This window comes from Brachyspira hampsonii (assembly GCF_001746205.1).
GTDB classification, from domain to species: domain Bacteria; phylum Spirochaetota; class Brachyspiria; order Brachyspirales; family Brachyspiraceae; genus Brachyspira; species Brachyspira hampsonii_B.
The window spans coordinates 1-57671 of record NZ_MDCO01000012.1; the positions used below are offsets into that span (position 1 = coordinate 1).

Genomic DNA, 57671 nt, shown 5'->3' on the forward strand with positions numbered 1-57671 from the left:
AATATGTATAGCAAAGTCATTTGCTATACATATTTAGCGAACAATTTTTATTAGCAATAATAAGAAAATAATAATTTTTGGATACTAGAAAGGTAAATATAAAAATTGTGAGCGTATAGCAAAGTCATTTGCTATACATATTTAGCGAACAATTTTTATTAGCAATAATAAGAAAATAATAATTTTTGGATACTAGAGTCAGCGTATAATGAAAGAGATACTTTTCTTTACGGACAGGCTGCTATGCTTCAGTATGAGAGAGCAGAGGGAAAAAAGGAAGGTATAGAAATAGGATTTCATCAAGGTATTAAAGAAGGTATTAAAGAAAATCAATTATTAACAGCCAGAAATATGAAAAATAAGAACATGGAAGTTAATATTATCAGTGAATTAACTGGGTTAAGTATAGAAGAAATAGAAAAGTTATAATTAAAAAACTCTTAATATATAATAAAAGTTTACTCAGCAGATATTTTAGTAGAACAATTTTATTTATAGATAGAAGGAAAATATTAAAAATTGTGAGCGTACGACAAGTTTACTTGTTGTAGACTTTAGGCAAACAATTTTTATTTATAATAAAAGGAATAATATTATGTCAAATAAGATTGCTGTACTTTATAAAAGTAAATATGGTACTACAAGAACTTATGCTAAATGGATAGCCGATAAAGTTCATGGGGATCTTTATAATATTGATAATGTAACATTTCAAAATTTAGATACTTATGATTTTATAGTGTTTGCCGGTGCTTTGTATGCCGGAAAACTTTCATCTGCTAAAGGTATAAAAAAATTCTATAGTAAATTAAAGGGCAGAAAAAATTTATATTGCGTGATAGTTGGACTTACTAATCCTGAAGATAAAGAAACTTATAATAATGCTGTTAATCAGAATTTTAAGGCAGATGATAGAGAAAATATGAAATTTTATTTTTTAAGAGGAAGTTTAGATTTTGATAAGTTAAAAATTCACCATGCATTGATGATGTATATGCTTAAAAGAATAATATCTGCTAAAGCTATAAAAACTGAAGATGAAAAAGCATTATTAGAAAATTATGGTAAAAAAATAGACTTTCTTAATAAAACTTCAATTGAAGAAATAGTTTTGGATATAAAAAATAAGATTAAAGAACTTCAAAATAAGTAATATTTTAATGAACAAAAATATTATTTATTTTTATATTTTATGATATTAATGTTATAATAGATAATTACAATAACTAAATAATAATTCAGCTTTATATTATACTTTTATAAGAATTAATTAAATGTATTGTATTTTTATTAAATATAGTATAAAATGGATAAAAACAATAATAAAATTACTTGACTTATGTACATTATATATTATAATTCTTAATATGATTTAAAGGAGATAACATGAGCAGTGCCATATCAAATCAAATACTTGTATTTAAGATAAATAACGAATTATACGGAATAGATATATTAAAAGTTCAGGAAATATTAAATTTTATGCAGCCTTCTCCAATTCCAAACTGTCCTGATTATTTGAAAGGTATTATTAATTTGAGAGGTACTATAATTCTTGTTATAGATTTAAGAGCAAGATTCCATTTTGATGAACCTATGAATCCTGAAAACTGCGTAATTGTAGTTGTAGCAATAGGTGATAAAAAATATGGTTTGGTTGTTGACTCTGTATCAGATGTTCTTACTATAAATAGCGAAAATATTCAAGAAGATATAGATATGCATGTGGGAATAGACAGCAGATATATAATGGGTTTGGTTAAAGCTAATGAGCAGATGATTATCTTAGTTGATATAGATAAAGTTTTTGTTAAAGATGAGCTTGATGATTTAACTAATACTGTTAATAATTCTATAGTAAAGTAAGCAAATATTAATATGTCCTCACATAGAATACTTAGAGTAAATGAAAATATCAAACAGACTCTCTCTATGATTATAATGAGGGAGATAGAAGATCCTAGAATAAAGAATAATCTTGTTACTATTACAAGAGTGGATACTGCAAAAGATTTAAAGAATGCTAAAGTATATTTTGTATGCTTGCATGAGGATAAGCAAAAAGAGGTTCTTAACGGACTTAATAGTGCTAAAGGAGTTATATTTTCTTATCTCAAAAAACAGCTTACTATTAGATATGTACCAAATTTGACATTTCATTATGATAAAAATTTAATAGAAACAAATAAAGTATTAACTGATATAAAAAATTTGGATATACCAGAAGAAAATTAATCTTATATGGAAAATAATAATTTAACTGTATCAAAAAAAGAAATAATAGAGAGGCTTTCAAAGGCTGATAATGTTACTATTACAGGACATAGAAATCCGGATTGCGATTGTATATGTTCGGGGCTTGCTTTATCTTTAATTCTCAAAAATATCTTTAATAAGAATGCTTATGTTGTAAACACTGATAAAATGCAAAGAGATTTGCATAATGTAATGTTTGTTGATAAAGTAATTTTTGAGGTAAATGAAGAGACTTTGCCTAAAAAAGATGTCTTGGTTGTTCTTGATTCAGGGGATATAGATAGAATAGGGTGGATTTCTAATATATTAAATGAATATAATGAAGTAATATTTATAGATCATCATAAAGTTAGAAATATCAATGGCGTTACTATGTTTTATGATGATATCACTGCAGGTGCTACTTGCGAGATAATAGTTGATATATTTCAGGATTATCTAGATAAATTTGACAGTTCAATATCAACATTACTTTACTGCGGTATTTGTACTGATACAGGAAGTTTTATATTCAGCAATACAACAGAGAGAACTTTACTTTATGGTTCTAAATTAATGAAAGTAGGAATTATACAGGAAAATCTTGGTAATGTTGTGAGAAAGAGATATACTAAAAATGATGTTGCAGCTTTAATGGAAATATACAGAAGAATGGTAATAGACTATGACAGAAAAATAGGCTATATATGTTTGGAAGATAATATTTGCGGTACTAGTATAAAAGAGCTTGCGGTCAGTGCTTCTGATACACTTATTCAGATGGACGATGTTCTTATAGGTTTTATTATTCATGAAAATGAAGATAATTTTAGGGTAAGTATAAGAAGCAGATGCTCTAAAAATATTAGAGAAGTTGCTGAGAGTTTCGGCGGCGGAGGACATCCTAAGGCATCTGGTTTTTCTGTGTCAAAAAAAGATTATACTAAAGAAAATTTAATAAAAGAAATAAATACTAAATTAATTGATTTATTGGCTTCATAATTTCTTGAAATCTCAAATAAGTATAAGAAAAAATTCATGATAAAAGATAATATTATTATATACACAGATGGCGGATGCAGAGGAAATCCAGGACTTGGTGCTTGGGCTGCAATACTTATAAGTGAAAAGCATAATCTTCGCCTTGAGATTGGTGAAAGCGAGGATAATACTACAAATAATAGAATGGAAATGAAAGCGGCTATTAAGGCACTTGAAAGGCTTAAGCATTCTCATAACATTAAACTTCACAGCGATAGTGCATATTTAGTTAATGGTATGACCAAATGGATATATTCTTGGCAGAAAAATAATTGGATAAAAAGTGATAAGAAGCCTGTTGAAAATAAAGAGTATTGGCTTAAATTGATTGAATTATCAAGTAAACATAATATAGAGTTTATAAAAGTAAAAGGTCATTCAAATAATAAAGAAAATAATCGTGCAGATGAAATAGTTAATATTCTTATGGACGAGCATATTGAGGGCGGTAAAACAGCTTCCTTTAATGAAAAAACTCAGTATTGTTAATTTCTTATTGACATAATTAAAATAAAATATATAATCTGTTATAATTATATTATTATCATTTTTAGCTATGTACACAAGACACAAGACACAAGACACAAGACACAAGACACAAGACACAAGACACAAGACACAAGACACAAGACACAAGACAATAAAATATCCTAAATCATCTATAATATTCAAAAATAATAAAAAACCAGAAAACTATTTTTATATAATCATCAAAGGTAAAACAATATCTTATAATAATTTTATAAAAGACTCTAATTTTTTTAGTAAAAGTGGCGATATTATAGGCTTAATATCATCTATAACAAATGAACCATATTTTTCTTCAATAGAAGCTATAGAAGACTGTGAGCTTTTAGAGATAAAAATAGAAAATATAAAGAATATTCATAATAAAAATATTATTAAAAGAATATCCAATTATTTATTGTTTACTCTTGAGGTATGGCTTAGTAAATATTATAATATTTTAATTAATAACAAAATAGATTTGTATAATAAAGAAGATACACTGCTAATGGCTGAAATATACAAAAATAATGGCTTTGAAGATGCCTGCTATAAACTTTGTATTTCTCATATAAATACATTTAAACATTGTGAAAATTGTGATAATGTAATAGAGTTCTTAAAGAATTTGAAACCGGCTGATGAACCTATAAAAGTTGATAAAAATATATATAAATTTTCAAAAGGCTATTGTTTGTACACTGAACTTGATATTATTAATAATATTTACTTTATAAAATCTGGAAAAATTGGAATATATAATATAATTAATTCAAAACAGACAGCAGGAGTTATATATAAAAGCAATCATATTTTAAACTTTGTAAATCCTAGATTGGAATATAAGCCATTATTTATAACTGCAATAGTGCTTGAAGAGTCTGTAATAGAAATATTAACATATAATGATTTTATAAAAAAGTTATATACTAATATTGATTTAAGATTAGATTATATAAAAATGAATTCTTTAAAAATTATAACTACAATATTAAAAATAAAAGCCTTAAATAAAAAAAATATAAAAGAAAAAATTATTATTTTGATATATTCTATATTAAAAATAGAAACATTATTTAATGATGATATAAAAATAAAATTATTATATTCTCTGGAAGACATAAAAAATATGCTGAATTTACAAATATCTAATGATGAAATATATTTACTTCTTAAAGATATAAATCATATTGAAATTAATTTATTTAATAATATAGTAATTAAAAATACTAAAAGTTATTTTGATGAATATAAGTATTATACAATATAAATACTATCTCATTATTTAACTATTTTTCTAAAAATTAACATAATTAAATTAACATAATAATCTTTACAATTTTTATTATTTTTAGTATAATGCTTTGAAAGGATTGTATTATGTTTACTTATTTTGTTATTAAAAGAATTTTAAAAGGCATAATCATGTTTATAATACTTATGTTTATGTCTTCTGCTATATTTAATACTGTAAGCGAGAAAACTCTCAAGGCACAGATTGAAGAAAATATTAATGCTGAAGTGAGAGGGCTTAGCAATATGCGTACTGAAGATGTTGAGAATTTCATTAAAGAGAGAAGGGCATATTATTATGATATATATTGGCTTAATAGAAGTATAGGAGAGAGAATATTTATAAGAGGTATTAATACAATAACTTTTCAATTTGGGAAATCTTCTATTATGATGGATTCAAACGGAAACAGAGATGTTATAAAAATAATAGGAGAGGCACTTCCTCGTTCTATAATACTTTTTACAACAGCATCAGTTATACAGATGATAATAGGACTTATAATAGGACTTATAAAGGCAAGAAAAGCTGGAGGACTATTTGACAGAACTACAAGTGTTATAACTATGATAGTTTACGGTATGCCTACTTGGTGGCTTTCTATGATACTTATAATGGTATTTGTTTATAAGTTTAATTTATTTCCTTCAGGAGGAGTACATTCAATACCTGTTCCTACTGGTATAATGTATTATTTAGATATGTTATGGCATATGTCTTTGCCTTTGATTACATTAACATTGATAGGTTTTTGGGGGCTTTCATTTGTAGTAAGAAACATAGTATTATCTACTTTGCAGGAAGATTATATAATGGCAGCAAGAGCAAGAGGAATATCAGAAAAGTCAGTTTTACTCGGGCATACTTTAAGAAGCTCAGCTCCTCCAATAGTTACTATAACATTATTAGGCCTTCTTGGTTCTATAGCAGGTTCTATTATATTTGAGGGCATATTTTCTTGGCCGGGTCTTGGTAATCTTTATTGGATATCAGTTCAGCAAAATGATATACCTGTTTTAATGGGGAATTTGGCTATAACTACAGCACTTTATCAATTCGGACTTGTGGTTCTTGACATATCTTACGGATTTTTAGATCCTAGAATAAAAGTAGGAGGCAGGTTATAATGAAAAATAGTATAAATAAAAAACTTGCTCCATTAATAGAATTTTTTGAAGAGTTTAAAAAAGATAAAACAGGAGTTGTGGGTTTATGCATACTTGTTTTAGCTATTATGGTATCATTGCTTGAGCCTTTGCTTTTAACTTATAAAGAAGCTCCTAAACGCTGGAGAGATATCACATATTGGCAGGATAATCCGGCTTCAGCAGCTCCAGAGTGGCTTAATTTTTTTCAAAAAGAAAAGTCAGCTATTACAACTGATATAAAGCCTATAAGTGTTGAAACTAATTATATAGACGGAGAATTAAATTATAAAGCAGTATTTGAGTACGATTATAAATTTGATAAATCTCCGGTTGATTTAATTTTTCATGCCAATGTTAATGGTTCTACAGGATTAATTTGGAATGTTACAAGACCAGATGGGGAGATAATTACATTATCAGATAGTTTACATAATATAAGCGGAGATTTAAGAATATCATCATTCAATGATTCAAAAAATAGAATATTCAGGTTTTACAGAGATTCTGTACCTAGAATGCTCGCAAGACAGATTGATACCATAACAACAAATCCTATGAAAATACTTTTTAACACTAAAAAAGATGATATGGCAAAGAATTTTCAGGCATTGAAAGGTATTTATAAATTTGAAGTGAGCGGTAAATTTGCAGGAGATAATTCTAGTTTTGAAGATCCTTACATTGTATTAGTAGGTTCTATGTCCGGTATAATGGGTACGGATAATATGAAAAGAGATATATTTTCAGGTTTAGTATCCGGACTTAAATGGGCTTTATTTATAGGTATAGCTACTAGTTTTATATCGGTTATAATTGGCGTAATGTATGGAATAATATCAGCGTATTTCGGAGGATTTGTTGATAATGCTATGCAGTTTATTTATCAGATATTTATAGGAATACCTGTTCTTCCTGTGATGATAGTTATAAGTGCAATATTCAAGCCTAGTATATGGACTATGATAACGATGATGATATTTTTTTCTTGGACGGGTTCAGTTATGACGGTTCGTTCTATGGCTATGCAGCTGAAAGAAGAAACCTATATTGAGGCGGCACGAACTATTGGTGCTAGTCATTTCAGAATAATATTCAATCATTTAGCTCCATTGCTTTTGCCTTTTTCATTTGCCTCTATGGCTTTGGCTGTACCTTCTGCTATAGTGTATGAATCTTCTTTATCATTGCTTGGACTTGGTGATGCTTCAATAGTTACTTGGGGACAGATTTTGCATGATGCTATGAAAGGTTCTGCGGTTCTTTCTGGGCTTTGGTGGTGGATAATACCGCCAGGAATTTTAATTGCAATTTTGGGTATGTCATTTGCATTTTTGGGATTTGCTCTTGATAAAATACTTCACCCTAAACTTAGAAGCAGATAATTGATTTTTTATTGAATATGATTTAATCTTTATTATATTATTAATTTTTAGTATAAGGATAGTTATGCATATTATAAAGTATTCATTTTTAATTTTATTTATTACAATGTTGTTTATATCATGCTCTGATAATAAAAAATATGATATTGTACCTATAGACTCTACGAAATCTTTTGCGGTTTTAGGTTATTGTGTTCCTGCTCCTGAACATGCTATGAATGTTAAATATGCTATTGTTAATAAAAATATTGCTGAGTCCAATTTTGATTATAAAAATATAAACTATTATTACAGAGCTTCAAAACAATTAAATGATTTACTTTCATTTTTTAATAATCTTAAAGAAGAAAGAAAAAATATTGATGAAGAAACAAATATAGAAATAACAATACAAACAAATGATAAAAAAGAGTATATAGCATATTGGAATGTTAATGGAATATATTATTCTTTGTATAGTGATGAAGAAGTAGGTATTGATGATTTAGCTTTAATATTAATGAGAAATAAGGCTTTAAATTAGTTTATAATTTATATTAAATTTTTTACCGTTAGATAGATCCTCTGCTATTATGGTATTATTATAAAAATATGCTTTATAAGTGAAATATAATTCATAATTATATAAATCTAGTATTGTTTTTCTTATATCTATAAAGTTAACATAATTTTGACTGCTTTGTATTCCATTAGAAAAGTCATATAATAAATAATTGAATACTCTTTTAAATGCTAGGTTATCTGCTTTTGATAAATAAAATATGTGAAAAAGAATTTTATTATTATTATATAGTGCATCCATAAAAACAATAATGCCGTTTTTATTTATTGATTTATTATAATAAAAATTAAATTCTTTATTAGTTTTATTTAAATCTATTATCGAAAAACCTGATAAATCTCTATTAAAAACAAAATATTCATGATTATTATGATTAATTATTTTAAACATTCTAGCATCATCGCTTCTGTACTTATAAATGAGTTTATTATCCTGATTACAGTATATGCTTCTTTCGTATCCTATAATATCTTTTTGATGAATGTATCCTGAATATTTTTTATGTATAATATAATACTTATCATTTAGTATAGTTTTATTTTCATTTTCAAAATATTTGTCTGAAAATAAAATTCCGTATTTATTCCAATGATTTTTATAATAATCACTATAGTATAAATTTTCTAATATCATATTATATAAGTATATTTATTGTATAACATTTGTCAATCATTTATTATAGTAAGGTATTCGCTTTCATTATGTATTCTATCTAAAGCCGTAACATAATATATATAAGTCTGCTTTGAATTTGCTGTTTTATCTTTGTATGTTGCTTTTGAGTTTGCAGTAAAATCAGTTCTTCTTATTTTGTCTATCAATTCTATTCCGCTTTCTCCTATAGTTTCTCTGTATACTGCATAGTATGAAGAATACGAGGGGAGAAGATGTCCGTATTCATCAAGCTTATATTCATTAGGATCTGTGAATGTTATTTCGATTCCTCCGAAAACTTTTTTAATGCTTGGGTTTTCTAATTTCAAAGGCGGTTTATTCATATCTTTCATTGTGTTCATTGTAGGTACTATTGCTTTAAATATATAATTATTTTCTTTTATATATTTAATAGCATCATTTCCAAAATTTCCTGTATCTCTGTCTTTTCTATACATATTATGCATTGTAAAAAATGAAGAGCCTTTAATATATCCTTTTCCTATATTTCTGATATAATTTATTTGCTTTGACATTAAATCAATATCCTGCCAAGGTTCTATATTAGTAGCACTTCCCATTCTGTATAAGGCATGTCCTATATATATGTCGGCAAGTTTTTCATTATTTGATTTTTTTGCTTCATTAACCCACCATTTCACTATTGTATCAAAAGGTGCTGTTTTATGCTGTGAACTCCAATATACTTGAGGTATTAATGCATCAATATACATTCTATTTAATCCGTCTTTTCTTGAAGCATTATTCAAACTAGAAGTTTTTTCTCCATTGAGCATCCATAAAAGAACATCAGCATGCAAAGCATCAAAGTTAGGATTATATGATTTTGTATCGCTTCCGTATCTGCTTCCTGCATATTCAGCCAATTTTTCTTTATTTCTCCAAACTCCTGCAGGTGAAATAGTCCATTTTACATAAGGTTTTCTTGATTTTATTTCTTTATATAAATCGCTTACAAGTCTGTTGATATTATCTCTTCTCCAAGCATAAAGCCCATTTACACCATAATCATCATAAGATTTATTTGTAATATTGTATCCTCTTTTATCACCATATTTTTCAGCACTTGCTTCATCAGGCCAATCTTTATAAGTTTTTCCTCTTGCGGCATTCTGATAAAAATAATCATCGAAATGTATACCGTCTACATCATATTTTTCAACTACTTCTATAACTGAATCTGTTATATATTTTGCACTTATAGGTTCACCTGGATCTAAATAAAGTCTGTTGTCATACCAATAAATCGGCTCTAAATTATTAGAAACATAAGTATGAATGAAATTCTTTTTGGAGAATTGTTCTTTATAGCTTTTAGTTTTATCATAAGTTAAAGACATTCTGTATGGATTAAACCAAGCATGAACTTCTAAATTTCTTTTATGAGCTTCTTCAATTATAAATTCTAGCATATCTGTTTTGAATGGGTAATCATCTTTTTCATCGCTTGATTTTGAGCCGAAAAAATATCTTGTAGTAGGATTTATTTCTGATTTGAATATTACTCCGGCATCTGGTTTTACTTGTATGAATAAAGCATTAAAATTATTTTCGTATAATGTATCTAAATGTTTTACAATAAGTTTTTTCTGTTCAGATTCGCTTGCTCCTTTCAAAGGCCAGTCAATATTAGCTACAGATGATATCCAAGCTGCTCTGAACTCTCTGTAAAGAGGATTTATGCTTCTATCTTCATCAATATTTTTAGCAAGCATTTTTCTTACATCATTTGGTATGACAATATTCAAGGTCTGACATGATGTTGCTAATAGTATGATTAAAGATATTGCTGCAATGATTTTATTCATAATTTTTATTTTTATTATTGATAAATATTTTAGAGATTATATATTTAATGATGATAACAGTCAATATATTAAAAATAGCTTTTATTTATGTTTATAATGTATATTATTTAATTTAGTTCGTATGTATAGTAAAATAATATTCAATGATATTTTGATTTTATAATGTGAATTAAATAATTATAATGGAGTTCTATTTATATAGTTAACATAATTTTTATTATTAATTTCGGATTCCAAAACAAATTTTTTACCACTTCCATATTCTAAAGAAAATTCACTTCCGTTTCCGCTGAGAGTTTTTATGTAAATAGTATGATTTTCAAAATTATTGTAATTATTTTTATGTGTATATATTTTTACATCTCTTATATTTCCAAGAAGTATATCATTTTCACCAACTTTAAAATCTTTTTCTTCGGCACATAAAAGCATAGTGCCATCGCAGCATCCGCATGATATATGAAATATTATATTTCCATTTTCTTCTTGAAGTTCTTTAATTAATTGTAAAGCATTATCATCTGCTATGATTTTATTATTCATAAGTACTCCTATTTTATTAAGGGATTACATTTTATAATGCAATCCCTCCATATATAATTATTAATATTATTAATTAAAAGAAGCCTAATTTTTTAGGAGAATAGCTAACTAAAATATTTTTTGTCTGCTGATAATGATCAAGCATCATTTTATGAGTTTCTCTTCCTATACCTGATTGTTTATATCCTCCGAATGCAGCATGGGCAGGATAAGCATGATAACAATTAGTCCAAACTCTTCCCGCTTTAATACCTCTTCCAAAACGATATGCTTTATTTATATTTCTAGTCCATACACCAGCTCCAAGTCCGTACATAGTGTCATTAGCTATTTCTAAAGCCTCTTCATCAGTTTTGAATGTAGTTACAGACAAAACAGGTCCGAATATCTCTTCTCTAAAAATTCTCATACTATTATTGCCTTTAAATATTGTAGGCTGTACATAGAATCCATTAGCTAATTCACCTTCCAATATATTTCTTTCTCCTCCTATCAAAACTTCAGCACCTTCTTCTTTTCCTATTTTTAAATATTCTGTGATTTTATTTATTTGATCTTCACTTGCCTGAGCTCCCATCATAGTATTAATATCGAGGGGATTTCCTATTTTTATAGCTTTTACTCTTTCTAAAACTCTAGCCATGAATTTATCATATATTTTTTCATGTATTAATGCTCTTGAAGGGCAAGTACAAACCTCTCCCTGATTGAATGCAAATAAAACAAGTCCTTCAATAGCTTTATCTAAAAAGTCATCATCTGCATCCATAACATCTTCAAAGAATATATTAGGAGATTTTCCTCCCAATTCTAATGTTACAGGTATGATATTTTCTGTAGCAAACTGCATTATCTGTCTTCCCACGCTAGTTGATCCTGTGAATGCTACTTTTGAAATTTTAGGGCTTGTAGCTAATTTTTTGCCTATTTTTCCTCCGCTTCCATTAACTACATTCAATACTCCTTTAGGTATTAAATCTCCTATGACTTCCATGAGAACTAGTATGCTTGCAGGAGTAGGGCTTGCAGGTTTTAATACAATACAGTTTCCTGCTGCCATAGCCGGTGCTATTTTCCAAGCTGCCATAAGTAAAGGGAAATTCCAAGGTATAATTTGTCCTACAACCCCCAATGGCTCATGGAAATGATATGCTATAGTATCATCATCTATTTCGCTTATAGTTCCTTCCTGTGTTCTTATAGCACCTGCAAAATATCTGAAATGATCTGCTGATAATGGTATATCAGCATTTAAAGTTTCTCTTATAGGTTTTCCATTATCCCAAGTTTCAGCATAAGCTAATAGTTCTAGATTTTCTTCTATTCTTTCAGCTATTTTTATAAGAATATTAGATCTTTCTGTAGGAGATGTTTTAGCCCAAGCATCTTTTGCGGCATGAGCAGCATCAAGAGCAAAATCTATATCTTCATCATTTGAAAATGGTACTTTATTGATTACGACACCATTTATAGGACTAATATTATCAATATATTTTCCGCTTTTAGGTGCTATCCATTCTCCTCCTATATAATTTTCATACTGTTTTTTAAATACATTTGAATAATCTTTATATTTACTCATATTTTCACACTCCATTTTTTATTTTATATAACTAATAGTATATAAAATAAATATATTTATTCAAGTAGTTTTGAACATTATTTAAATTTTTATTTTATTATTTTTATTTTTAATATTCTTGTTATGTATAGTATATATAATATAAATATTAAATTATTATATAATATATTTTTAAGAAACTTGACAATAAATAGCTTTTTGTATATATTGTCAAAATGCTTAGTGATATTTTTATAGATATACAAAAGAATAATAAAGAATGGCTTAAGAGTAAAGAGGGCAATGAATTTGAGGACAGATTTGAAGCTTCTCTGAAACGCTATGGATTTAACAGGAGAATGTCTTCTGATAAAGAAATAAAAAATATACTTTCATCTATAAAAAATGATATTTTGGATAAAAGCTCTGATAAAGTGATTGATAATGTTTATGCTTTAGAAGATAAGAGTATGGAGAATTGCTTTATATGTCAGCCTTACGGCAGTCAGAATTTTCCAGACTTTCTAATCTTTACGGTCAAAAAAATTATAGCTATAGAAATAAAGTACAGCAGCGGTAAATCTTCTAGCCCTATGTGGAATAGTAATTTACCAAAGGCTAATGCAATTTATATATTTGGTTCTTATGGAAGGGGAGATGTTACTTTCTTTATAGGAGATGATGTTCTTCCTATGAATGAGAGAAATGAGTTAATAAAATTTTTTGAAGAGATAAAGAAACTTGAAGATAATTTTAAAAATAAGATGAAAAAAGAAAGCAAAAATAATTTGTTTGCATATAAATTTGACAGAGGTTTTAATGTGTATGTAAGACGAGCTTATGAACAGAATAAAACTATAAATGAAAATGCAAAAATAGATTATTTTCTTCATGAAGATAGAATAAAATGCGAAAATAATGTAATAGAGTTTTGTAATAGTTTATAATTTTGTAAGAGAGATATGATGCCGGAAGAGTATACTAAAGAAAGTTTTGATTATCTTAAAAATACTGATATAGAAAAAAGAAAAAGACTAGGGCAGTATTTTACACCTAAAAGTATAAGAGATTTGCTTTTAAAAAGATTGATATCTATTTCAGAAAAAAAAGATAGTGTAAAAATATTAGATCCTGCATGCGGAAGCGGGGAGTTTCTTTTATCATGCAAAGAATATTTTAATGATGTTAATCTTTATGGTTTTGAGATAGATGATAGTTTAGTTTCAATATCAAAAAAGTTAATAAATAATGCTGATATAAAATGCATAGATACTTTGAAAATAGATACAGAAAAATCTGTAAAATATGATTATGTTATAGGAAATCCTCCTTACTTTGAGTTTAAACCAGACAAAGAAACAAAAAAAAAATATTCTGATATAATAAGCGGAAGGCTTAATATATTTTCTATATTTATAAAATTAGGTTTGGAGCTTTTAGAAGATGAGGGATATTTAGCTTATGTGGTGCCTCCTTCTATGAATAACGGGGCTTTTTTCAGTAAATTAAGAGAATATATAATTAATAACAGTAGTGTTGAATATCTGCATATTGTAGAGGGTTCTGATAATTTTTATATGGCAAATCAAAAGGTTATGCTTTTAATACTTAAAAAAACTAATAGTCATAAAAATAAAAAATATATATTCTCAAAAAATGGTATTACAATATTCACAGAGGATAAAGCATTTTTAAATAAAGCATATAAAGATACTATAAGTTTAAAAGAAATAGGTTATGAGGTGAAAACAGGAAGTATTGCTTGGAATAAATATAAAGAAAACCTTACAGAAGATAAAAATAATGCCATACCTTTAATATATTCATCAAATATAGTTAATGGAAAAATAGTTATACCAAATAAAAGAAAACTTCAGTATATAAGAAATATTCCAAAAGATTTAATAATACAAAATAATGTTATAGCTGTTAATAGGATAACAGGCTCGCATAAAAACATTAATATAAAATCGGCAATAGTAAAAGAAAAAGAGTTTGTATGTGAGAATCATGTGAATGTTATATATCCTTTAGAGAGTTATAATAAAGATTATAGTTTAGAATATATTTATAATGCTTTAAATGATGAAACTAATATAAAAGTATTAAGTCTTATAACAGGAAACACTCAGGTATCAAAAACAGAATTAGAAAGGCTTCTTCCCATAAAGATTATTGATAAGGTATAAATATAATGAAATACAGACCAAAGTATAAATTTGAATTATTGGATTATGTAAAAGATGAAAATATTAATCTTTCTAGTATAGATACAAGTGATATAATTGATATGTCTTATTTATTTGAAGAGAGTAAAAGAAAAAATTTTGAGGGCATAGAAACTTGGAATGTATCTAATGCAGCTGATATGAAATGCATGTTTAAAAATGCTGAATATTTCAATGCTGATTTAAGTTCTTGGAATGTGTCTAAGGTTATTGATATGACTGAGATGTTTAGTAATACAAAATATTTTAACTGTGATTTAACTTCTTGGAATATTAATAATGTCAAATACTTTGAAGATATTTTTGACAATGCTTATTCATTTAAACATATAAAAACTATTTTGAAATTTTATAATAAATGTAAAAGCAGAAATTATAAAAAGAAACTTCAATCAATGCTGGAAACTCTTGATATAAAAGAACTTTATATAGAATTAAAAAATGATAGAGTTAATTATAAGAAAAATAAAGATTTCATAAAAAAGATAGAAAATGTTTATTATGATAATATTAAAGAGTTGATTTTTTTATAAAAATATAATAATTAGTATATGGTTAATAATAATATTTTTTAAATATTAAGATGCATAATTAAAAATCATTTTGTTAGAAATATATCTTTTGAAATTTTAAATTCTTTAAATAGTTAGAAAAATCTTCTCAACTTGATGTTTATTTTATATTATGAATGTAAATTGCTATATTATATTACTATAAAAATAATTATATTTCTATTTGAAATAATTATAATTTTATTGTATAATATGCAAAAATTAGGGGAGCTTTAAAAGGCTGAGAGTAAGTTTTAATTTTTATCTAATAAACTTAGACCCTTATAACCTGTTGGATAATGCCAGTGTAGGGAAATATTTTTTTAAGTTTTCTAATATTATTTTCATTTTCTCATTTTTATACACTCATTATTTTCATTAAGGTTTCTCTAAATTATTAATTTATATTTAAGGAAATTTTTATGAATAATATTTCAAACTCAGAAAATGTATTAAGTAATAATGAATTAGCTAGCAGTAAATATAGTAAATCGTCTTATTTGAAATTTATTGTATTTAGTTTTATAGGCGTATTCGTATTATTTATACCTATTCAAATAGGAAATGTTAAATCTATACCGATGGATCATTTGGTTAATCTTATAAGAAAGATTCCTTTTGTTGATCCTTATTACGGTATTTTGATAACTATGTTTGGAAGTATATATCCTTTTATAAGTAAGTCTTGGAATAAGAATAAAACGGAAATATTTTTTTCATTTATAAAATTATTTTCTATTCCTTTTATTATAATGGCTTATTTCAAATTAGGACCTTCTGATTTTCATAAACCTAATATGCTTCTTTTTTCTTATAATCTTCTTACTCAGATAGCATTAATTAATAGTATAGGTTTTATATTTTTATCATTTTTAGTAGATTACGGACTTATGTCTTTTGCTGGTATATTCATGCGCTGTATAATGAAGCCTATATGGAAAACTTCGGGAAGGTCTTCTTTAGATGCTATAGCTTCATTTGTAGGCAGTTATTCTATTGCTCTTTTAATGACAAGCAAAGTTTATAAAAAGGGGTATTATTCAAAAAAAGAAGCCTGCATAATAGCTACAGGATTTTCTACTGTATCTACAACTTTTATGATAGTGGTTGCTAAAATGTTTGGAGTTATGGATAAATGGAATATATATTTTTTTGGTACTATGATAATTACATTTTTGGTAACGGCTATAACTGTAAGGCTTTATCCATTAAGAAGCAAGCCTAATAATGGATATATGGATAAAGAAGTTAAAGAAGAGCCTGTATATAAAGGCGGAAATATTTTTAAGTTGGCTTTTAATGAGGCCGCTGATACTGCTAGCCGTGCAGATAATTTTTTCATCGGTGTTATGAAGAACTTAAAAGAAGGGCTTATGGTATCTATTTCTGTAATGCCTAATTTTATGGCTATAACTTTTATTGGGCTTTTAATAGTTAATTATACGCCTATATTTGATATTATAAGTTATATATTTCTGCCGATTACAAAATTATTAGGTTTAGGAGATGAGGCTTATATAGTGGCAAAGGCTTGTTCTGTTACATTAGTAGAGATGTCATGCTCTTCTAGTATTGTTATGTATGCTAGTCAATTTGCTAAGTCTATTGTGGCTATAGTTTGTGTTGCTGAGATTTTATATTTTGCTGCTCCTATACCAGTGATGCTTGCTGTTGGAATACCAATAAGCATAAAGGATATGATGATAATATGGGTTGAGAGAATAATACTTGCTTTATTATTTGCTGTGCCTTTTGCTTATTTCTTTTTAAGTTAATTAAATAATAGGAGTTTTTTATTTATGAAATGTTATATTATAGATGCTTTTGCTGACAGTGTTTTTAAGGGCAATCCTACAGCAGTATGCATATTGGATAAAGAAATATCGCATGAACTTATGCAGAATATTGCCTCTGAGAATAATATTTCAGAGACAGTATTTACTATAAAAAATAAGGATAATAATTATGATGTTTATTGGTTTACTCCGGAATGTGAAATAGATTTCTGCGGACACGCTGTACTTGCTGTAGGATATGCTATATTAAATTTTAATGAGAGAGATTCTAATTCAGTTAATTTAAATACTAAAGAGGGTATATTAACTATTAAGAAAAATGGTGATTTATATGAAATGGATACCCCTAAATATAATTTGAAGACTATGAATATTACAGATGATATAATAGAAGCTATAGGAGGCATTAAACCTATTGAAGCATATATTGGACGTGATATAGTATGCGTATTAGAAGATGAAAATCAGGTTATAAATGCAAAAGTTAATTTAGAAAAAATAAAGCAGATAGACGGATTATTATTTCATATTACATCTATCGTGAAAGATAAATCTAATATTAATTATGATTGCGTAACTAGAACTTTTGCTCCGAAACTAGATGTTGATGAGGTTGATGTATGCGGTTCTGGTCATTGTCATATTATACCATTACTATCTTCTAAATTAAATAAATATTATTTTGAGGCATTTCAATATTCTAAAAGAACGGGAGTATTATACTGCAATATAAAAGATAATAAACTTACTATATCAGGCAAAGCATGTTTATACTGCATTTCGGAGCTATTTGTTTAGTAAATATAATTAGCAAAAATATAATAATAAAAAAATCAAAAATAATTTAAGAATAGAATTATAAGGAGTAAATATATGAGTACATTAAAAGATGAAATATTTAAAGCAATTACTGATATGAAAGCTAAAAGCCCATTGGTTCATAATATAACAAATTATGTTGTTATGCAAATTACAGCTAATGCCTTGCTTGCGGTAGGTGCTTCCCCTGTTATGACAAATGAAAAAGAAGAGTTTGAAGATATGCTTTCTATAGCTTCATCGCTTGTTATTAATATAGGTACTTTGACAAAACTTTCTATAGAGGCTATGCATAGTGCTTGTTCTATAGCAAATAAAAAAAATGTTCCATTTGTTCTTGACCCTGTAGGAGCAGGAGCTACAAAATTAAGAACTAAAACTGCTATAGATATAATCAAAAATTATAATCCTAAAGTGATAAGAGGAAATGCCTCTGAGATAATGGTTCTTGCAGGTGATAGTATCAAAACCAAAGGAGTAGACAGCACTGCTAATGTTAATATGGCTTTGGAGGCTGGCAAACATTTAGCTAAAGAGTATAATACTGTTGTAAGTATAAGCGGAGAAACTGATATTGTAACAGATGGAAATAGAGTTTTATATGTAAGCGGAGGCTCTCCTTTAATGCCTTTAAATACTGGTATGGGCTGTACTTCTACTGCAATTACTGCTGCTATGCTTGCGGTGTCTGAACCTTTAATTGCTGCTTCTTCTGCTATGTGTATAATGGCTGAGGCTGGAGATATGGCTTCAAAAAAGGCAGATGCTCCTGCTAGTTTTGCTGTTTCATTCATTGATGAGCTTTATAAACTTAATATAAGTAATGCTTCTAATAGAGTAAGAGAATAATATTTTAATTGATATAATTTAATAAAGAATAAATATTTCAAAACAATATATAAATTAATTGACTTTTTATTATTGGGAGTTGCTAATAAACAATGGGCTTTTTTATATTAAAGTCCATTGTTTAAGAGTTTTTTGTTTATTATAATTGCTAATCTTTTATTTTGGCTGCCATTATATTCGCTGCTATCGAGCCTGATATATTATGCCATACGCTGAATATTGCTCCCGGTACTGTTGCTAATGCCATAGATGCAAAATGTGTTGCTGCTAAAGAAGTGGCAAGTCCAGAGTTCTGCATTCCTACTTCTATGGATACTGCCTTGCATTTTGAATTACTTAATCTAAATAATTTACCTAATAAATAACCTAGCAAGTATCCCAAACAATTATGAAGAACAACTACTATTATAACTAAATAACCAACCTGCATTAATCTTTGTGAATTAGCAGATACTACAGCAGCTACTATTGCTACAATCGCAAGTACAGATATTAAAGGAAGTATTTCTTTTATACTGCTTGTAAACTTATAAAAGAATTTATTTATTAAAAAACCTAAAGCTATAGGCAGTATAACAACCTGAACTATTGATATAAACATGCTAAAAGCATTAACATCAACCTTTTGTCCTGCATATAGAAGTGTCAGAAGCGGAGTTGCAAAAGGAGCAAGTATTGTTGATACAGAAGTCATACCAACAGATAATGCCACATCTCCATTTGCTAAATATGTCATAACATTTGAAGAAGTACCTCCCGGACAAGTACCTACAAGTATAACTCCTACAGCAAGTTCTGCCGGAAGTTTAAATGCAATAGAAAGTAAATATGCAAGTAAAGGCATTATTGTAAACTGAGCTATAGCTCCTATTATAATATCTTTTGGTCTTGTAAATACCACTTTGAAATCTTCAAGTTTTAATGTAAGCCCCATACCAAACATTACTATCATTAAGAGATAATTAACATAACTCGTCTTTATGAAACTTACTGTTTTTGGAAAGAATAATGATACAGCAGCTACTATTAATACAATTACTGCCATGTACTTTCCAAAAAAATTACTTATTTGTTTTAATGTTTTCATTTTTTTATCCTTAATTGTATTTTTATATTTTATTTTATGTACTTACTATTATTGTACTGTTCTAAATCTATAATAGCTTTTAATATCATTTCTTTATCAGCTTTAGATGTACTTATATTTAAATCATCAAGAGCAAGTGTACCGTCTAATGCAGTATTAAAATCTTCATCTTCTAAACTAAAATTATTTATGCCTATATCTTTTAAGCAGGTAGGAAGAGACATAAATTTATTAAACTTAAAAATATCCTCTCTGGCATCGTATTGTTTATCCATAGTAAGAAGCAGTAATATACCATATGATACTAATTCGCCATGCAGTAATTTTTCTCCTATTCTTTTTAATTTTGTTAATTCGTTATGCAAAGACATATGATAATTATCTTTTATCATTACAGATGTTAAGCCTACTGTGTATATTATATGAAGTATAACTCTGTTTAGAACATCCGACGATTTTTTATTTCTAAAATCATCTACAGCTTCTGAATAATATTTTAATATATCATTAGAGCAGTTTTTTATAACTTCTATACCTAAGAAATTTTTGTAATTTAAATTTTCATCTCTTGTATATAATAATGCTTCATACTGTTTAGAAAGTGCATCTGATATACCGGCTATAAAATAATTTTCAGGAGAGTTTAATATAACATCAGTATTTATAAATGTATGTAAAGGCGGTCTTTTCAAATTAAACATTTCTCTAAAACTTCCGTCATTATGATATATAACAGATGAACAAGTTACAGCAGCACAGTTTGAAGCTAATGTTGGAAATGTAAATACAGGCTTATTCATCATATCGGCTAAAACCTTTGATGTATCTAATGCTCTTCCGCCTCCTACAGCAAATATCATATCGGCTTCTATAACTGCTTTTTTTTCTTTAAGGAAATCTACATTTTCAAAAGTTGAATTTCCGCCATAGTGAAGCATTCCAGTTATACTTATGTCTTTTATATTATGTAGTATAAGCTCTATTGATGCCTGAAGAGATTTTTTGCCGGATATTATAACAGCTTTTTTTCCATAATTTGAACATATATCATATATATATTGATAAGCGTCTTTTCCTATACTAAAATTAGGTAAAAATAAATTTTCTGTACTCATTTTTCAATCCTTTTAATTAATTTTATTATTTAAAATTTTAAGTAAGTTATTTTTTAATTCATTAAATTATTTTATTATATAATGTCTTTCTTTCTATCACATCTATTGAAATTAATAATTAATAATTAATAATCATATTTTTCTCCTTATCAAAAATTTTTTTATTTAAAATAAATTTAGTCTATGCTTATATCAGCTATAAACTAAACAATTTTTATCCTGGCTTAAAAGATAGGAACCAAGCAGTCTGTAATATTAATTTTGTATAATGACTTTTAGATTATTAGTGCTTTTATTTGATGTTATAGTTAAGAGAATAAACTATAACATCAATTTGTTTTCATTAAAAATTATTTTAATATAGCACCAGTATTAGCAGACTGAACAAGTTTTCTATATCTTCCAAGCCAGCCTCTAATTTCTTCTAAAGGTTTAATAGGAATCTCTTTTCTTCTTTTTTCCATTTCTTCATCAGAGATTTCTAAATTGATTTTATGATTAGGAATATCTATACTTATGATGTCATTTTCTTTTATAAAAGCTATTTCTCCGCCGCTTGCAGCCTCTGGAGAAACGTGTCCTATAGAAGCACCCCTTGAAGCACCAGAGAATCTTCCGTCAGTGATTAAAGCAACATCTTTATCCAGTTTCATACCAGCAAGAGCAGAAGTAGGGTTAAGCATTTCACGCATACCAGGTCCGCCTTTAGGTCCTTCATATCTTATAACTACAACATCGCCTTTATTTATTTTACCAGCGTATATAGCAGCTATTGCAGATTCTTCACTGTCAAATACTCTTGCAGGTCCTTTATGTACAAGCATTTCATCAGCAACAGCAGAACGTTTAACAACGCATCCGTCTTTGGCTATATTGCCCCAAAGTATGGCAATTCCTCCTGTTTTGCTGTAAGGATTTTCTATATTTCTTAAAACATTATTATTTTTATTAACAGCATCTTTTATATTTTCAGCTATTGTTTTACCTGTAGCAGTAAGAAGCGAAGTATTTATAAATCCGCCTTTATCAAGCTCTTTCATAACAGCAGGTATTCCGCCGGCTTTGTATAAATCTTCTATATAGTTATGACCTGCAGGTGCTAAATGACACAAATTAGGAGTGCGGTCGCTTACTTCATTAATAGTTTTTAAATCTATTGGTATACCAGCCTCATTTGCTATTGCAAGCAAGTGAAGTACACTGTTTGTAGAGCAGCCCAATGCCATATCCACAGCAAGAGCATTTTTGAATGATTCCGGAGTTATTATATCTAATGGTTTTATATTGTTTTTTAATAATTCCATAACCTGTATGCCAGCTTTTTTAGCAAGTAAAGTTCTCGCAGAATATACTGCAGGTATTGTTCCGTTTCCGGGAAGTGCTATACCCAAAGCCTCAGAAAGACAGTTCATACTATTAGCAGTATACATACCAGCACAAGAACCGCAGCTTGGACAAGTATTTTGTGCATATTCTTCTAATTCAGCATCGTTTATAAGATTAGCCTTTTTTGCTCCTACAGCTTCAAATATATTAGATAAACTTATTTTCTCATCGCCATGATCGCCCGGAAGCATAGCTCCTCCGCTTATTACTATGCCCGGTATATTCATTCTTAAAAGTCCCATTATCATACCCGGAACTATCTTATCGCAGTTAGGTACTAGTACAACTCCGTCTAAACCATGTGCTATAACCATACTTTCAACAGAATCAGCTATTAACTCTCTTGAAGGAAGCGAATATTTCATTCCTAAATGTCCCATAGCTATACCATCGCATACTCCTATTGAAGGTATAAGTATTGGAGTTCCTCCGCCTATTAAAACTCCAGCTTTAACAGCCTGAGAGAGTTTATCAAGATGTATATGTCCTGGTACAATTTCACTATATGCAGAAATAATTCCAATCAGAGGTCTTTTTAATTCTTCATCTGTATAACCCATAGAGTAGAATAATGATCTGTTAGGTGCTCTTTCATCACCTTTTAATACTCTGTCGCTTCTTAAAGAACTATTTTCTCTGAAACTCATAATTATTTCTCCGCTTAATAAAATTATTATTTTTGTAAAATTGTAATGCATACATTCTATTAGCAGAATGATAAAAAATCAAGTATTTTTTTATATTTTTTTATTATAAAATAAATTTGGCGGCTAAAAGTGTTATATAATTAAAAAATATTCGATTAAATTATATCTATAATGAGGTTAAGAAAATTCTAATTCTTGGCATTTGATGAGTAGTTTAATTAATTGCTAAAATATTTATATTTAAATTATAATTTAAATATAATTGTTATATATGTTTTATAATACATTAATATTTTATTAAAAAGTATGATATTAGTATATTAACATACTAAAAATCCATTGTTAAAAATGTTAGAGTATTATAAACTAATGTTAGTTCAATCTAAAAAGGAGTTTATTATGTCCATAATAAAAGAAGAAACAGTAAAATTATTAAATGAACATTTAAATTTAGAGCATTATTCAGCTAATTTATATTTTAATATGGCTGGATGGTGCGAAAAGCAGGGGCTTAAAGGATGCAGCAAATTCCTATATAATCATTCAGCAGAAGAGCATACGCATTTGGAAAAATTCAGAGAATATATCAATAAAGCAGGCGGACAAGCTATAATGGGAGAGATGAAAGCTCCTGAATATAATTTTAATTCTGTTGCAGAGTTATTTGAAAAAGTGATTAAGCATGAAGAGTATATTACTTCCTGCATTAATAAATTAGTAGGTATAGCAATGGATAGCAAAGATTATGTTACATTGAAGTTTTTAGAATGGTTTGTTGAAGAGCAGCTTGAAGAAGAAGAATTATTTAATGATATTATAAAGAAAATAAAAATATTAGGAGATTTAGAGGGAAGAAATCTTTATACTTTTGATAAGTTCGTAGGCAATTTGGATGCAGAAGAACATAATTCATAATCTCTGATTTAGTACCCATTTCATAAATTATGAGATGGGTATAAAAAACAAGGAGAATTATTCCCCTTGTTTTTATTTTATAGATAATTAAATATTAATTATTTTTTGTTCTCCAAGTTTCTTTTTCAAACTCGCCTTGTATAGGCACCAAAGATTCATCTAAATCTATTTTTAATACAGCATTAAAATTGTTAGTAGCCATCATCTGAGCAGCAAAACCAACTATAGTAACTATTTCAGAATCATTGAAATGTTTTTTAAGATTATTCATAAGTTCATCAGTTACACCATTAGGATCTTTTACCATCTGCATACCTAATTGTGATAATAATTGTTCTTTTTCATCAAGTTTAAGATTTTTAGGATCATCCCCTATAGCTTTTAAATCTCTGATAAAGAATAAAGAACAAAGCATACATCCGTTAGTAGTAGAAACAGAATGAGCCAATATCATAGCTGCTCTTTTTCCAACTACCTCTACTAATCTGTCGAATGAAACATACCAACCCATAAATGCTTCATAAGTAGCGTAGTCATTTAATAATGCTTTTTTCATATTTGTAACATTGCCGCTTTTTTTTAATTGATAATCGAAAGCTTCTTTTACTTTACCTGTTGCTTCTTCATATTCCATGAATTTCACTCTAGCCATAAATAACTCCTTAATTTAAATTTATGATTAATAATTCTATATATTTTATAATAAAAACGAAATTATTCAAAGTCTTTTAAATGCCCTTTTGAAACTTTTTTAAATGCTCTCAAATAATATTTTATATCATCTAAATCCCTAATTGATAATACTTTATGCATTAAAAACTGCGGAGTAAAGCTAAGATTATAAAGTTTTTGTACCCATTCTTTTATTTTTTCTTCGCCAACATCGGTCTTCATTATAGCACTGCGCATATCATAATCTTCCCAATTTTCTGTAGTAAGCCAATTTTCTTTTTTACATTGATTGAATAATTCAGTACCCGGATACGGAATTATTATTGTAGCCTGCATAGTTTTAGCATAACCTTTAAGAAGAAGTTTTTTAGTAAGTTCATAAGTTTTTTCAATATCTTCTTCAGTTTCCCAAGGATAACCTAGCATTACTGTAATATGAGGAGAAAGCCCAGCATCTGATGCCGCCTTACAAGACGGAAGGATTTCTTCAACCTTATTTCCTTTTTTCAGTATGTCTAATGTATTTTGACTTGCTGATTCCAAACCAAATAATAAAAATCTAAATCCAGCCTTTTTCATAAGTCTGTATTCATCTTCATTACAAGCCCCAAAACGCATATTGCAGTCTATATTAACTTTTTTATTTAGTTTTTTATCTATCATAAAATTACAAAAATCATTAAGCCATTTTTTTACAGGAAAGCAGCCTGTATCGTCCATTATCTCTCTTATATTATATTTATTATAAAGAAACTCCACCTCATCAACAACATTTTCAGCAGTTCTGGCACGGAAATTAGTATATATTCCAGTCCAAGAGCAGAAAGTACATCTATGATGCCAGCAGTCTCTTCCAGCCATTATATAAGTGCCCGGTATTCTTTTGAAGTTTCCATTATCATAAGCATATCTTTTCCACTGGGTTAAATCTCTGTCTATAAATGGAAGGCTTTTTAAATCATGCCTTAATTCAAAAAATCCTGTATTTTTTATATTATTATTTTCTCTGTAGTATATGCCTTTTTCTAACTGTGCTTTTCCATTAAGATATTCTATTAAGTTTAAAAGAAGAAAATCATAATCCCCTCCCATTAATAAATAATCTATCTTACAGTTATTCATAGTCTCTTCCGGCATCGCAGTAACATGATCTCCAGCAATAACTATTATCATATTTGGGTATTTAGCTTTTAAATCATCAGCTATTTTCCATGCCTTGTATATAACAGGAGTTTTTACCTCAAAAAACAATAAATCTGGTGTCTTTTCATCTAAATATTTATACCATTGTTCTGTTGTCATATTTCTAGCAATAGCATCAACAAAGTCAACTTCATAGCCTGCATTTTTTATCATAGTTGCTGCAGTAGCTGGTACTACAGGATAAATATATGTTGGGCTTTTGAACCATTGAAATTGTCTGTTCTGTGATAATAATGCTACTCCTCTGTCGCTTTCAAATGGAGGATAACCTATATATATTTTATTTATTTTATTCATAAATTAATTTACCTTTATAATCTAATTTTGTATCTTATTAAAAAATTATTTATTATGTTTATTTTTAGATTATACTTTAATTAATAAAAATGTAAATGATTGATTTAATTATATAATTAAAAATTGATAGTGAAAATTTCTGTATAATTGTGAAAGTCGCTTGAATATAAAGTTATAGAATTAGATAAAAAAGATGAAGCTGTAAATTCTATTTCATCAATATTTTCTTTTAATTTCTCATTATCATAAACTCTCTTTACTCTAGCTAAAGTGAGATGAGATCTAAAATCTTTTTTGTCATATTTAAGATTTTTTATATTATCTAATTTTTCTCTTAAAGTTTTTACATAGTTTTCTAATTCTTTGCTTACCGCTTTTATAAATATGACATTAATATCTTTGAATTTATTTGTGAAGTATGAAATATTTTCAAAGTTTATATTAAATGGGGCAGGAGAAGAGTTTATTACTTCTTTTTTTATTAATTCTATTTGTTCTTCTTTTATATTGTCAAAAAATACTAATGTTATATGCATTTTATCTTTTGATACTCTTTTTAATTCCGCTGTTTTTTCATTTATATTAAGTATATTAGAATACTTATTTTTAATTTCTTTGTTTAATTTCAATGCTAAAAATGCTCTCATACTATTACAGCTCTATGTTTAATTATTTATATTTGTTTTATTTATTTTTATATATCAAGGCTTAATAGTTTAGTTATCATATCCATTGTAACATCTTTATATAAAATTTTATTAGGCACTACATTTCCATTAACTTGCTTGGAGGTTGTTTTTGATTCATTAGTATTTGCTTCAGCACTATTATCAGCAAGTTCTACAATCATACTAGCTTTGTCCAAATATATTTTTTTATCATCATTATATTTGAATGTTATATACATTTTTAGATTTAGCATAATATTATGTTCTATAGTGAAGAAATTATCTTTATAAACTATATTTCCTATAAGCCCTTCTGTATTTAGATTAAAGCTTTTAAAAGCAATAGTTCCAATATAATTATATTTATTATTTTGTTCTATTTGAAATAAACTGTAATAATACCAATTATTATTTTTTAATATTATCATCTCATAAGATGAATTATCAGTAAATCTAATTTTTCTAATAGCATAAACTGATAAATCTTTATTGTTTTTTAAATTTCCATCATCAGTGAAGTAATTTTTATTTATTTTCATTGGTTTATCATTAATATTTTGAGAATAAAGATTAAAAGAAAATAAAATCACAAATATTACAGCCAATCTTAACATAGATATAAACCCCAAAATTATAATAGGTGAAGTTATACCCTATAAGCCTTTATTTGTCAATATTTATTGTATCAATATTTTAAATTCTATAAAAAATTAAAATTACTTAAAATAATATTTAATTTCTATACCTCTGAAATAATTTAGAATTTTTAATAAAATTAAATTAATCATATTTATTTATGCAGCATATAAAAATTATTTTAATTTATTGACACTAGTATTTTTTTTATTATACTAAAATATGTTAGATTTCATTTTTATGCGATTCAACATTTTCTATGTAAAAATGATTTTAGGAGTAAATTATGAATAAAATACACAGTTTGTCTTTTAAACTTCCTGTAGTTATTAGTTTAATGTCTATATTGATGTTAGGTTTTTTATTATCTGTTTCAGTATACTTTTCAAATAAAGGAATAACTGAAAGCACTAATACAGGTTTTGAGAATACTGTTGGTGGATACGCCAATTTGTTTGATTCTATATTAAATGCTCAGGTTATGCTTAATAAATCATATACAAGCGGAGCAAATATTAAGAATTTCTTTTCAAATGCTGCTGCTTATAGTAATAATGTTTATTTAGATGTAACTTCATTTGTAGAAAATAATAATTTTATAGAAAACATATCTATAATGGATACAAGAGGTGTCATAGTTTTTGATAGAAATCCTCAGTTATTAGGAAGAAATTTTATGGATTTAAGACCTACTATGATGAATAAGTTATTAGCAGGAGAGGCAGTAGCTTTTGGAGAGGATATTGTTAAATCAGCTGCTACAGGGGATCTTACAATATCTTTGGGGGTAAGAATACTTGACTATAATGATCAATTAATAGGTTATTTAGTATCTATTATAAAAATAATGTCTATATATGATGCATATTTTAGTAATGTGCAATTAGGAAGAACAGGAAGAATAGTAATTGTTAATAATAAATCTATAGTAGTAATGGATACAGATCCTACGGAAATAAATAAACAGGCTCCAAGTGAATATAATAATATTATGCAAAGCTCATCTGTATCTGGAAAGTTAAAATATGGAGTTAGAGAAGGTTTTTATAAAAAAATGACTTCTCAGCCTTGGGTAGTTGCTTATGCTATGGATAAAGATGAAATTTATGAAATTAATAAATCTATAATTATAACAAGTATAATTATAGCTATAATATCTATGCTTCTTATGACTTTAGTTGTATTCTTATTTACTAGAAGTATTATAAAACCTCTTAATATTGTAGTTGAGGAGGCTAAAGAAATAGAGCATGGAAAACTTATTATGCATGGAAGAAAAATGAATAGAAAAGATGAGATTGGAGAATTATCACATTCTTTCCATAACATGAAATATAAGCTAATAGAAGTAATAGAAACTACTTTGCATAATGCTGATAAGATGTCTCAGGCAGCTAATGCACTTGCTTCTGGAAATAAGAATTTAGCTACAAAAGCAGAAAATACAGCAGCCAATCTTGAAGAGACAGCTTCTTCTATGGAAGAAATATCTTCAGCAATATCAATGGCTACTAATAATTCTGTAAAAGGCAATGATATTATGAACAGTTGTAAGGAAGCTATAGAAAATGCATCTTCAGTGGTATCAGAAACAGTAAAAAGTATGAACGAAGTTAATAATGACAGTGAAAAAATTAAAGATATAATAAAAGTTATAGAAGGAATCGCTTTTCAGACTAATATCTTAGCACTTAATGCCGCAGTAGAAGCAGCACGTGCAGGAGATCAGGGTAAAGGTTTTGCTGTTGTAGCAAGCGAGGTTAGAAGTTTAGCTCAGAATAGTCAGACTTCGGCTAAAGATATTACAGAATTGATTAATCAGGTATATGAAAAAATTAATAAAGCTAATGAAATTGTAGAGAGTCAGGAACAATTATTTATATCAATAAAAGATCAAATAGAAAATACGACCAATATTATAAAAGATATAAGTTCAGCTGCTTTAGAACAGCAGTCTGGAGTAGCTCAGGTTAATAAGGCTGTTATGGAAATGGATTCTATTACTCAGGAAAATGCTGCTTTGGTAGAAGAGTCTACAGCCGCTTCTATATCTCTTTATAATGATGCTAAAGAACTTCAGAATGTTGTTAGTTTCTTCAGTATAGAAAAATGATTATAAAAAATTAATAAAAACTATTTACAAAATAATTTTTAGTTTTATAATAAAATAGCCTAAATGAATAACTGTTAATGTTTATCATAAAGGAATAGATTTTTTAATTATATTTATCTTACTTTGTTAGTTTATGGAAAATAATAGAATTGCTGTTATAGGTATAATAATTGAAGACACCAATGCTGCAGCAAAGGTGAATGAAATTCTTCATAGCTACAGCGATTTTGTTATAGGAAGAATGGGTATACCTTACAGAGAAGAAAATATAAGTATCATAAGCATAGTATTAAATGCTCCTATCGATAAAATTAATAGTTTGACAGGTAAACTTGGCATGATTGAAGGTGTTTCTGCTAAAGCTCTTTATGCTAGTAAAAAGTAATACCTAAACAGTTTAATTATAAATAGGAGTATATTTTATGTCTTTAGAAACTTTATTCAAATATGATTCTAAATCAAGAAATGCAAATGAGTTTATAAATGATGAGGAAATTCTAAAAACAATATCTGAAGTAGAAAGCGGTAATTATAATATCAGAGAAATATTAGATAAAGCGAGTTTGATGAAAGGGCTTGAACCTAAAGAAGCATTGGCTTTACTTCTTTGCAATGATAAAGATGCTGAAAATGAGATGTTTGAAATAGCAAAGAAAATTAAATTAGAAATATACGGTAAAAGAATAGTTTTATTTGCTCCGCTTTATTTATCTAATTATTGTATAAACGGCTGTGTTTACTGTCCCTATCATGCTAAAAATAGCCATATAGCAAGAAAACAGTTAAGTCAGGATGAGATTAGAGCTGAAGTTATAGCATTGCAGGATATGGGGCATAAAAGGCTTGCATTAGAAACAGGAGAAGATCCAGATTATGCTAGTATGGAATATTTGCTAGAGTCTATAAAAACAATATACAGCATTAAACATAAAAACGGAGCTATTAGAAGGGTTAATGTTAATATTGCTGCTACTACAGTTGAAAATTATAAAAAGTTAAAAGATGCAGGAATTGGTACTTATGTATTATTCCAAGAAACTTATCATAAACCTACTTATGAAAAAGTTCACCCAAGCGGACCTAAAAGCAATTATGAATATCATACTGAGGCAATGGACAGAGCTATGGAGGGTGGTATTGATGATGTAGGTATAGGAGTATTATTTGGGCTTTATGATTATAAATATGATTTTACTGCTATGCTTTATCATGCTAAACATTTAGAAGATACTTTTGGCTGCGGACCTCATACTATAAGTGTTCCTAGAATAAGACCTGCTGATGATGTTGATGTTAAAAGTTTCCCTAATGCTATAGTTGATAGTTTATTCAAAAAAATAGTTGCAGTTTTAAGAATTGCTGTTCCTTATACCGGTATAATAGTTTCTACAAGAGAAAGCCAAAAATCAAGAGAGGAGGCATTAGAGGTTGGAGTTTCTCAAATAAGCGGAGGCTCAAGAACAAGTGTTGGAGGATATGTTGAAGAGGAAGAAGAAAATTCAAAACAGTTTGAAATATCTGATAACCGTTCTCTTGATGATATTATAAAATGGCTTTCTGATATAGGTTATTTACCTAGTTTCTGTACTGCTTGCTACAGAGAAGGACGAACAGGAGACAGGTTTATGGCTTTTGCTAAGAGCGGACAAATAAAGAATTTCTGTCAGGCTAATGCTATAATAACTTTAAAAGAATATGAAAATGACTATGCCGAAGAAGAAACTAGAAAATCTATAGATAAAGTTATGGCTAATGAAATAGAGAGAGTACCTAATGAAAAGGTAAAATCAAGATTGGTTGACGCTTTAAAAGGCATAGATGATGGAAGAAGAGATTTCAAATTTTAATTAATTTTATATATTGAGGTATAAATTATTGATTTAATTTATGAACGATTTATTTTACCGAGCAAAAAATATAATTTTGTTTGCTCGGTTTATTTTATTTGTTATATTTAGAGATAAGAATCAAACAATTTTTTTGAATGTTATTAATTATTGATATAAGTAAAATGGAATAAAATATGAATACTACACCAAATTCTAACAGAACGCATATTGCAATATTTGGAAGAAGAAATGCAGGCAAATCTAGTATCATCAATGCAATTGCAAATCAAGATGTAGCAATAGTTTCTGATACGGCAGGGACTACTACCGACCCTGTTAAAAAAGCTATAGAGATAAATGGTATAGGAGCATGTGCTATAGTTGATACTGCTGGTTTTGATGATGAGGGTGAGCTTGGAGCTTTAAGAATACATAAAACTAGAAAAATTATGGAGTCTGCTGATATTGCTTTGCTTGTATTTGATGCTTCTTTTGTTAATAATGATTATTTGCTTGAATTAAAATGGAAAAATGAGCTTGTTGGTTTAGAGATACCTGTTATAGCTGTATTAAACAAACTAGATTTAAACGATAATTATAAAAATATAGAGCAGAATATAAAAGAAATGTTCGATTTAGAAGTTATTTCTATTAGTGCAAATAACAGATTTAATATTGATAATCTAATAGAAGCTATAAAATCAGCCATTCCAAAAACAGAAGAAATCAGTATAACAGGACATATAATTAAAGAAGATGATATTGTAATGCTCGTTATGCCTCAGGATATTCAAGCACCAAAGGGGCGTCTTATACTTCCTCAGGTTCAAACTATAAGAGATATCTTAGACAATAAAGCTGTAATTATAGCTTCTACTTTTGATAAGTTTGAAAAAGCTCTTAAAGCATTAAGCAAGCCTCCTAAAGTTATAATAACAGATTCTCAAGTTTTCAAAGAAGTAGAGAAGTTAAAACCAGAGGAAAGTCTTTTAACATCATTTTCAGTGCTTTTTGCAAGATACAAAGGAAATGAAGAAGTATACAAAAGAGGTGCTGACTTCATAGATAATCTTACAAAAGACAGCAAATTATTAATTGCAGAAAGCTGTACTCATGTTCCTTTGGATGGTGATATTGGAAGAGTAAAAATACCTAATCTTTTAAAAAAGAAATTTGGTTTTGATTTTGATATTGATTATGCAGCAGGCAATGATTTTCCAGATGATTTGTCTAAATATGATTTGGTAATACATTGCGGAGGTTGTATGGGTACTAGAAAGCATATTTTAAATAGAATAAGGATATGTGAAGAACAGAATGTACCTATAACTAATTATGGCATGACTATAGCAAAAATTAATGGTGTGAAATATATTTAATTTAAATTGAATAAAATATAATATAGTAAAATAATTCATTAATAAAAATAGCATGTATTTTTTATATTCAATGATGTTTTTATTTATAACTTTACATTTATATTTATTTTAGTATAATAATATTATGAGAAGAGATATTAATGTTTTGAATGATTATTTTGTGAGATATTTATTCTCATCTAAAGACAGCAATTTGATATTACTTGATTTTATTAATTCAACAATGCTTGATTCTAATATGAAAACTTTTAGAAGTGTGGAAATACTTACTACATTTAATTATAAGGAAAACTATGAAGATAAGGAAACCATTGTAGATGTAAAATGCATTACACAAAATGGTACAGTTGTTATAATAGAGATTCAGCTTCAAGGAAACTCGAGATTTCCAGAAAGAATATTATATTATTGGGCTTCCAATTACAGCAAGCTATTAAAGCAGGGTGAGAAGTATGATGCTTTAACTCCAGTTATTAGCATAAATTTGCTTAATTTTAATTTAGATGATAATGACTGTATACATTCCTGCTATATGATTTATGATACTAATAATAAAAGATTGTTAACAGACCATTTGCAGATACATATAATTGAACTCAAAAAATTTAAAAACAATTTATTAAATAAAGATTTAGATTGTTGGCTTAAATTTTTCACTATAAAAAAAGATAATAGGGAGGTAATTATGTCTGAGTTAGTTAAAGAAAAACCTATAATGGAAGAGGTGCAAAGAAGATACAATAACTTTATTAAAGATAGATTGATGATGAATGAATATGATAAAAGAGAGGCTTATTTATATGGTAATCAGATAATGTTAGAAGAAGAAAGAAGATTAGGTATTGAAGAAGGCTTCAAAAAAGGTATAGAGAAAGGTATAGAGAAAGGTATAAAAGAAAATCAAATATTAACTGCAAAAAATATGAAAAATAAAAATATAGATGTATCACTGATAAGTGATATTACAGGACTTAGTATAAAAGAAATAGAAGAACTTTAATAAATATTTTCTAAAGCTATTTACATAGATTATATTTTTTGTTTTAATGTATATTTTATTCTTAATAAAAGTTTATTATATTTTAGTGTGTAGAGGAATATAAATTTGATTGATATAAACGAAGCAAAAGAAATTATTAACAAAATAGATAAAGAAGAGAGCATATATTATGATGATGCTTTAGTGTTATTATCATCTTTTGAGTATGATAATAATATTAATAAAAAACAATTAACTCAGAAAGAAGAAGAGAGCATAAAAGAGTTAAAAGAATATCTTAGAGTAAAAGCTAGGGAAAAGGCAGATAAAATATTTGGTAAGTATGTCTTTATGCGTGGGCTTATAGAGTTTACTAATTACTGCAAAAATGACTGTATATACTGCGGTATAAGAAAGAGTAATAAAAATGCTGAAAGATATAGATTGAGCAAAGAAGATATATTATCCTGCTGTGAGCTTGGTTATGAGATAGGATTTAGAACTTTTGTTTTGCAAGGCGGAGAAGATCCTTATTATAATATAAATATAATGTCTGATATAGTAGAGGCAATAAAAACTAAATTCCCAGACTGTGCATTAACATTGTCAATAGGCGAGAAAGAAAAGGAGTATTATAAAGTATTAAAAGAAAAAGGTGCTAATAGATTTTTATTAAGGCATGAAACATCTGATAATACTCATTATTCAAAACTTCATCCAATGGACATGAGTTTGGATAATAGAAAAGAATGTTTAAGGAATTTGAAAAAGTTAGGATTTCAAACAGGTACAGGTATTATGGTTGGAAGTCCTTATCAGACTTTAGAAAATATAGCTGATGATTTAGTATTTATGCAGGAGATAAAACCAGAGATGATAGGTATAGGACCATTTTTGCCTCATAAAGACACCCCTTTTTCTAATGAAAAAAAAGGAGAATTAGAACTTACTTTAATACTTATCAGTATACTTCGTTTAATTTTTCCTTTAGCATTGATACCAGCTACTACAGCATTAGGCACTATAAAAGAAGGCGGACGAGAAATGGGTATACTTCATGGATCTAATGTTGTTATGCCTAATTTATCACCTATGGATGTTAGAAAAAAATATTTATTGTATAATGATAAAATAGCTACAGGAACTGAATCTGCTGAAGGTGTTGAAAGTCTTAGAAAAAATATGGAGAAAATCGGATATATTCTTACAGGTATGAGAGGCGATTTTGATATTAATAGACATGCTTAAATATATATATAAAAAACAAAATTATATATTTACATGTAAGCTATTATATATTAAAATAGTATAATTATACAATAAGAGTAAAGATTAGATATGAAAAATATTTTTAGTAATAAGATTAATAATCAGACTAATCCTAATAAAACTATCATTCAGGCGATAGATGAGTTTTTAAGGAGAATTTCAAATTTAATAGCAATCGCAGGTTCAATATTTGCAATATTTGTGCTTTTAATGCAGGTAAGACAGATTAGTATTTATAATTTTTATATATATAATTATGATAAAATTATTAATATTATTACAATATGTTTTGTATTTATACTTGCAGATCAAATAAGGATAGCACCGAGAAAGCTTTATATAGTAGTTCCTATTATACAGCTTTTAGGACTTTTGCTTCTTAATTTTTTCAGCAGAAAATATTATGATGTATATTCCAGCAGAATAATATGGACTATAGCAGGTTCTATACTTTTCTTTTTAATTATAGTTATAAATTGGCTTAGACTTTCATATTCTAAGTTTACATTATATCAGATGATTATAGCTTCATTTGTATTTGTTATAACATTAGGAAGTTTGCTTTTGTATTTACCTTTAAGTACAGTAACAGGTAAATTATCATTCGTAGATGCTTTATTTACAGCGACAAGTGCAGTATGTGTTACAGGGCTTAGTGTTATAGATATTTCAAAAGAGTTTACTTTATTCGGACAGATTGTTTTAATAACTCTTATTCAAATAGGCGGACTTGGTATTATGTCTATATCGGCAATAGTGCTTTTATTTTCTGTGAGTAAAGGCAGTGTGCAGGATAGGGTAAGAACTTTAGAGATGTTTAATACTCAGAATAAAGATATTATAATATCCACTATAAAGGTGATTTTTTTATCTACTTTTTTTATAGAATTATTAGGTGCTGTTTCTTTGTTTACTGTTATGGATACTAATGACAGATTAGGAATGCGTATATTTTCCTCATTATTTCACTCTATAAGTGCATTTTGTAATGCAGGGTTCTCGCTTTATACTGATAATCTTCATCAATATTCTGCAAATGTTGTAGTTAATGTTACTATTATGCTTCTTATTACTCTAGGCGGTATAGGATATCCTGTTATGCTTACTATTACTAGGGCTATAGTAAATAAGGTAAAAGGACAAAGATATGTATTTGATGTTCAGGCTAGAATAGTTATATATACAAGTGTTATTTTGATAATATTAGGAAGTGCCTTTATATTTTTCAATGAATATTCAAATTCACTCAAAGATCTTCCTTTGAAAGAGAAAATATTAGTTTCATTATTTCAAAGCGTAAGTCCAAGAACAGCGGGATTTGAAACTATTGCATATAACTCTATGAGCAGTGTTACTATAGGAGTTGTTATATTTTTGATGTTTGTAGGTGCTTCTCCAAACAGTACAGGCGGCGGAGTAAAAACTACTACTTTATTTGTATTTATATTTTCAGTAATCACAGCAATTTTTAATAGACCATATATTGTAGTTAATGGCAGAAAGATAAAAGATGATACAGTTAATAAATCTGTTGCTATAGTTACTCTTGCGATAGCTATTTCTGTACTTGCTTCATTTATTATGTTTTATATAGAAAAATCAAATAGTATGATGCCTATACTTTTTGAGGCGGTATCGGCTATAAGTACGGTAGGGCTTTCTTTAGGTATAACGCCAACAGTTACAATATGGAGCAAATTAATACTAATAATACTTATGTTTATAGGCAGAGTAGGGTATCTTACTTTATTTATGAGTATAGGCTCCATTAATAAAGGTAAATATGGTATAATAGATTTACCTACAGGAGAAGTAACTATAGGCTGATTATGTCAAAAATTATTATTGTATGCGGCGGCGGCGGTAAAACTTCTTATATAAAAAAATTATCAGAAAGTTATAAAGATAAAAAGGTAGTAATCACAACTACAGCAAAAATTTTTAAACCTGAAAAATATACTGAAACTATTGATGCTCATTCTTTTGATAATGATAATATTATTGTATTAGGAAAAGAGTATGATGAGAAAAAATTAATGTATGCAGGAGATGAACAATTAGAGAATGCAATTAAATATGCAGATATTATTTTGATAGAGGCTGATGGGTCAAAGTATTATCCAATAAAAATACCTAATGATGAAGAGCCTGTCATACCAGCTTTTTTATACGAAAAAATATATAAAATAGTTGTGGTTATGGGGCTTCATAGTTTGAAAAGAAAGTTTAAAGAGGTTTGTTTCAGATATAATTTATGCAGTGAAATAGACAGTGAAAAGATAGTGGATTTAGAAACTATTAAATATATTGCAGATAAATATTATGTTAATAAACTTAAATGCAGTAATATAGAACTATATTTAAATGATTTTACAAAAAATAATAGTATTACATATAGAAAAACAGCTTTCATTATATTAGCATCTGGTAAAAGCGAGCGTTTCAGCGGTAATAAGTTAATTCATAACTTCAAATCTCTTAATAATAAAACATTATTTGAAAACACTATTAACAAAATATCAGATGTAAGAAAATTATTTAAAGAAGATGAAAAGCTAAAAAATATAGAAACTTCTGTAATAGTTGTAAGTATATACGATGATATAATAAATAAAAAATTTGAAAATAAAGATTATATTTCTGTATATAATAATAATCACGATGAAGGAATAAGCTCTTCTATAAAACTCGGCATTAATGAGGCTTTAAAACTCAAAGCTGATTCATTTGTTTTTTTTGTATGCGACATGCCTTTTTTAGAAGATTATGATATTTTTAATATGCTTAAATATTTTTATTACAGTCATAAGAATATAGGTGCTATGTTTACAGGAGATAATTTTTCAAACCCGGGAGTATTCTCATCAAAATATATTAATGATATTTTAAACTTAGAGTATGACAGCGGAGCATTGAAAATTATAAAAAAAAATATTGAGGATTGTTTCTTTTATACTATAGATAAAAATAAATTGAAAGATATAGATACCAGAGAAGATTTATTTTAAATTAATATAAGAAAAAGCATAAGTCATAATAAATAACTTATGCTTTTATTATATAAAATATTTTTAATTATTTTTTAGCTTCTTCTTTAGGAAGAACAACATTAAGTATAATAGCAACACAAGTAGCTATAACAACAGGGCTGCTTCCAAATACAGTTTTAGCCCAAGCAGGGAAAGTATCTAAAGCACCTCCAACTTGAACAGTACCCATACCTAAAGCAACAGCAAGTCCTACTATTAATGTGTTTCTAGGACCCATATTTTCAGTGAATACTAATTTAATACCTGTCATAGCTATAGAAGCAAATACCATTATAGTAGCACCTCCTAATACACAAGAAGGTATTGTAGTAAGTAAGGCTGAGAATTTAGGGAATAATCCTGCAATTAATATTATAACGGCAGCGATTAAAAATACTATTCTATTAATAACTTTAGTAGTAGCAACTATACCAACATTCTGACTGTAAGTAGCAGTAGGTAAGCATCCAAACATAGAAGATAATATGTTAGTAAGTCCATAAGCAGTGATACCGCATTTTAATTCTTTATCAGTAGGCATTCTTCCCATACCTCCTGAAGTAGTAGCAGAGAAGTCTCCTATAGCCTGAACTGAGTTTACAGCAAATAAAAGAGCTATAGCTATTGCAGCAGAAGGATCAAACTCTATACCAAAAGGAAGTAATTTAGGAGCTTGGAAGATACCTGCATTAACTACGCTAGTAAAATTAATCATTCCAAAGAAAAATGCAGCTATATATCCTATTATTAATCCCATAAGTATAGAAGCTAGTTTCAAGAACCCTTTAGTAAATTGATTGAAGAAAATAACGGCGATAAGTGTTATTCCTGCAACAGCCCAATACTGCCAAGAACCAAAAGGAACAACTTCTCCATTTATACTGTATAATGTACTTCCTCCAGCCATATATCTAACAGCAGTAGGATATAAAGAAAGCCCAACAGTAAATACAACAGTACCGGCAATTAGAGGAGGGAATAATTTTCTTATTTTTTCAACAGCAAGTCCGAATATAATGGCAACTATACCTCCTACTACCTGAGCACCAAATATAATAGCTAAACCTCTTACTCCAAGACCTGTACCTTCAGGACCTCTTGCTATAGACTGCATAGTAGATACATAAGCAAAACTAACACCAATAATCATAGGAAGTCTGGCACCTATATGATAATTTTTGGTAATAGGTATAGGGAAAACCATTATTATTGTAGAGATAGCAGCAAATACCAAAGATGATTGAACTAAGAGTATTTGTTCTGGGCTTCCGCTTTTAAGTCCGGCAGCAGAAGAGACTATAAGAGCAGGAGTTACACAGCCTACAATCATAGCAACTACATGCTGAATAGCTAGCGGAAAAGCCTGCGACATCTTTGGAACGGCTTCGTATTCAAACAAAGCACTTTGAGTTTTTTCATTTGTACTCATAATTAACTCCAATTTTTTTATTATATTTTATAGATTTATATCATCTAAAAAATATTCAATTAAATTTAAAGCACATTTCTTTCTATACAAAGCAGTTGACCTAGCACTGTTTCTAGGATTCATAATTGAAGAATATGCTTCCTGTATAGATTTAATATTGTTCTTCCATTCTTTTATATCTGAGACAATATATTTTTCCTCTATACTTTCATCTCTTGTAATCGTAACACCTAATGTACAAAAACTTATTTTAAATCGATACTTATCATTTTCTTTGCAAACTAATGCACATACGGCAAGTTTAGATAATGCATTAGCTTTTCTAGTTCCTATTTTTCGATAAAAGGAATACTTATAATCTTTCTTTGGTATTATGATATGAGTAAGTATTTCATCATTCTTTAATATTGTTTTGCTTACTCCGGTAATAAAATCTTTTATTTTTACTTCTCTTTGAGAATTTTTGCTTTTTAATACCAAAACTGCATCCATAGCATATAAAGAAGGTAAGCTGTCTGCAGAAGGGGAGGCATTGCATATATTTCCTCCTATAGTGGCAATATTTCTAATAGGAGGACCTGCTATTCCTAAGGCACTTTCTTTTAATACCTGAGGAGTTAGATTAGATCTAATAATTTCATCGAATGTAGTTAATGCTCCTATGATAATGTTATTTTCATCTTCTTTTATGCCTTTTAATTCATCTATATCATTTATAAATAATATAGGTTTATTAAATTTAGCTATTAAACTGCTTCCTCTTAAATGCTCTACCATTAAATCAGTACCGCCTGCAAAAATCACAGAATCATTTTCTGCTCTGAAATCTAATGCTTCATTAATATTTTTAGCTTTTAAAGTTACTGCCATAAATTTTTACCCTCCTTAAAAGCTATATCAGAAGCTCTCAATACAGCACTTACTATATGATCATATCCAGTGCATCTGCATAGATTTCCTGATAATCCTTTTCTTACTTGGTATTCTGTAGGTTTTCCTTTAGTATCATTTAAAATAGCTTCAGAAGACATAACCATACCCGGAGTACAAAAACCGCATTGTACGGCACCTTCTTCCATAAAAGCTTTTGTTACTATTTTTCCTTTTTCTGTTTCTGCGTATTGTTCTATAGTTATAATTTCTTTTCCTTCGCATAAAATTATAGGTATTAAACATGAATTGACAACTTTTCCATTCATAACTACAGCACAAGCTCCGCATTCTCCTTCGCCGCAGCCTTCTTTAGTACCTGTAAGTTTTAATTCATCTCTTATAAAATCTATTAGCCTAGTTAAAGGCTCTAATTCTGTATTAATTTCATTTCCGTTTACTTTAAATTTTATAGACATTATATCACCTCCGCTATGTTTTCAGGGAGAATAGGTATTTTTGTAAAATGATAATTCAGAGCATTTTCCATAGCAGATGCATAAGCACTTGCCGCTCCGTCAAAAGTAATTTCTCCTACTCCCTTAGCACCAGAAGGACCATATTGGTAAGGTTCATTAATAATATATGACTTTATTTCAGGTAAATCCAAAGAAGTTGGTATCATATAATCAGACATTTTTACCTGTAAGAATTTTCCGTCTTTATTTACTATGTTTTCTAAAGCCCCCCATCCAAGTGCCTGAGCAACACCGCCTTTTATTTGACCTTCAACTATTTTTTCATCTATAGCATATCCGCAGTCAAATACCGCCCAAACACCTACTATTTTTACTTCTAATGTAACTTTATCAATTTCAACTTCAACAACATTTATTCCGAGCCCATAAGTAGGGTAGGCATCTCCTCTTAAAGCAGAGGTATCCCAATCAACTAAATGTGATGGGTGTTTATAGTCTTCTATTATTTCTATTTCTTCAGATTCATTCCATCTGTCTTTTAATTTTTTACATGCTTCCTGTATTAAATATCCGACTATCATAACAGAACGAGAAGCCACTGTAGGACCTGTATTTGGTATTATATTAGTATCATACACAGATATATCTATATTTTCCAATGGTATTTGCAAATTATAAGCGGCTATTTTTCTAAATGTGGTATGAAGTCCCTGACCTATTTCTGTATTTGATGTTAGTATTGTTACTTTATTTCCTTTTTTCTTTAACTTTAATTTGGCTTTAATTATGTCTCTTTCACCGCTTCCTGTAAAAGCACATCCATGCAGAAAGCATGATATTCCTATTCCTCTGTACATATCATCTTTATATTTTTTTCTTTTTTCTTCATAATCAGATTCTTTTAAGGCTAAATCAAGCATTTTAGGAAGTATTATATTATCATGGAATATACCGCCTGTTATTGTAGGATCATTTTGTTTTACAAAGTATTTTCTTTTAAGTTCTATAGGATCAATGCCTATTTTTTTTGCTATATTATCCATAGTTCTTTCTATAGCAAATATAGCCTGAGGTCCGCCGAATCCTCTGAAAGCACAGCTAGGTACATTATTAGTGCAGTACAATCTTCCCAAAACTCTTACATTAGGGAAATGATATACATTAGCAGCAGTATAAGTACATCTTTGCATAATAACTCTGGAACTTGACTCATAAGCACCAGCGTCCATATCCGAAATTATATCAAGTGCAGTAATATTATTGTTTTCATCAAGAGCAATTTTAGTTGTGATTTGAGCAGGCTGTCTTTTTACACTATAAGCCATATCAAATTGTCTGTCTAATATAAGTTTAACTGTTTTTTTGAGTTTATGTACGGCAACTGCAACAGCAGCAGATAGTATGTCAGGATAATGTTCTTTTCCTCCGAATCCTCCGCCTATAGTAGGGGATATTACTCTTACCTTTGATTCTTCTACACCAAGAACAGGAGCAACCGCTTTTTGCACATAGTAGGGACATTGCGTAGAAGAATATAAAGTTACCCCGTTATTTTCCCAAACACCTACAGTTCCATTTACCTCCATATATAAATGTTCCTGATATGGGGTATAATAAGTTTCCTCTATTATAGTTTTAGCTTTTTTAAATGCTTCATCAACATTTCCATATCCCGCTTTAAATGAAACAAAGATATTATCATCTCCGTATATGGGACCGCCTAATAATTTCTTAGAATCATCTATATTCAATACAGGCTCTAAATCTTGATATTCTATTGTAACTTTTTCTGCTATATCATATACTACATTTTTGTCAGGACCTACAATAAGGAGTATTGTCTCTCCAATGTATCTAACATTATCATCAGCAAAAGGACGCCAATCAGATATAATCATGGCAGCAGCATTTTTACCCGGAACATCTCTATAATCTATTACAGAATAACCTTCAGGAAGTTCAGGAATATTTATTTTTAATATCTTAGCCCTTGCCTTTGTAGAATAAACAATCTTTGCATGCAGGACTTCATTTCCAAAATCAATGTCATTTAAATATTTAGTTCTTCCTGTTATCTTATCAAAAGCATCTACTCTTGATACAGAATTTTTCAATTCTTTAATTAGAGTTTCCATAAAATATCCCTCAGCTTATTATTTAATTAAAATATTGAGAATATTTATAATATATTAATAATAAAAATCAAGATATTATAAACATTTACAAGCATAAATAAACTAGATAATTTATATATTTTAATTTAATATAAATATCTAGTTTATTTATATACCAAAAATTATTTTATAACTCTAGTACCTGTTTTTCCATTGATAGCATCTTTAGCTTTTTCAAGTAATGTTATCATAGCTTCTTTTCCAGTGGCTTCTACAAACTGCATACAAGCCTGTACTTTAGGAAGCATAGAGCCAGGAGCAAACTGACCATCATCGCAATGTTTTTTAGCCTCTTCTAAAGTCATAGAATCAAGCCATTTAACATCCGGCTTACCAAAATTAACAGCAACTTTTTCTACAGCAGTTAATATTATAAGCATATCAGCATGAAGTTCTTTAGCAAGTACAGAAGCAGCAAAGTCTTTATCTATAACAGCAGCCATACCTTTTAAGTGATTACCTATTCTTATCACAGGTATTCCGCCGCCTCCGCAGCATATAACTAATGCTTTTTCATTAAGCATAGCTTTTATAGCAGTACTTTCTGCTATAGCAACAGGTTTAGGAGAAGCAACAACTCTTCTGTATCCTCTTCCAGCATCTTCTTTAACTACCCAGCCTAATTCTTTGGCTTTTTCCTCTCCCTCTTCTTTAGTCATAAACTGACCTATAGGTTTAGTAGGATTTTTGAAAGCAGGATCATTTTCATCAACTACAACTTGGGTAATTAATGTAGCTATAGGCGGAACTGTTATTTTTCTGTTAGAGAATTCCTCCATAATAGCATTTTGTAAATCATATCCAATATAAGCCTGACTCATAGCAACACAAACAGAAAGAGGTATATCATTACCTGTTTTATGATGTGCAGTATATTCATTCATAGCATTGTTAATGAATCCGACTTGAGGTCCGTTTCCATGTGCTACTATAACTTCGCAGCCATTTTCTACCAAATCCACTATATTTTTTGCAGTTATTTTTACGGCTTCCATTTGCTCAGCGAGTGTATCACCTAATGCATTACCGCCCAAAGCAATAACAATTCTTTTTTTATTTTCCATTTTTATATCCTAAATCAAAAATTAAATTCTTTTTATATTGTAAAAAGTGCTTTTTTTCACAATATAATAGATATAAAATGGTAAGCACTATATATATTATAGATGCTTACCATCTTTATTACTTATATTATCCAAATATTCTTGGTTTTTTATCAGAAGCTAATTTGCTTAATATAGCCTGAGGGTCTTTAAATTTAGATAAGAAGATCATAGCAGCTATAACATAAGGTTTGTAGCTAGCTTGTTTGTAAAGAGGAACTCTATATCTGTCAAATACAGAAGCAGCAACTTCTCCATCTTTACAGCTAACATCATTAATATCAGCAGGTAAGCAGTGTAAGTATAATGCTTTTCCGTCTTTAGTTTTTTTCATTTTTTCTTCAGTACAGCACCAATCTTTATAATTAGCATTTTGTTCTAATAATCTTTTTTCAAGAGCTTTAATACCGTCAGTGTCTCCTTTACCATAAAGCTCAGTTCTTTCCTGCATAGCAGCAAAAGGAGCCCAAGATTTAGGATAAACAACATCAGCATCTTCAAATGCTTCGTCCATATTGTTAGTGATAGTCAATTTAACACCAGCAGCTTCAGCATTTTTCTTAGCAATAGCTTCAACTTCAGGCATAAGTTCATAACCTTTTGGATAAGCTAAAGCAACATCCATACCTAATCTAGTGAATAAACCAGCAGCACCTTGAGGTACAGAAAGAGGTTTGCCGTAAGAAGGAGAATAAGCCCAAGTCATAGCAACTTTTTTACCTTTAAGGTTTTCTAATCCGCCTAATTCATGAATGAAGTGAAGTGAGTCAGCCATCATTTGTGTTGGATGGTCTCTGTCGCATTGTAAGTTTACCAAAGTAGGAATTTGTTCTAATATTCCGTCATTGTATCCTTGTCTTACAGAAGCAGAAACTTCTTTCATGTATTCATGACCTTTACCAATGTACATATCATCTCTGATACCTATAACATCAGCCATAAAAGATACCATGTTAGCAGTTTCTCTAACTGTTTCACCATGAGCTATTTGGCTTTTACCTTCATCTAAGTCCTGAACTTCTAAACCTAAAAGGTTACAAGCAGAAGCAAAAGAGAAGCGAGTTCTAGTAGAATTATCTCTGAATAAAGAAATACCTAAACCAGAATCAAATACTTTAGTAGAAGTATTAGTTTCTCTTAAGAATCTTAAAGCATCAGCAACAGTCCAAACTGCTTGTAATTCATCAAAAGTTTTGTCCCAAGTTAAGAAGAAATCATTTTGATACATTTTGCCGAATTCAAGGCTGTCTAATTTTGAAATGTATTTTTGTATACCCATAATTAAAATCCTTTTTTATTTATTAATTTTTATATAATTTTGTATTATTTATTTTCACAGTAAATAGTAGGTACAGCAGCATATAAAGCAGCACAGTTTACTAAATCTTGTTTCCAAGTTTTTTCATTAGGAGCATGAGCCTGAGCTTCAGCACCAGGTCCGAAACCTATACAAGGTATTCCGTTTCTTCCCATAATAGATACTCCGTTAGTAGAGAAAGTCCATTTGTCAGTAAGAGGACGAGCTTTTCTTTCTTTTTCTATTTCAGGAGTAGGTCCTAATCTCTCTTCTGTACCATATAAGCCTTTGTATGCTTCTTCTAAAGCTTTAGTTACAGCATGATCTTCTGGAATTACCCAAGTAGGGAAGTAGCATTCTATTGGATAAACTAAACCTGTCCAAGATGGTCTGTCATAGTTATACATAGATACTTCAGCACCGTATTTTTTTACATTAGGAAGATTTCTTATTTCTTCTAAGCAGCTTTCCCAAGTTTCGCCTGCAGTCATTCTTCTGTCTAAAGAAATAGAACAAGAGTCAGCAACAGCACATCTGCTTGGTGAAGTGTAGAATATTTGAGAAACTGTTACAGTACCTCTTCCTAAGAAGTTAGCTTCTTTATATTGAGGATTGTATTTTTCTTCTAACATTTTTACTAAGCCTTTGATTTCTGTAGAATCTTTAGCATCATTTTCGTTAAGGCTTCTGATGTCTTGAAGTATATCAGCCATTTTGTAAATAGCGTTATCTCCTCTTTCTGGAGCAGAACCATGGCAGGAAATACCTTTAACATCAACTCTTATTTCCATTCTTCCTCTTTGACCTCTGTAGATACCGCCGTCAGTAGGTTCAGTAGAAATTACAAATTCAGGTTTGATATTACTTTTTTTGCATATATATTCCCAGCATAATCCGTCGCAGTCTTCTTCCTGTACAGTACCAACAACAACAACTTGATATTTGTCATTTAAAAGACCTAAATCTTTCATTATTTTAGCACCATAAACACCAGAAACTATACCGCCTTCTTGATCAGAAGTTCCTCTTCCTCCGATTTCTACATCATTTTCATAACCTTCATAAGGATCGAAATTCCAGTTATCTTTATTTCCTACACCAACTGTATCTATATGAGCATCTATACCTATCAAAGTTTTACCGCTTCCCATATAACCTAAAACATTGCCCATAGGATCTATATCTACTTTGTCGAATCCTACTTTTTTCATCTCTTCAGCTATTCTTTCTATTACGCCTTTTTCTTCGCAAGATTCACTAGGAATTCTAATTAAATCTCTTAAGAATTTAGTCATATCAGCTTTATAGCTTTCTGCTTTTGCTTTTATTTGTTCAAATTGTTCTTTTGAAATAGCACTCATTTTTTATTCTCCTAAAAAATTTATGATTTTTAATTTCTTTATTATTCTAATTAAACTTTATTACCTTTCTTTAGCTTCCCAAACTATATTTTTCCATCTTATAGGATCAGTATCTCCTTCAGTGCTGAATAATAATACTTTAGAATTAGAATCAAGTTTTAATTTTTTTCTCAATTCAGCATATTCATCTTTAAGCATAATAGTAGCCAAAGCACCGAAAGGAGCAGCACCAGATTCACCAGATACAACTTGAGGATCTCCTTTTAACGGAGCTGCAAGCATTCTCATACCTCTTGCAGCAATTATGTCTTTAGCAGCTATAAAGCAGTCAGCATGATTTTTAAGTATATCCCAAGAAGTGATATTAGGCTCACCGCATGCAAGTCCAGCCATTATAGTATCTAAATCACCTTCTACTATTCTTATTTTACCGTCTCCAGCTTCAGCACCCTTATATAAACAAGCAGCAGCTTCAGCTTCAACTATAACCATTATAGGAGGATTATCTTTATATTTGTTAGAGAAATATCCAACCATAGCACCAGCCAAAGAACCAACTCCAGCCTGTACAAACACATGTGTAGGTCTTTCTCCAAATTGTTCATCAGCTTCTAATGCCATAGTACCGTAACCTTGCATAATCCAAGCTGGTATTTCTTCATAACCTTCCCAAGCAGTATCCTGTACAACTACACCATTAGGTACTTTAGCAGCTTCTGCAGCAGCCTTTCTAACGCATTCATCATAGTTGTATTCTTCTATTGTAGCAGTGGCGCCTTCAGCCTGAATATTTTTTAATCTAGTTTCTGTTGAACCTTTAGGCATAAAAATTACTGATTTTTGTCCTAATTTATTAGCAGCCCAAGCAACACCTCTTCCATGGTTGCCGTCTGTAGCTGAGAAGAATGTAGCCTGACCGAATTCATCTTTTAATTTTTTTGAAGTTAATACATCATAAGGAAATTCGCTTACATCTTTTCCCATTTTCTGAGCTATATATCTAGCCATAGAATAAGAACCGCCTAATACTTTGAAAGCATTAAGACCAAATCTGTATGACTCGTCTTTTACTTTTACAGTTCCTAAACCTAAATATTGAGCCATTTCTTTTAAATCAGCTAATGGTGTTTGTGTATATTGAGGGAAACTTTGATGAAATGCTTTTGCTTTTTTTACCTCCTCAATAGACATTATTGGTAAATTTTTATCTTCTGTTTTAGGCATCTTATTTTCAGCCCATTTAAGTTCACTCATTTATATCCTCCTTTTTTGAATCTATATAATTATATAGAGTGAATTTACTTATTCCAAAATGATTTGATACTTTATCTCCTGATTTTGTTATTAAAAATACTCCTGAATCATTTAAAAATTTTATAGCCTTTATTTTCTCATTTTTATTCATTATAGAAGCAGGTTTTCCTATTAGCTCTTCACTTTTTATTATAAGTTTTTCCATAAGTTCCTGAGCACTGTTGGGTATTTCTTCCAATTTTGATTTATCTTCTGTGTTCAAAAGACTTTCTAAATCGCTTTTAAAAGGCATTAAATTAGTTATATCAAAGTTTATAGATAGTATATATCTGTATTTACCGTTCATATCTTTTATAAAAACTGTTGAAGACTTTAATATTTTTCCATTTGATGCTTTTGTAAGATATGATAAATGATCTACTATAGGTTCTCCTTTTTTAAGCTTTTCTATAGTATTGATTACAACATTTGAGGCTCCTTCTCCTACTTGTCTGCCTGTAATGCCTCCATTAATGATAAAAATAATTGTATGATCTAAATCATCTTCCTTTAATTCATGAATACATACTTCGCAATTATTACCGAATTGTCTTGCTATACCATGTGCTACATTTATTAGAGTTTCGAGTATTATATTAGATTCCATAAAATACAAAAATATTCCTTAATGGCTAATTATATAACCATTTAATATGATTATAGTATACTAATTTTTTTTTAGATTTTCAAGAAAAAATCTAAATTTTTTTTGAAAATTCGTTGACAAATAGACTTTTTTTAATATCCTATTAAAATGTATATAAAAATTACTAGAATATAATTTTAGGAGGCATTTATGCTGTTAATAGGCGGGGGAAAATTAATTACAAGAGATTCAGCCAAAGCATTTATAGAAGATGGGGCTGTTCTTTGCGATGGAAAATTAATAAAAGAAGTGGGAAAAACTTCGGATTTGAAAGCTAAATATAAAGATGCTGAATATATAGATGCCAAAGGCGGTGTTATTATGCCGGCATTTATAAATGTGCATGAACATATTTACTCTGCTATGGCTAGGGGCTTTAGTATAAATGGCTATAATCCTAAAGGCTTTTTAGAAATATTAGACGGAATGTGGTGGACTATAGACAGAAATCTTACTTTGGAACAAACAAAACAAAGTGCTATGGCTACTTATATAGAATCTATTAAAAACGGTGTTACTACAGTATTTGACCATCATGCAAGTTTCGGACATATTGAAGGTTCTTTATTTGCTATAGAAGAAGCTGCCAAAACTATGGGCGTTCGTTCTTGTCTATGCTATGAGGTTTCTGATAGGGATGGAGAGGCTAAATCTAAGGCTTCTGTTAAAGAAAATCTTGACTTTATTAAACATGCTATGTCTGATAAAACTGATATGATTAAAGGTATGATGGGTATGCATGCTTCTTTTACTATTTCTGACAAAACTATGGAAGCATGTATGAAAGATTTACCTGAAGGCATAGGATGTCATATACATGTTGCAGAAGGTATAGAAGATTTACATGCTTGTCTTAAAGATCATGGAAAAAGAATAGTTGACAGACTTCATGATTTCAAAGTTTTAGGTCCAAAAACTATACTTGTTCACTGTATATATATTAATCCTCATGAAATGGATTTAATAAAGGATACTGATACTATGACTTCTCATAACCCAGAATCCAATATGGGTAATGCATGCGGCTGTCCTCCTACTATGGAATTAATGAAAAAGGGTATATTAACAGGTTTGGGTACTGACGGATATACTCATGATATGACAGAATCATACAAAGTAGCTAATGTACTTCATAAACATAGTCTTTGCAATCCTAATGCTGCTTGGGGAGAAATACCTCAAATGCTTTTTGAAAATAATGCTAAAATAGCTAACCGTTATTTTGAAACTCCGCTTGGTGTGCTTAAAGAAGGAGCTGCTGCTGATGTCATTATAATGGACTATAAAAATTATACAGAATTAAGCGATAAAAATATCAACGGACATATATTATTCGGTATGAACGGTGGACATGTTAATACTACTATTTGTAACGGAGAGGTATTAATGAGAGACAGAAAACTTACAAAAATAGATGAAGAAGCTGCTTATGCTAAAATAAGAGAAGAATCTGATAAACTTTGGAAACAGATTAATAAATAAAATAATAAATTAACATTTGTGAGTTCTATATAATTAATTTTATATAGAATTCTTTAATGTTTTGATAAACAGTAAAATTAATTGGAGGAATTATATAATGAGCGATGTAATGACACCCATTCCATTTGGAAATCTTATGAATTGGGTTTTGGAAGAGAAAAAGACAGGTAAAGTATTTGGTATTTCAAGAGCCTTTAAAGCTGATAAATCTAAATATTATGAAATTTTTGGAAGAAAATTAGAAACACCAATAGGACCTGCAGCAGGACCTCATACTCAGTTAGCACAGAATATAATAGCTGCATACTATACAGGAAGCAGATTTTTTGAGCTTAAAACAGTACAGAAAATGGACGGTGAAGAATTAAGCAAATGCGTTGCTAAGCCTTGTATAGCTGCTAATGATGAATGCTATAACTGCGAATGGTCAACAGAGCTTTATGTACCTCAGGCTTTTGATGAGTATGTTAAGGCTTGGGTGGTTTTAAAAGTTATATCTAAAGAATGGGACTTAGGCGATATGGACGGCTTTCAGTTTAATATGTCTGTAGGATATGATTATGAAGGCATTAAACTAGAAAAGATAGATAAGTTTATTGAAGGCTTAAAAGATGCTTCTAATACTCCTATATTCAAAGAATGTATAAAGTGGCTTAATGATAATATTGACAGATTCAAAAACTTCAAAAAGGAAGATATTGATAAAATTAATTCTGATGTATGTAATTCCGTTACTTTATCTACTCTTCATGGATGTCCTCCTACTGAAATAGAAAAAATTGCTTCTTATTTAATCACAGAAAAAAAATTAAATACCTTTGTTAAATGCAATCCTACACTTTTAGGCTATGATTATGCAAGAAAAACATTAGATGATATGGGTTATGACTATATATCATTTACCGATTTTCACTTTAAAGATGATTTACAGTACAGCGATGCAGTTCCAATGCTTCAAAGACTTCAAAAATTAGCTTCTGATAATTCTCTTTTATTTGGAGTAAAAATCACTAATACATTCCCTGTAGATGTTAAGCAGAAAGAGCTTCCTTCTGAAGAGATGTATATGTCTGGCAAATCATTATTCCCTCTTTCTATGACAGTTGCTTCAAGATTGAGTAAAGATTTTGACGGAAATTTAAGAATATCATACTCTGGAGGATGTGATTATTTCAATATTAATGATGTTATAGATGCAGGAATTTGGCCTGTAACTATTGCTACTACTTTATTAAAAACAGGCGGTTATCAAAGAACTGAGCAAATAGCTAAAAATCTTAAAGAATATAAACCATTTACAAAAGTGGATGTTTCTAAAGCTGAAAAAATAGTTGAAGCAAGCAAAAAAGACAAACATCATACAAAACCGATTAAACCTCTTGCAAGCAGAAAAATTAAGAAAAAAGTTCCTATGATAGACTGCTATACAGCACCTTGTATGGAAACTTGCCCTATAAATCAAGACCTCACTACTTATATAAGACTTAATGCTGAAGGCAAATATGATGAATCTTTCAAAGTAATTATAGAAAAAAATGCTATGCCTTTTGCTACAGGTATATTATGTCCTCATACTTGTATGGATACTTGTACTAGACAATTCTATGAAGAGCCTGTAAGTATAAGAGCATGCAAATTAGATGCTGCCAGAGCTGGTTATAAAAATGTTATATCCGCTTTAAAACCTGCTGCTCCTATAGGAAAAAAAGCTGGTATTATAGGGGCTGGACCTGCAGGACTTTCTGCAGCATTTTTCTTAGCTCGTGCTGGAGTAGAAGTTACTGTATTTGATAAGAGAGAAAAAGCTGGAGGAGTTGTTTCTAATATTATACCAAATTTCAGAATAAGTGCTGAAGAGATTGGAAATGATGTGAGTTTATGCAGGCAAATGGGCGTAAAATTTGAACTTGGAAAAGAGATAAAAGATATAAAAGAGTTTGCTAAAAATTATGATTATACTGTTGTTTGTATAGGTGCTCATAAAAACATGCCTTTGAAACTTGAAGCTGGAGAATCTATAAATGCTCTTAAATTCTTAGAAGAGTTCAATAAAACTAACGGAAATGTTAATTTAGGAGAAGATGTAGTAGTTATAGGAGGCGGTAATACTGCTATGGACGCTGCCCGTGCTGCTAAGAAAAATAAAGGCGTTAAAAATGTTAGATTAGTTTATAGAAGAACTAAAAGATATATGCCTGCTTTAGAAGAAGAGCTTAAAGAGGCTTTAGAAGACGGCGTTGAGTTTATGGAATTATTAGCACCTGTTAAAGTTGAAAACGGAAAACTTTTATGTAAGAAAATGGAATTATCAGATTACGATGAAAAAGGAAGAAGAAATGTTGTTGAAACTAATGAAACAGTAGAAGTTCCTGCAAGTACAGTTATAGCTTCTATAGGTGAGCAGATTGAATCAGAGTTTTATAAATCCAACGGCATAGAAGTTGATGAGAGAGGAAAACCAAAATGCAATGCCAACAATGAATCATCTCTCAAAAATGTTTATATTGCTGGAGACGGACTTTACGGGGCTGCTACTATAGTTGAAGCTATAAGAGATGCCAAAGTTCTTTCTGAAGCTATATTAGGAAAAGCAGTTGCTCCTGATTTGCCTTCTGTTTCTACTGAAGAGATTTCTTACAGCAAAAAAGGTAATTTGAAAGAAGTATCAAAAGAACCTGAAGCTAATAGATGTTTAACTTGCGATTATATATGCGAAAGCTGTGCTGAAGTTTGTCCTAACAGAGCAAATATATCAGTTAAAGTTGACGGACATGCTAAAATATCTCAGATTATACATGTTGATTATATGTGTAATGAATGCGGAAACTGTGAAACATTCTGTCCTTATAGTTCAGCTCCTTATAAAGATAAGTTTACATTATTTGCTACTGAGGCAGATATGAAAGATTCTAAAAATGACGGTTTCTTATTCCTAGATAAAGAAGGCAATGCTAAACTTAGAATAGATGGAAAAGAAGAATCTTATAAAGTTGGCGGAAATAAAAATGGTGTTTACACTATAGTAGACAGTGTATTTAATAATTATAAATATTTAATATTAAAATAATTGACTTTATATTAATTATTATATAGCATAGCAAGTATGGAATATATATTGTTCCGCTTGTTATGTTTATTTTTATTAAAAATTAATAGGAGGTATCTAATATGGGAGAGAATGTCAAGATTATTATCAATGGCAAAGAAATGAGTTTTGACTCAGACAGAAAATTAATGGATGTTCTTAGAAATGACTGCAAGTGTAAGTCTGTGAAAGACGGCTGTTCTGAAGGAGCTTGCGGAACTTGTACCGTTTTGATAGATGGAAAACCAACTAAAGCATGTATACAAACTATAGGAAGACTTCAAGGAAAAAGTGTTCAGACTATAGAGGGATTTACTCAAAGAGAAAAAGATGTATATTCTTATGCTTTTGCAGTTGCTGGTGCTGTTCAATGCGGATTCTGTATACCGGGTATGGTTATATCTGCTAAAGGCTTGATAGATAAAAATAATAATCCTACTAGGCTTGAAATAGTAGCTGCTATAAAAAATAATATTTGCAGATGTACAGGATACAAAAAAATCATTGATGCTATAGAATTAGCAGCTAAGATGATAAGAGAAAATATTGATGTTAAAGATTATAAAGGAAAGGTAAAATTAGGCGACAGAAATATTGCCAGAGTAGATGCTAAGGAAAAGGCTTTAGGTACAGGTGAATACTGCGACGATGTTGAAATAGAAGGCATGCTTTATGGTGTTGCTGTTAGAACTAAATATCCTAGAGCCAAAATATTAAAAATAGATATAAGCGAAGCAAAAGCATTAAAAGGTGTAGTTGATGTTATTACTGCTAAAGATTTACCGGGTGCTAAAAAAATAGGTCATATTTTCCATGATTGGGATGTGCTTATAGGTGAGGGTGAGATTACAAGATTTATAGCTGACGGACTAGCTTTGATTGTTGCAGAAGATGAAGGCACTGCTAAAAAGGCTAGGGATTTAGTAAAAGTAGAATATGAAGAACTTCCTTTGGTAAGAAATCCAGAAGAAGCTATGAAAGCAGATGCTCCTTTAGTTCATGAAGAGAGAGAAAGCAATTTACTTACTCATGAAAGATTAGTTAAAGGAAATGCTGATGAGGTAATAGCAAAATCAAAATATAAAGTTACAAGGCATTATGAACTTCCTTGGACAGAGCATGCTTTTATGGAAGCTGAAGTTGCTATTGCTATGCCTTTCAATGAAGACGGAATTTTTATATATTCAAGCGATCAAAGTGTATATGATACCAAGAGAGAAGTTTCTATGGCTTTGGGTATAGAGCCTGACAAGGTTGTAGTAGAAAATAAATATGTAGGCGGCGGTTTTGGCGGTAAGGAGGATATGAGTGTTCAGCATTATGCTGCAATAATGGCATACAGAACAAAAAGACCTGTTAAGTTTAAACTTACAAGACAGGAAAGTATTAATTGGCATCCTAAACGCCACCCTATGAGTATAGATATGACAACTGCCTGTGATGAAAATGGAATACTTACAGCTATGAAAGCTACTTTAATTACTGATGCAGGTGCCTATGCTTCTTTATCTGGTCCTGTACTTCAAAGAGCTTGTACTCATGCTGCTGGCCCTTATAATTATCAGGTTATAGATATAGACGGTAAATCTTTCTATACTAATAATCCTCCTACAGGACCTTTCAGAGGATTCGGAGTGCCTCAGTCTTGTTTTGCTACAGAAATGAATATAAACTTGCTTGCTGAAATGTGCGGATTAGATCCTTGGGAGATAAGATATAGAAATGCTATTCGTCCGGGTCAGGTTTTACCTAACTATCAAATAGCTGATGATGCTACAGGACTTGTTGAAACATTAGAAGCTGTTAAAGATATATACTATAATAATAAAAATGTTGGTATAGCCTGTGCTTTGAAAAATTCTGGTGTAGGTGTGGGACTTCCAGATACAGGAAGGGTTCGTTTAGTTGTTGAAGATGGAAAAGTACATGTATATTCTGCTGCTTCTTGTATAGGACAGGGTATTGCTACTGTACTTTATCAGATAGCAGGAGAGACTCTTGATTTGAATGATGATGAGATAATAGTTCATCAGCCTAATACAGCAACTTCTCCGGATTCTGGTACTACTTCAGGTTCAAGACAAACTCTTATAACAGGAGAGGCTTGTAAGAGAGCATGTGAAGAACTTAAAAAAGAAATGGAAACAGGAAAAACTTTAAAAGATTTGGAAGGCAAAGAATATTACGGCGAATGGCTTACTATAACTGATAAAATGGGGGTTGATAAACCTCACCCTGTTTCTCATGTTGCTTATAGTTATGCTACTCAGGTTTGCCTGCTTAATGATGATGGTACTATACAAAAGATTGTTGCAGCTCATGATATAGGAAAAGCTATTAACCCTATAGCTTTGGAAGGTCAGATAGAAGGCGGTGTTGTTATGTCTTTAGGTTATGCTCTTACAGAAAAATTCCCGCTTGAAAATTGCGTTCCTAAAGTTAAATTTGGTACTTTAGGATTATTCAGAGCTGATAAAACACCGGATGTTGAATCTATTATTATAGAAAAACCTGGTGTGCCTTATGGTTATGGAGCCACTGGTATAGGTGAGATTTCCAGCATACCTACTGCTCCTGCTGTTGCTTTAGCATATTACAAATTTAATGGTGAGTTCCAGACAGAACTTCCGCTTAAAAATACTCCTTATTCAAAATAATTTATTATGAGTTTATTTAATGATGAACTTGTAATTATAAGAGGAGCTGGAGATTTAGCTACAGGTATTGTGTATTCTTTATATAAGGCTCATTTTAAGATTATATTATTAGAAACACAATACCCCTCTTCAATTAGAAGAAAGGTTGCCTTATCTGAAGCTGTTTATGAAGGTGAAAGTATAGTTGAAGATATTAAAGGCATATTAGTGAAAAGCTATGAAGAAGTTCTTAATATAGTTACAGATAAAAATTATAGTAAGATACCTATTCTTATTGATCCTAATTGTGAAATATTAAATCATGTAAAACCTACATTTTTAATTGATGCTATAATAGCCAAAAAGAATTTAGGCACTAATAAATCTATGGCAAAGTATACAATAGCATTAGGTCCAGGATTTACTGCTGGTAGGGACTGCGATGTTGTTATAGAGACCATGCGCGGTCATAATCTTGGAAGAATGTATACCAAAGGCGAGGCAATAGCTAATACAGGAATACCGGGCAATATAGGCGGTAAAGAAGCTGAAAGGGTAATACATGCAAGTGCTGATGGTATTATTGAAAACATAAAAAATATAGGTGATTTTGTTAAAGAAAAAGAAGTTATAGCATACATAAAAAATAACAATGAAAAAATAGAAGTGCTTGCTGCTTTTGACGGACTTTTGAGAGGCATTATAAGAGATGGTTTTAAAGTGCATAAGGGATTAAAAATAGCAGATATTGATCCTAGAAAATCTGAATATAATAATTGCTTTACTATTTCTGATAAGGCTAGAAATTTGGGCGGTGCTGTGCTTACTGCTATGATGTATTTATATAATATGTAATTAATCTTTCCTCAATTATATTATTCCAAAATATTGTTTATTTAAACAAATATGAATTTATATATTTAATCTCAAATAATGCATTTTTAATTATCAGTGTAAGTCAAATATAAAAATATAATGTTAATTATGAAACTAGTCAAATATAAAATATATAAATATTTAAAATAAATATATAATAGTATATACTAAATACATAATATATTTTACGAGTTTATAAAATGACAGAAGAAGATATAAAGCAAAAATTAATCACTCCTGCAATAAAAAAATCAGGATGGAAAGATAATCAAATAAATTATGAATACGCATTTACTGACGGGCGTTTCATATTAAAAAAGAAAGATGTTATAAGAGATAAACCTAAAAGAGCAGATTATTTATTATCTTATAAATCGAATATACCTTTAGCTATAATTGAAGCTAAAAGCGATAAATATAGTATAGGACATGGTATTCAGCAGGCTATTGATTATGCTGAAATACTTGATTTGCCTTTTGCATATAGTTCAAATGGGTACGGATTTTTAGAACATGATATGCTTACAGGCAGAGAAAGAGAAATCTCTATATATGATTTTCCTAAACCTGAAGAATTATGGAATAGATATAAAGAAGATGCCAATATAGATTCTGAAAAAGAAAGAATAATTACAACACCTTATTATTATAGGCAGGGAGCAAATAATCCTAGATATTATCAAAGAATAGCAATTAATAGAACTATTAAAGCAGCAG

General features: G+C 29.2%; 49 protein-coding genes, 1 pseudogene and 1 riboswitch (1 of these 51 running past the window's edge). Of the genes and pseudogenes, 30 read left to right on the forward strand and 20 right to left on the reverse strand.

All coding sequences use genetic code 11. From position 1 onward, the window contains the following. Window positions 1-198 precede the first annotated feature (198 nt). The 10 genes and pseudogenes from BFL38_RS09005 to BFL38_RS09050 all read left to right on the forward strand — a co-directional run. Window positions 199-429 (forward strand): annotated as a pseudogene (locus tag BFL38_RS09005) (Rpn family recombination-promoting nuclease/putative transposase); the annotation flags it as partial. A 166-nt stretch (window positions 430-595) separates the two neighbouring features. After that, the gene (locus BFL38_RS09010) at window positions 596-1153 is read left to right on the forward strand and encodes a flavodoxin domain-containing protein (protein ID WP_069726749.1); all 558 of its coding nucleotides are present in this window, start codon (window positions 596-598) and stop codon (window positions 1151-1153) included. A gap of 233 nt (window positions 1154-1386) precedes the next feature. Next, window positions 1387-1866, forward strand: coding sequence for a chemotaxis protein CheW (locus BFL38_RS09015; RefSeq protein WP_008732832.1), 480 nt, complete (start codon window positions 1387-1389; stop codon window positions 1864-1866). A 12-nt stretch (window positions 1867-1878) separates the two neighbouring features. After that, a complete protein-coding gene (gene rbfA / locus BFL38_RS09020; protein ID WP_069726750.1) occupies window positions 1879-2235 on the forward strand; it encodes a 30S ribosome-binding factor RbfA in 357 nt (118 codons plus the stop codon). 6 nt (window positions 2236-2241) lie between these two features. Continuing rightward, window positions 2242-3237: a DHH family phosphoesterase gene (locus BFL38_RS09025; protein ID WP_069726751.1), complete on the forward strand. Its 996-nt coding sequence runs from the start codon at window positions 2242-2244 to the stop codon at window positions 3235-3237. A 36-nt stretch (window positions 3238-3273) separates the two neighbouring features. Further along, window positions 3274-3765, forward strand: coding sequence for a ribonuclease HI (gene rnhA, locus BFL38_RS09030; protein ID WP_069726752.1), 492 nt, complete (start codon window positions 3274-3276; stop codon window positions 3763-3765). Window positions 3766-3832: 67 nt separating this feature from the next. Next, window positions 3833-5053, forward strand: coding sequence for a cyclic nucleotide-binding domain-containing protein (locus BFL38_RS09035; RefSeq protein WP_176720571.1), 1221 nt, complete (start codon window positions 3833-3835; stop codon window positions 5051-5053). Between the two features lie 110 nt (window positions 5054-5163). Continuing rightward, the gene (locus tag BFL38_RS09040) at window positions 5164-6204 is read left to right on the forward strand and encodes an ABC transporter permease (RefSeq protein ID WP_069726753.1); all 1041 of its coding nucleotides are present in this window, start codon (window positions 5164-5166) and stop codon (window positions 6202-6204) included. Beyond that, a complete protein-coding gene (locus BFL38_RS09045; RefSeq protein WP_069726754.1) occupies window positions 6204-7607 on the forward strand; it encodes an ABC transporter permease in 1404 nt (467 codons plus the stop codon). The genes BFL38_RS09040 and BFL38_RS09045 overlap by 1 nt, the downstream gene beginning before the upstream one ends. Before the next feature lie 64 nt (window positions 7608-7671). After that, complete coding sequence (locus BFL38_RS09050; protein ID WP_069726755.1) at window positions 7672-8130, forward strand: hypothetical protein; 459 nt, start codon at window positions 7672-7674, stop codon at window positions 8128-8130. Here the strand turns inward: BFL38_RS09050 and BFL38_RS09055 are convergent. The 4 genes from BFL38_RS09055 to exaC form a co-directional block, all read right to left on the reverse strand. Continuing rightward, on the reverse strand, window positions 8122-8802 hold the full coding sequence (locus tag BFL38_RS09055; RefSeq protein WP_069726756.1) for a hypothetical protein: 681 nt from the start codon (window positions 8800-8802) through the stop codon (window positions 8122-8124). The two genes, BFL38_RS09050 and BFL38_RS09055, sit on opposite strands and share 9 nt — an antisense overlap. 32 nt (window positions 8803-8834) lie before the next feature. Further along, window positions 8835-10652, reverse strand: coding sequence for a glycoside hydrolase family 10-like protein (locus tag BFL38_RS09060; RefSeq protein ID WP_069726757.1), 1818 nt, complete (start codon window positions 10650-10652; stop codon window positions 8835-8837). A 177-nt stretch (window positions 10653-10829) separates the two neighbouring features. After that, on the reverse strand, window positions 10830-11195 hold the full coding sequence (locus BFL38_RS09065; RefSeq protein ID WP_069726758.1) for a DUF779 domain-containing protein: 366 nt from the start codon (window positions 11193-11195) through the stop codon (window positions 10830-10832). Window positions 11196-11268: 73 nt separating this feature from the next. Then, complete coding sequence (gene exaC, locus BFL38_RS09070; RefSeq protein ID WP_069726759.1) at window positions 11269-12777, reverse strand: acetaldehyde dehydrogenase ExaC; 1509 nt, start codon at window positions 12775-12777, stop codon at window positions 11269-11271. Window positions 12778-12992: 215 nt separating this feature from the next. Here exaC and BFL38_RS09075 point away from each other — a divergent pair, with 215 nt between their 5' ends. The 6 genes from BFL38_RS09075 to thiM all read left to right on the forward strand — a co-directional run bounded on the left by BFL38_RS09075 (window position 12993) and on the right by thiM (window position 18999). Then, a complete protein-coding gene (locus tag BFL38_RS09075; RefSeq protein ID WP_069726760.1) occupies window positions 12993-13703 on the forward strand; it encodes a type II restriction endonuclease in 711 nt (236 codons plus the stop codon). An 18-nt stretch (window positions 13704-13721) separates the two neighbouring features. Continuing rightward, window positions 13722-14945, forward strand: a complete 1224-nt coding sequence (locus BFL38_RS09080; protein ID WP_069726761.1) for an HsdM family class I SAM-dependent methyltransferase — start codon at window positions 13722-13724, stop codon at window positions 14943-14945. Between the two features lie 5 nt (window positions 14946-14950). Next, window positions 14951-15517 (forward strand): BspA family leucine-rich repeat surface protein, encoded by a 567-nt coding sequence (locus BFL38_RS09085; protein ID WP_069726762.1) that lies wholly within the window; start codon window positions 14951-14953, stop codon window positions 15515-15517. Window positions 15518-15749: 232 nt separating this feature from the next. Beyond that, window positions 15750-15866: riboswitch (TPP riboswitch) on the forward strand. 91 nt (window positions 15867-15957) lie between these two features. Further along, the gene (locus BFL38_RS09090) at window positions 15958-17310 is read left to right on the forward strand and encodes a YjiH family protein (protein WP_069726763.1); all 1353 of its coding nucleotides are present in this window, start codon (window positions 15958-15960) and stop codon (window positions 17308-17310) included. A gap of 24 nt (window positions 17311-17334) precedes the next feature. Further along, on the forward strand, window positions 17335-18129 hold the full coding sequence (locus tag BFL38_RS09095) for a PhzF family phenazine biosynthesis protein (RefSeq protein ID WP_069726764.1): 795 nt from the start codon (window positions 17335-17337) through the stop codon (window positions 18127-18129). 75 nt (window positions 18130-18204) lie between these two features. Continuing rightward, window positions 18205-18999, forward strand: a complete 795-nt coding sequence (gene thiM, locus BFL38_RS09100; protein WP_069726765.1) for a hydroxyethylthiazole kinase — start codon at window positions 18205-18207, stop codon at window positions 18997-18999. A 148-nt stretch (window positions 19000-19147) separates the two neighbouring features. Here thiM and BFL38_RS09105 read toward each other — a convergent pair whose 3' ends face one another. The 3 genes from BFL38_RS09105 to ilvD all read right to left on the reverse strand — a co-directional run bounded on the left by BFL38_RS09105 (window position 19148) and on the right by ilvD (window position 23234). Next, window positions 19148-20086 (reverse strand): bile acid:sodium symporter family protein, encoded by a 939-nt coding sequence (locus tag BFL38_RS09105; protein WP_069726766.1) that lies wholly within the window; start codon window positions 20084-20086, stop codon window positions 19148-19150. 29 nt (window positions 20087-20115) lie between these two features. Next, window positions 20116-21201: an iron-containing alcohol dehydrogenase family protein gene (locus tag BFL38_RS09110; RefSeq protein ID WP_069726767.1), complete on the reverse strand. Its 1086-nt coding sequence runs from the start codon at window positions 21199-21201 to the stop codon at window positions 20116-20118. 350 nt (window positions 21202-21551) lie between these two features. Then, window positions 21552-23234 (reverse strand): dihydroxy-acid dehydratase, encoded by a 1683-nt coding sequence (gene ilvD, locus BFL38_RS09115; protein WP_069726768.1) that lies wholly within the window; start codon window positions 23232-23234, stop codon window positions 21552-21554. Window positions 23235-23633: 399 nt separating this feature from the next. Here ilvD and BFL38_RS09120 point away from each other — a divergent pair, with 399 nt between their 5' ends. Then, the gene (locus tag BFL38_RS09120; protein WP_069726769.1) at window positions 23634-24149 is read left to right on the forward strand and encodes a ferritin; all 516 of its coding nucleotides are present in this window, start codon (window positions 23634-23636) and stop codon (window positions 24147-24149) included. A gap of 94 nt (window positions 24150-24243) precedes the next feature. Here the strand turns inward: BFL38_RS09120 and BFL38_RS09125 are convergent, their stop codons facing one another. The 4 genes from BFL38_RS09125 to BFL38_RS09140 all read right to left on the reverse strand — a co-directional run bounded on the left by BFL38_RS09125 (window position 24244) and on the right by BFL38_RS09140 (window position 27603). Beyond that, on the reverse strand, window positions 24244-24801 hold the full coding sequence (locus BFL38_RS09125) for a carboxymuconolactone decarboxylase family protein (protein WP_069726770.1): 558 nt from the start codon (window positions 24799-24801) through the stop codon (window positions 24244-24246). 62 nt (window positions 24802-24863) lie between these two features. Beyond that, window positions 24864-26321: a B12-binding domain-containing radical SAM protein gene (locus BFL38_RS09130; RefSeq protein ID WP_069726771.1), complete on the reverse strand. Its 1458-nt coding sequence runs from the start codon at window positions 26319-26321 to the stop codon at window positions 24864-24866. A gap of 116 nt (window positions 26322-26437) precedes the next feature. Then, on the reverse strand, window positions 26438-26968 hold the full coding sequence (thpR, locus tag BFL38_RS09135) for an RNA 2',3'-cyclic phosphodiesterase (RefSeq protein ID WP_069726772.1): 531 nt from the start codon (window positions 26966-26968) through the stop codon (window positions 26438-26440). Window positions 26969-27015: 47 nt separating this feature from the next. After that, window positions 27016-27603, reverse strand: coding sequence for a hypothetical protein (locus BFL38_RS09140; protein ID WP_069726773.1), 588 nt, complete (start codon window positions 27601-27603; stop codon window positions 27016-27018). A 308-nt stretch (window positions 27604-27911) separates the two neighbouring features. On the opposite strand from BFL38_RS09140, the gene BFL38_RS09145 reads away from it, so the two are divergent. The 8 genes from BFL38_RS09145 (at window position 27912) to yqeC (ending at window position 38202) form a co-directional block, all read left to right on the forward strand. Next, window positions 27912-29738, forward strand: a complete 1827-nt coding sequence (locus tag BFL38_RS09145; RefSeq protein ID WP_069726774.1) for a methyl-accepting chemotaxis protein — start codon at window positions 27912-27914, stop codon at window positions 29736-29738. 133 nt (window positions 29739-29871) lie between these two features. Further along, on the forward strand, window positions 29872-30123 hold the full coding sequence (locus BFL38_RS09150) for a TM1266 family iron-only hydrogenase system putative regulator (protein WP_069726775.1): 252 nt from the start codon (window positions 29872-29874) through the stop codon (window positions 30121-30123). Window positions 30124-30160: 37 nt separating this feature from the next. Then, window positions 30161-31585: a [FeFe] hydrogenase H-cluster radical SAM maturase HydG gene (gene hydG / locus BFL38_RS09155; protein WP_069726776.1), complete on the forward strand. Its 1425-nt coding sequence runs from the start codon at window positions 30161-30163 to the stop codon at window positions 31583-31585. Window positions 31586-31761: 176 nt separating this feature from the next. Continuing rightward, window positions 31762-32946 carry a [FeFe] hydrogenase H-cluster maturation GTPase HydF gene (hydF, locus tag BFL38_RS09160; RefSeq protein WP_069726777.1) on the forward strand — a complete coding sequence of 395 codons (1185 nt, stop codon included), beginning with the start codon at window positions 31762-31764 and terminating at the stop codon, window positions 32944-32946. Window positions 32947-33070: 124 nt separating this feature from the next. Next, on the forward strand, window positions 33071-33946 hold the full coding sequence (locus BFL38_RS09165) for an Rpn family recombination-promoting nuclease/putative transposase (RefSeq protein WP_069726778.1): 876 nt from the start codon (window positions 33071-33073) through the stop codon (window positions 33944-33946). A 105-nt stretch (window positions 33947-34051) separates the two neighbouring features. Beyond that, entirely contained in the window at window positions 34052-35173 is a 1122-nt protein-coding gene (gene hydE, locus BFL38_RS09170; protein ID WP_069726779.1) for a [FeFe] hydrogenase H-cluster radical SAM maturase HydE, read from the forward strand. A 90-nt stretch (window positions 35174-35263) separates the two neighbouring features. Next, window positions 35264-37021, forward strand: a complete 1758-nt coding sequence (locus tag BFL38_RS09175; protein ID WP_069726780.1) for a TrkH family potassium uptake protein — start codon at window positions 35264-35266, stop codon at window positions 37019-37021. Window positions 37022-37023: 2 nt separating this feature from the next. Continuing rightward, window positions 37024-38202, forward strand: a complete 1179-nt coding sequence (gene yqeC, locus BFL38_RS09180) for a selenium cofactor biosynthesis protein YqeC (protein ID WP_069726781.1) — start codon at window positions 37024-37026, stop codon at window positions 38200-38202. A 67-nt stretch (window positions 38203-38269) separates the two neighbouring features. Here the strand turns inward: yqeC and BFL38_RS09185 are convergent, their stop codons facing one another. The 9 genes from BFL38_RS09185 to BFL38_RS09225 all read right to left on the reverse strand — a co-directional run bounded on the left by BFL38_RS09185 (window position 38270) and on the right by BFL38_RS09225 (window position 48836). Continuing rightward, the gene (locus BFL38_RS09185) at window positions 38270-39652 is read right to left on the reverse strand and encodes a uracil-xanthine permease family protein (RefSeq protein WP_069726782.1); all 1383 of its coding nucleotides are present in this window, start codon (window positions 39650-39652) and stop codon (window positions 38270-38272) included. Window positions 39653-39679: 27 nt separating this feature from the next. Beyond that, entirely contained in the window at window positions 39680-40522 is an 843-nt protein-coding gene (locus tag BFL38_RS09190; protein ID WP_069726783.1) for an FAD binding domain-containing protein, read from the reverse strand. Continuing rightward, window positions 40513-41001, reverse strand: a complete 489-nt coding sequence (locus BFL38_RS09195; protein ID WP_069726784.1) for a (2Fe-2S)-binding protein — start codon at window positions 40999-41001, stop codon at window positions 40513-40515. Before BFL38_RS09195 ends, BFL38_RS09190 begins: the two co-directional genes overlap by 10 nt. Beyond that, window positions 41001-43136: a xanthine dehydrogenase family protein molybdopterin-binding subunit gene (locus BFL38_RS09200; RefSeq protein ID WP_069726785.1), complete on the reverse strand. Its 2136-nt coding sequence runs from the start codon at window positions 43134-43136 to the stop codon at window positions 41001-41003. The genes BFL38_RS09195 and BFL38_RS09200 overlap by 1 nt, the downstream gene beginning before the upstream one ends. A 161-nt stretch (window positions 43137-43297) precedes the next feature. Then, the gene (arcC, locus tag BFL38_RS09205; RefSeq protein ID WP_008724962.1) at window positions 43298-44239 is read right to left on the reverse strand and encodes a carbamate kinase; all 942 of its coding nucleotides are present in this window, start codon (window positions 44237-44239) and stop codon (window positions 43298-43300) included. A gap of 127 nt (window positions 44240-44366) precedes the next feature. Beyond that, the gene (gene ygeW, locus BFL38_RS09210; protein ID WP_008727855.1) at window positions 44367-45557 is read right to left on the reverse strand and encodes a knotted carbamoyltransferase YgeW; all 1191 of its coding nucleotides are present in this window, start codon (window positions 45555-45557) and stop codon (window positions 44367-44369) included. 44 nt (window positions 45558-45601) lie between these two features. Beyond that, window positions 45602-46936, reverse strand: coding sequence for a YgeY family selenium metabolism-linked hydrolase (locus BFL38_RS09215; protein WP_069726786.1), 1335 nt, complete (start codon window positions 46934-46936; stop codon window positions 45602-45604). Window positions 46937-46996: 60 nt separating this feature from the next. Beyond that, window positions 46997-48190, reverse strand: coding sequence for a diaminopropionate ammonia-lyase (gene dpaL / locus BFL38_RS09220; RefSeq protein WP_069726787.1), 1194 nt, complete (start codon window positions 48188-48190; stop codon window positions 46997-46999). Further along, window positions 48183-48836, reverse strand: coding sequence for a helix-turn-helix transcriptional regulator (locus tag BFL38_RS09225; protein ID WP_069726788.1), 654 nt, complete (start codon window positions 48834-48836; stop codon window positions 48183-48185). The genes dpaL and BFL38_RS09225 overlap by 8 nt, the downstream gene beginning before the upstream one ends. A gap of 189 nt (window positions 48837-49025) precedes the next feature. On the opposite strand from BFL38_RS09225, the gene ssnA reads away from it, so the two are divergent. The 5 genes from ssnA to hsdR all read left to right on the forward strand — a co-directional run. Continuing rightward, the gene (gene ssnA / locus BFL38_RS09230) at window positions 49026-50357 is read left to right on the forward strand and encodes a putative aminohydrolase SsnA (RefSeq protein ID WP_069726789.1); all 1332 of its coding nucleotides are present in this window, start codon (window positions 49026-49028) and stop codon (window positions 50355-50357) included. Between the two features lie 97 nt (window positions 50358-50454). Further along, window positions 50455-53424 (forward strand): putative selenate reductase subunit YgfK, encoded by a 2970-nt coding sequence (gene ygfK / locus BFL38_RS09235; RefSeq protein ID WP_069726790.1) that lies wholly within the window; start codon window positions 50455-50457, stop codon window positions 53422-53424. 101 nt (window positions 53425-53525) lie between these two features. Then, window positions 53526-56099 (forward strand): selenium-dependent xanthine dehydrogenase, encoded by a 2574-nt coding sequence (gene xdh / locus BFL38_RS09240; protein WP_069726791.1) that lies wholly within the window; start codon window positions 53526-53528, stop codon window positions 56097-56099. 6 nt (window positions 56100-56105) lie between these two features. Then, window positions 56106-56933 (forward strand): selenium-dependent molybdenum cofactor biosynthesis protein YqeB, encoded by an 828-nt coding sequence (gene yqeB / locus BFL38_RS09245; RefSeq protein WP_069726792.1) that lies wholly within the window; start codon window positions 56106-56108, stop codon window positions 56931-56933. Window positions 56934-57154: 221 nt separating this feature from the next. After that, window positions 57155-57671: the beginning of an EcoAI/FtnUII family type I restriction enzme subunit R gene (gene hsdR, locus BFL38_RS09250; RefSeq protein ID WP_069726793.1), read on the forward strand. It continues 1817 nt past the right edge of the window; the window shows 517 of its 2334 coding nt (coding positions 1-517); it begins with the start codon at window positions 57155-57157; its stop codon lies beyond the right edge, outside the window.

Coding starts and splice junctions, on each gene's coding strand:
- arcC (WP_008724962.1), bottom strand. CDS start 44,239: ATGGAAAATAAAAAAAGAATTGTTATTGCTTTGGGCGGTAATGCATTA.
- ssnA (WP_069726789.1), top strand. CDS start 49,026: ATGCTGTTAATAGGCGGGGGAAAATTAATTACAAGAGATTCAGCCAAA.
- BFL38_RS09045 (WP_069726754.1), top strand. CDS start 6,204: ATGAAAAATAGTATAAATAAAAAACTTGCTCCATTAATAGAATTTTTT.
- BFL38_RS09105 (WP_069726766.1), bottom strand. CDS start 20,086: ATGAAAACATTAAAACAAATAAGTAATTTTTTTGGAAAGTACATGGCA.
- BFL38_RS09145 (WP_069726774.1), top strand. CDS start 27,912: ATGAATAAAATACACAGTTTGTCTTTTAAACTTCCTGTAGTTATTAGT.
- BFL38_RS09195 (WP_069726784.1), bottom strand. CDS start 41,001: ATGTCTATAAAATTTAAAGTAAACGGAAATGAAATTAATACAGAATTA.
- BFL38_RS09165 (WP_069726778.1), top strand. CDS start 33,071: ATGAGAAGAGATATTAATGTTTTGAATGATTATTTTGTGAGATATTTA.
- yqeC (WP_069726781.1), top strand. CDS start 37,024: ATGTCAAAAATTATTATTGTATGCGGCGGCGGCGGTAAAACTTCTTAT.
- BFL38_RS09130 (WP_069726771.1), bottom strand. CDS start 26,321: ATGAATAAAATAAATAAAATATATATAGGTTATCCTCCATTTGAAAGC.
- BFL38_RS09200 (WP_069726785.1), bottom strand. CDS start 43,136: ATGGAAACTCTAATTAAAGAATTGAAAAATTCTGTATCAAGAGTAGAT.
- BFL38_RS09060 (WP_069726757.1), bottom strand. CDS start 10,652: ATGAATAAAATCATTGCAGCAATATCTTTAATCATACTATTAGCAACA.
- BFL38_RS09090 (WP_069726763.1), top strand. CDS start 15,958: ATGAATAATATTTCAAACTCAGAAAATGTATTAAGTAATAATGAATTA.
- BFL38_RS09040 (WP_069726753.1), top strand. CDS start 5,164: ATGTTTACTTATTTTGTTATTAAAAGAATTTTAAAAGGCATAATCATG.
- BFL38_RS09215 (WP_069726786.1), bottom strand. CDS start 46,936: ATGAGTGCTATTTCAAAAGAACAATTTGAACAAATAAAAGCAAAAGCA.
- ygfK (WP_069726790.1), top strand. CDS start 50,455: ATGAGCGATGTAATGACACCCATTCCATTTGGAAATCTTATGAATTGG.
- BFL38_RS09110 (WP_069726767.1), bottom strand. CDS start 21,201: ATGAGTACAGAAAATTTATTTTTACCTAATTTTAGTATAGGAAAAGAC.
- BFL38_RS09025 (WP_069726751.1), top strand. CDS start 2,242: ATGGAAAATAATAATTTAACTGTATCAAAAAAAGAAATAATAGAGAGG.
- BFL38_RS09175 (WP_069726780.1), top strand. CDS start 35,264: ATGAAAAATATTTTTAGTAATAAGATTAATAATCAGACTAATCCTAAT.
- BFL38_RS09065 (WP_069726758.1), bottom strand. CDS start 11,195: ATGAATAATAAAATCATAGCAGATGATAATGCTTTACAATTAATTAAA.
- BFL38_RS09095 (WP_069726764.1), top strand. CDS start 17,335: ATGAAATGTTATATTATAGATGCTTTTGCTGACAGTGTTTTTAAGGGC.
- BFL38_RS09050 (WP_069726755.1), top strand. CDS start 7,672: ATGCATATTATAAAGTATTCATTTTTAATTTTATTTATTACAATGTTG.
- BFL38_RS09080 (WP_069726761.1), top strand. CDS start 13,722: ATGCCGGAAGAGTATACTAAAGAAAGTTTTGATTATCTTAAAAATACT.
- rnhA (WP_069726752.1), top strand. CDS start 3,274: ATGATAAAAGATAATATTATTATATACACAGATGGCGGATGCAGAGGA.
- thpR (WP_069726772.1), bottom strand. CDS start 26,968: ATGAGAGCATTTTTAGCATTGAAATTAAACAAAGAAATTAAAAATAAG.
- BFL38_RS09120 (WP_069726769.1), top strand. CDS start 23,634: ATGTCCATAATAAAAGAAGAAACAGTAAAATTATTAAATGAACATTTA.
- BFL38_RS09185 (WP_069726782.1), bottom strand. CDS start 39,652: ATGAGTACAAATGAAAAAACTCAAAGTGCTTTGTTTGAATACGAAGCC.
- yqeB (WP_069726792.1), top strand. CDS start 56,106: ATGAGTTTATTTAATGATGAACTTGTAATTATAAGAGGAGCTGGAGAT.
- BFL38_RS09015 (WP_008732832.1), top strand. CDS start 1,387: ATGAGCAGTGCCATATCAAATCAAATACTTGTATTTAAGATAAATAAC.
- BFL38_RS09125 (WP_069726770.1), bottom strand. CDS start 24,801: ATGGCTAGAGTGAAATTCATGGAATATGAAGAAGCAACAGGTAAAGTA.
- rbfA (WP_069726750.1), top strand. CDS start 1,879: ATGTCCTCACATAGAATACTTAGAGTAAATGAAAATATCAAACAGACT.
- thiM (WP_069726765.1), top strand. CDS start 18,205: ATGAGTACATTAAAAGATGAAATATTTAAAGCAATTACTGATATGAAA.
- ygeW (WP_008727855.1), bottom strand. CDS start 45,557: ATGGGTATACAAAAATACATTTCAAAATTAGACAGCCTTGAATTCGGC.
- hydG (WP_069726776.1), top strand. CDS start 30,161: ATGTCTTTAGAAACTTTATTCAAATATGATTCTAAATCAAGAAATGCA.
- BFL38_RS09225 (WP_069726788.1), bottom strand. CDS start 48,836: ATGGAATCTAATATAATACTCGAAACTCTAATAAATGTAGCACATGGT.
- BFL38_RS09085 (WP_069726762.1), top strand. CDS start 14,951: ATGAAATACAGACCAAAGTATAAATTTGAATTATTGGATTATGTAAAA.
- hydF (WP_069726777.1), top strand. CDS start 31,762: ATGAATACTACACCAAATTCTAACAGAACGCATATTGCAATATTTGGA.
- BFL38_RS09055 (WP_069726756.1), bottom strand. CDS start 8,802: ATGATATTAGAAAATTTATACTATAGTGATTATTATAAAAATCATTGG.
- exaC (WP_069726759.1), bottom strand. CDS start 12,777: ATGAGTAAATATAAAGATTATTCAAATGTATTTAAAAAACAGTATGAA.
- dpaL (WP_069726787.1), bottom strand. CDS start 48,190: ATGAGTGAACTTAAATGGGCTGAAAATAAGATGCCTAAAACAGAAGAT.
- BFL38_RS09035 (WP_176720571.1), top strand. CDS start 3,833: ATGTACACAAGACACAAGACACAAGACACAAGACACAAGACACAAGAC.
- xdh (WP_069726791.1), top strand. CDS start 53,526: ATGGGAGAGAATGTCAAGATTATTATCAATGGCAAAGAAATGAGTTTT.
- BFL38_RS09075 (WP_069726760.1), top strand. CDS start 12,993: ATGCTTAGTGATATTTTTATAGATATACAAAAGAATAATAAAGAATGG.
- BFL38_RS09140 (WP_069726773.1), bottom strand. CDS start 27,603: ATGTTAAGATTGGCTGTAATATTTGTGATTTTATTTTCTTTTAATCTT.
- BFL38_RS09010 (WP_069726749.1), top strand. CDS start 596: ATGTCAAATAAGATTGCTGTACTTTATAAAAGTAAATATGGTACTACA.
- ilvD (WP_069726768.1), bottom strand. CDS start 23,234: ATGAGTTTCAGAGAAAATAGTTCTTTAAGAAGCGACAGAGTATTAAAA.
- BFL38_RS09150 (WP_069726775.1), top strand. CDS start 29,872: ATGGAAAATAATAGAATTGCTGTTATAGGTATAATAATTGAAGACACC.
- BFL38_RS09190 (WP_069726783.1), bottom strand. CDS start 40,522: ATGGCAGTAACTTTAAAAGCTAAAAATATTAATGAAGCATTAGATTTC.